The organism is Pseudomonas sp. S10E 269 (assembly GCF_002798465.1).
GTDB lineage: Bacteria > Pseudomonadota > Gammaproteobacteria > Pseudomonadales > Pseudomonadaceae > Aquipseudomonas > Aquipseudomonas pergaminensis.
Genome location: NZ_PHIJ01000001.1, coordinates 147,501 through 202,757, shown reverse-complemented (window position 1 = coordinate 202,757; position 55,257 = coordinate 147,501). Strand labels below are relative to the sequence as shown.

The window sequence follows — 55,257 nt, the reverse complement described above, 5'->3', positions numbered from 1 at the left end:
GCTGAAACGGTGATGCCGGGTGTGTGGCGCATCACGTCATCGACGTTGTTCAGGCCGAAATCATCCATGTGCTGGCGGGTGACCACCGACACCGACTGTGGGGTTTCCTTGGGTGTCAGCACCATCCGCGTGGCGGTGGCGATCGTGCCGGGCGTGTAGGAATCGGTGTCTTCGGTGACGTTGCCGAGTTGGTTGCCGCTGACCTGGGTCGGGCTCAGTTCCAGGCTGCCGTCGCCGGCGGTGGGGGCGGGTTGCAGGGCATAGACCTGATCACCTTTTACCGCGCGGTAGCCGCTGCCTTGCAACAACCTGTCGAAACCGTCCTGGATCGCGAAATTGCCTTTCAGGCCTGGGCCTTTGAGGCCTTCCAGTTCGTGGGACTGGAACACGATCGCCACACCGGCCTGCTGGGCGAAGCGGTTGAGCGAACTGCCCAGCGGCCCGGCGGGGATGTCGTAGGTCTGGGCTGCAACGCTGACGGCATCGGCTTGGGCCATGCTGATGTTCAGCGTAGTGGCGGTGAGCATGGCCAGGGACAGCGGCGCGCTTTTCAGGAGCCGAAAGCGTCCGCGCGGGTAGGAAGGGGTGTGCATGGTGAAGGCAGTCCTTTATGTGTCGAATTACCTTCCTTGACGGGCAGCCTCGAAAAAACCGGAAGCAAATGCGAATAATTATTTATTGGGCGGTGTCTCGGGGCTTACCACGATCAACCAAGGGGTGAAGGCCTGCACCTGGATCGGCAACGTTTGCGCGAGTAATTGCAAGGCATGGTCGCTGTTATCCAACGGGATCACGGCAGACACTCGCAGGCCTTGCAGCGCACGGCGATCAAATTGCACGCGGCCGACGCGATGCCGGGCGATTTCGTCCAGGACCTCGGGCAATGGCTTGTTTTCCACGACCAACTGATGGCGACGCCAGGCTTCGTTGATGCTGGTCGGGTCGACAGTGCCGGCCAGGCGAACGTCGCTGGAACGCATCAAGGCTTGTGAGCCTGCGTCGACTTCCAGCGTCTGCTCGCCGTTGGCACTGTGTGCGGCCACGCGGGATTCGAGCATGCTCAGCACGGTGACATCACCGTCTCGCTTGACCACAAACCGTGTGCCCAGCGCTCGCAAGGTGCCTTGAGGCGTCTGCACGACAAACGGCCGCGTGGTGTCGTGGGCCACCTGCACCAGGATTTCGCCTTGCAGCAATTCGATACGGCGTTGTTTGCTATCGAAATGCAGGTTTGCCGCGCTGATACCGTTGAGGGTCAGCGTTGAGCCATCCGGCAGTTGCAGGGTTTGCCATTGGCTTGGCCCGTTGCGCACATCGGCCATCCATTGCTGCGGATAAGGGCTGATCAGCAGCGCCGCTGCCGGAATTGCCAGGCTGCAGGCCACTACCAGCGCGCGCACGGCGTTCTTGCGTCGACGGTTTTTGGGCTGGGCAAAGGCTGCGTTCAGCGCCGCCCGTGCCGGGGCTTTTTTGCCACGCAGTGCCTGCATGCGGGCGATAACGGCTTCCATGCGAGCGGCCGCTGCGGCGTGTTGCGGGCTTTGCTGTTTCCAGCACTCGAACGCCAGTCGCTGGGCCTCGTTCAGTTCGCCGTCGTGCAGGCGCAGCAGCCATTCGGCCGCTTGTTGTTCGATCTGTGGGTGGGCGTCCGGCATGCTCAATCAGTGTCCATACTGTGGCCGCAATGCATGAGCGCCTTGATCAGGTATTTGCGCACGGTGCGTTCCGACAACTTGAGCTGTCGGGCGATTTGCTGTTGAGTCATTTCTTCGAGGTAATACAGCACGAATGCCTGGCGCGAGTATTCGTGCATGCCTTCCAGGATAAACGCGATCTGTTCGAGGGCTTCGAGGGTGGTGTGGATCTGCTCCGGGGATTGAAACCCTTCCAGCGCGTCCACGGTGAGGGCCAGTTCCTGCAGGTAGGCCTGTTCGATCTGCTTGCGCCGCGCCTGGTCGATGAGCAGGCGCCTGGCGGTGGTGCTCAAATACGCCCGGGGCTCGCGAATGCCGGCGACAGACTCGCGCGCGTTCAGAATGCGTGCAAAGGTATCCTGCGCCAGGTCGGCTGCGTTCTGCCGGCAGCCCAGTTTGCGGCGTAGCCAGGTGAGCAGCCAGCCATGATGCTCGCTGTAGAGCTGGGTAATTTCCCGTTGGAATGGCGGTTCACCCACAGACATAGGCGTGGCTCAGGCGTTATTGAGAATGGTTTTTAATTGTGCGGCCAAGCCACGGGTAAACGCAATAGACTCGCGTTTGAGGGCGCAGAAGCCCGTTTTTGCTGGGGTTTGCCCTTGACGAGAAAATATTTCAAATAAAGTGCATTTAAATCAAGACATTGCGGATTTTTGGTGTATGATGCCGCCCACACCGAAACGAAGGGTGATTAGCTCAGCTGGGAGAGCATCTGCCTTACAAGCAGAGGGTCGGCGGTTCGATCCCGTCATCACCCACCATTCGCTTCATGTGTTACGCGCAGCGGTAGTTCAGTCGGTTAGAATACCGGCCTGTCACGCCGGGGGTCGCGGGTTCGAGTCCCGTCCGCTGCGCCATATTCGGTTACCTGGAACGCTGAACGCCAGGTCACCACAAGAAGCCCGCTCATTGAGCGGGCTTTTTTTCGTCCGCGATTTATCCTCCTGGCGCCTTGCCATTGTGCACTGCCTAGTTGCCCTGAACTGTGCTGGTGCGCCATGACGTGAGGGAATACCCCCATGCACATTGGTTGATTGCGCCCTCGGCCGCTTAAACGTTTATTAATAGCCACGCGAAGACTTCCAGGCGAGTGACTGGCAGCAGGATGCTGCCGTACCCGCTCATTCACATAAAAATAGTCTGCAAGGGGAATGGCTCTACATGAAATATCCACTGCGTCCGTTGGTGTTCTGGCCAACTTTCCTGATTCTGCTGGCGGCGGTGATCGCCAGCTACGTCGACCTGAATGCCTTCCTGGCGGTCAGCAAACAGCTCAACAACCTGATCCTGAAAAACTTCTCTTGGCTGTTCAGCGCCGGCTCGTTTGCGATGGTCGTGCTGACCGCTATCGTCTACTTCTCCGCGCTGGGCAAGGTGCGCATCGGCGGTGAAGACGCCCAGCCCCTGCTGAGCAAATGGCGTTGGTTCATGGTGGCGCTGTGCACCACGCTGGCAGTGGGCGTGCTGTTCTGGACCACCGCCGAACCGCTTTATCACCTGTACGGCCCACCCACCAGCCAGCCAATCGAAGCGGGCAGCTCGGCGGCCAAGAGCTTTGCCATGTCGACGATGTTCCTGCACTGGACCATCACGCCCTACGCCATCTACCTGGTGCCCTCGCTGGTGTTTGCGCTGGTGTTCTATAACCGTCGCAGCAACTTCTCCATCGGCGCCATGCTTGAGCCGCTGCTGGGGGCGGCGCGGGTCAAGCGCTACGCCGGGCTGATCGACACCCTGGCGATGTTCGCCCTGGTGGCCGGCATGGCCTCGTCCCTGGGCACGGGTGCGCTTACCCTGGCCGGTGGCCTGGCCCAGTACATTGGCGGTGAAACCACACCGTTTCGCTTGGCTATCATCATTGCGATCATCGTCATCACCTTTGTCGCCTCGGCCGCCAGCGGCCTGCAAAAAGGCATTGTGATGCTGTCCTCGTTCAACACCTGGATCATGCTGGCCCTGGGGCTGTTCGTGCTGCTGTGCGGGCCGACCTTGTACATGTTCAGCCTCGGCGTCGAGTCCCTTGGCGTGTACCTCGACACCTTCTTCAGCCGCAGCCTGTTCACCGGCGCCGCCAGTGGCGACACCTGGCCGTACAGTTGGACGGTGTTCTACTGGTCGGTGTGGTTTGCCTGGGCGCCGGTGAGTGCGCTGTTCCTCGGCAAGATCGGCCGTGGCTATACCGTGCGTGAATTCATCCATATCAACATGCTCTACCCGGCGTTGTTCACGGCGGTGTGGATCTGCATCTTCTCCGGCACCAGCCTGTACTTCGATGCGCTGGGCGACGGCAGCCTCAACCGGGTGTTGAACGAGCAGGGCGTGGAGCATGTGCTGTACCAGATGTTCCAGCAATTGCCGGCCAGTGGCCTGATGATCGCGTTCCTGCTGTTTGTCGCATTCATCTCTTTCGTCACCGCGGCCGACTCCAGCACCGACGTGATCGCCAACCTGTGCAGCAAAGGCGTGACCGCCGATTCCGACTTGGACGGCAACCCGCTGCTGAAGATTGTCTGGGGCCTGATCATCGGCTCAGTCTCGTGGGTGATGGTCGCGTTTGTCGGCATCGACGGGGTGAAGATGCTCTCCAACCTCGGCGGCTTGCCGGGCATGATCCTGGTGTTGCTGGCCAGCACCTCGTTGATCTTCTGGCTGAAGAACCCGGCGCTGCTCGATGTGAAAAACGTCCGGCCGGCCACCGAGCCCGAGCTGCGCGGCACCAGCCCCGTGGCGGAATTTGCCCGCTAGACCCAACCACCTGTGTGCCTCCCCACGCGCTCCCCTGCGGGCGTGGGGGAGCCGTTTGTTCGCAATAAACGCGTTTGGAGTTACCGATGGAAATCGTTACCGAGTTTGCCTACAAGGTCCGTGAAATCGAGCACTGCCTGATCCCCTTGAAGGACGGCACCCAACTGGCTGCCCGTATCTGGCTGCCCGAAGTCGCCGGCTCGCAGGCCTTCCCGGCGATCCTGGAATACCTGCCGTACCGCAAGCGCGATGGCACTGCCGTGCGTGATGCGCTGACCCATCCGTGGATGGCGGGGCAGGGCTATGTGTGTGTGCGTGTGGATATGCGTGGCAATGGCGAATCCCAGGGGTTGATGGCCGATGAATACCTGCTGCAGGAACAGGAAGACGCCCTCGAAGTGATCGACTGGCTATGCCAGCAACCCTGGTGCGATGGCAATGTCGGCATGATGGGCATCTCCTGGGGCGGCTTCAACGGCCTGCAAGTCGCGGCGCGCCAGCCCGAGGCGCTGAAGGCGATCATCACCCTGTGCTCCACCGATGACCGCTTTGCCGACGACATTCATTACAAGGGCGGCAACCTGCTGATGGAGAACTTCGGCTGGGCCGCCACCATGCTCAACTTCAGCGCTGCCGTGCCCGATCCTGTGCTGGTCGGCGATGGCTGGAAAGATCTCTGGCACCAACGCCTGGACGCCATGCCGTTGCTCGCCGAGACCTGGCTGCAGCACCAGACCCGTGATGACTACTGGCGCCATGGCTCGGTGTGCGAGGACTATTCGAAGATCAAGGCAGCGGTCTATGCCGTGGGCGGGTGGGGCGATGCCTACCGCAATACCGTCTCGCGCCTGATGGAAAACCTGCCAGGGCCGAAGAAGGCCATGATCGGTCCTTGGATTCATAAATACCCGCATTTCGCCGTGCCCAATCCGGCCATCGGCTTTCTGCAAGAAGCCAAACGCTGGTGGGATCACTGGCTCAAGGGCGTCGAAAACGGGGTGATGGATGACGCAGCCTGCACTTTTTACCTACAGGATGTTCTGCCGCCGAAGGGCAGTTACGCTGAACGGCCAGGTATCTGGGTGCAGACAGCGGGCTGGCCGGATCCGCAGGTGCAATGGCGCGATTTCAGCCTCGGCGAACACGGCTTGAATGCTGGCATCCAACCTTTGGCCGCACCGCGGAGCATTTGCTCGCCGCTGACCACCGGCCTGCACCAGGGTGAATACTGCGCGATCTGGTTTGGCCCCGATGGCCCGACGGACCAGCGCCGTGATGATGCCCACTCGCTGTGCTTTGACTCCCAACCCTTGACCGAACCTTTGGCGCTGCTCGGCGATGCGCGCCTCAAGCTGCGCGTGGCCAGTGACACATCCTGTGGTCAGTTGGTGGCCCGGTTGAACGCAGTATCCCCGGAGGGCCACGTCACGCAGATCAGCTACGGCGTGCTCAACCTCACGCTGCGCGAGGACCTTTCCCACGTAACACCTGTAGTTCCGAATGAACCGATGGACGTGCAGTTAAACCTCGATCACATCGGCATGCGCCTACCCACCGGCTACCGTTTACGCCTGGCGTTGAGCACCGCGAGTTTTCCGCTGCTGTGGCCGAGTCGCGAGCTGACCACCCTGACCTTGCTGCCGACGCTGCAAAGCCTGCAACTGCCGGTATTCAACGGCAAGGCGGTGGACTGCCCGTTCGAAGCGCCACAGGCGGCGACCCCGGTCGCCATGGAAGTCCTGCGCGCCGCCGCGCCGAAACGCACGTTGATCGAAGATGTCGGCAGTGGTGAAGTCTGCGTCAAAATCGAGGATGACCTGGGCGCGGTGCGTTTTATCGACCACGGCCTGTCGGTGGACCAGCGTTGCACCGAGCAATACCGCACCTTGCCCTGGGACCCGCTGTCGACGCGTGCCGATATTCAGTGGCACTACCGCGTGGGCCGTGACCAGTGGGCCGTGGAAGTGGAAAGTCTGCTGAGCGTGCACGCCGATGCCGAGTGGTTCTACATCGAAGCGGAGCAGACCGCCTGGGAAGACGGCCAGTTGGAACACCGTCGGCAATGGAGTAAACGCGTGGCCAGGGTCGCGCTGTGAGCGGGCAACTGGCAGGATGCCTGCCAACGTGATCTCTGCGGGCCTGGGCAAACCCAGGCCCGTGACTGCCAATGGACCTGCTCATGTCGCGCCGAAACGTCGATCTTCCGCCCCTCAACTGCCTGCAGACCTTCGAGGCGGCTGCCCGCCATTTGAGCTTTACCCAGGCGGCCCATGAGCTGAACCTGACCCAGAGTGCGGTCAGCCGCCAGGTCAAGCGCCTCGAAGAAGACCTGGCCCGCCCGCTGTTTTACCGGCTGGCCCAGGGCCTGAGCCTGACACCCGCCGGGGTCCGATATTTCCGCACCATCCAGCGTCTGTTGCGTGAGCTCGACCGTGAGTCTGCCGAGTTGCGCCGGCGTGGCGCCGACCGCCAACTGACCCTGGCCAGCACGCCCACCATCAGTTCGATCTGGCTCGCCGGCCTGTTACCGCAGTTCCAGCGCGAGCACCCGGACCTGGACATCCGCATCCTGTGCAGCGAAAGCCCCAGCCACCTGGACGTCAGCGAATATGACCTGGGCCTGTTCTATCACCTGGATGAACTGGCCGCGCCCCTTGGCCTGGAGTTGTCGCCGGTGTTCGACAGCGAGCAGGTCATCACCGTGTGCAGCCCCGGCTACATTGAACGCCACGGCCCGATTCGCGATCTGCACCACTTGTTGCACGCTCACACCTTGTTGATCGTCGAGGACCACTACCATGACTGGCTGACCTGGACCGACTGGTTCGCCGACGCCGGCGCCGACTACTACACCCCGCGCCATGCATTGCGTACCAACAGCTATCAACTGTTGATGCAATCGGCGGTGATGGGGCACGGCGTTGCCCTGGGCTGGAAGAGTCTGCTGGAAGACGATCTGGCGTCCGGGCGCCTGCAAATGGCCTTGCCTCACACCATGCACAGCCGGGGCCGCCTGCATCTGATGCAACCACACCACCGCAACCCGCCGTCGGCTGCGCGCAGTTTTCGTCAATGGTTACTGGCCAAGGCTGCCGAGGTCGAGTGATCTGGCTGAAGGTCAACGTTGGCCGGTTTTTTTCTTGCGGGTCTGACGCGTCGCCAAGTGCTCGAAACAAAAAGACGCGGTGCCGAACACTGCAATCAGGGTGAGTACGAGCATGCCGAGGGTTGAGCTTTCCACGGTGGTTTCCTACAGGTGATGGAGTAGGTCTTCACGGTAGAGGCGGGGAGAAAGCGGCTCAATAGACCCGACGCAATCCTTATGCGGGCGGGCCTATTGTTACGCACTTTTTACGGGGCGTTGCGGCTGTGGCGGTAATCGCTGACCGCTTCATACACCGCCTTGCGCAAGCGGTTGATGCCGCCGATGGGGCGATGCTCTGCTACGCCGAACCAGGGGTTGAACGACTGGTTGTCGCACGCCAGGTTCTGCTCGGGGGTATCGAAGTCCTGCGCCGGGATCCGCACCTTGGCCACCGTCTCATACGGCGCGTCGCTTTCCTTCCACTCGATGCTGGTGTCTTCGATAGGCATGAACTTCTGCGGGTTCTGCCGCTGGATCTGCAGCACGAAACACGCCGGCACGCGATCGGTAGACAACTGCTGGCTCAAGGCACTGCGCAGGAAATTCGGCAGGTCCTGATTCTGTTTGGGCAGTGCGTATTCCGGGCAACTCTGTGGGTCGGGGGCCACGCGGAACTTGGCGTTGGCCGCGCCAAACTTGTAGGGCGAGACCGAAAAGTACGTGGTCTGCGTCGGGCTGGCCGGGGCCGGCGCCAAGGTGGCCAGGGCGATGAACAAGTGGCGCACTTGCCAGCTGCGCGGGTCGACTTTGGGGAAGAACGCCAGCACTTTTTTGCCATCCGCCTGGGCGCCGATGTTCTGTGCGTATTCCGCCACATCACTGACAAAGAAGTTCGGGTGGCTGAACATCACGAAGTCCTGTTCCGTGCGTGTCTGCTGGTCGGCCAGCAGTTGCTTGCCCGGCACGTCCAGCAGCTTGAGGGCCATGCCCCGTGCATCACGAATGCTGTCGAACTGCGGATAGGCGTTGCCGTTGGACAGCCGTATCAGCGCCTGCCAGGTCTTGCCCGGCTCGGCGAACACACCCTGGCGCAATGCCGGGTCGAGATCGGCCAGCACGCCGACTTCGGCCTTCACGCAGCCATGGGCCTTGGCGTGGGCATCGCGCAGGTAGCGTGTGCCTTCGCGGTGTTGGTCAACGATGCGCACCGCCGTCTGGATGATGCCCTGGGTCATGGCGGCCTCGCCGGGCGGAATCTGCTCGTTCGGCGACACCGGGCCGCTGTGCTGCCAGGCGTACCAGGCGCTAGCGGCTAGCCAGCCAAGCAGGCCGAGGCCCACCAGCCACAGCAAGGTCTTGCCCAGGAACGCGCCGATGCGCAGCCAGAGGCGGGCAAGCAGGGAGGGTTGGTCGTATCGGGATCGAATCATCATGGCAGTTGTTGCTCCAGCGGGCCGCCCAGCACTTTGAGGTATTCCAGTAGCGCCCAGCGCTCCTGCGGCAGCAGGCCACGGCCGATGACGCCGTTGCCACGAGCGCCAGCACGGAATTCGTGGCCGCTGTTGTGGTTGCCGGTGATCCGGGTGTCGAACAGGAAGGCATTCTTGAACGCCTCGGTCTCGAAGCCGAGATGACGCGGGTCGTAGTTGAACGTGCCTTTATAGAAGCTGGTGCTGCGCTCGTCCTGGGGCGAGAGCAACTGGTAGATCGTCGGCACCGAGCCGTTATGCAGGAACGGCGGGGTGGCCCACACGCCAGCCAGCGGCCGTGCCTTGTAGGCGCGCAACTCGCGTACGCCGATGGGCAGGCCGTAACCGTCCAGGCGCGGGCGCTCGGCCGGGGTCACGCCGGCGGCGCGGTAGGCGTGCTCTTCGACGAAGGCTGTGACGTAGGCGAGGCCCTTGGCCACGGACATCTTTTTCAGGTCCAGCGGCTCGGTCGGGGTGGGGTGCAACTCGACGTTGAGCCTGGCCAGTTCCGCCGGGTCCCATTGCAGGGCGCTGAGGTCGTAGCGTTGGTCGGCAATGTTGCTGGCGGTGCCGGGGTCGGTGCCGATGTAGTCCACGGGCAGCATTTTGAGGGCCTGCACCGGGCGGCCATTTTCCTGGGTGACGCTGGGCACGTGGCAGCCGGCGCAGTTTTCGGCAAACAGCGCGCGGCCTTGGGCGGCGAGGGGCTTGTCGATGGCGCCGAACAGGTCCTCGGGCCAGGTCGGTGGCTTGAGGCGTTGCAGGGTTTCTTCGATCAGGTTGAGGTCGCGCACCCGAACACTGGACGGGTAACGCGCATCGCCCTGGAGCGGCTGGCCGGCGGCGTCGAAAAAGGTCAGCGTCGCGCCCACACCCAAGGCTTCACCAATGTTGCGTGCCATGGGCTGCTGGGCCGAGCCGTTCCATTGCACCCAGTCGAAGGTCCAGATATCCCACAAGTGCGGGTAGTCCACGGGGGCATTGGCGACGCGATAATTGTCCGGGGAAATGGCATCGCCAAAACTGGCATTGGCGATACGGCCAAAGGCGTCGGTGCGGCCAGGGCCTTCTTCGGTGGGGTAGAGGCCACGGTGGGTATCGTTCCAGGCCACCTTAAGGAATTGGTTCAGCGACTGCTTGAAGTCCTGGCGCAGTTGTGTGTGCTCTGCGTCATAGCGATCCCCCAGCACGTGGCGAGCGAAGCGCTCGAACTTCCACGGGTTGTAATAGGTGGCGGCAAGGCTGGCGACCAGGGCCTGGCCAAAACTGCCGCCGCGCAGGGTCGGGACGCTGGAGGGCAGCACGTGCTGGGCCGAGCCGCCGTCGATGCGCAGGGCCTGGCCTTTGAAACGTAGTTCGCCGGTATGGCAGGCGGCGCAGGTGATGTCCAGGTAGTCGACGTTACTGCCGGGGTTTTTATGCCGGGCGAAACCCACGGGCAGGTTGCCAGGGTTTTGCGTGGTGGGCACTTGTTTGGGGTCGACCAGGAAACCGAAGCGCGCCAGGTACTCCGGCGCGGCGAAGCGTCGCTCGGAAAACGGCAGTTCCAGGGCGGTGAACCAATCGTAGTGCAGGCCTTTCACTTGGGTGCCCTGGGGCGTGAAGTAATAGGTCTGGCGGTCGGCGGCACTCCATTGGTCCTGGTAGTGGACCTGCTCCACGGGCGTGTAGTCCGGCAGCTTGGGGTTGACGGTGTAGTAGAGCACCACAGCCAGGACGATGCCCAGCACAGTGAGTATCAGGAGTAAAACACGGGAAAAAATGCGCAAGATGGCTATCCTTGTCTCGGCCTTGTCGAGGTGTAGCGCTGTTATGCCACCACGCCACGGGTGCGGCAAGTGGCCATGAGCCTGGGAACAGGCGGTCCGCGATCCGTCGCGGGCCTACATCATGAATGAAAATGCTTTTAAACACGTGAACTTATCAGAAGTTTCCTGCTCACATGCCGGTAGCCATTGGTCGTGGCCGCCTGATAAGCTCGCGACTTTATTCGAATGCCCTTTTGGCGCATGAACAAGGAAATAGCATGAAACAGCATCGGTTGGCGGCGGCGGTGGCCCTGGTTAGCCTGGTACTTGCGGGTTGTGATTCGCAGACCAGCGTAGAGCTGAAAACCCCGGCGCAGAAAGCTTCCTACGGCATCGGCCTGAACATGGGCAAGAGCCTTGCCCAAGAAGGCATGGATGACCTGGACTCCAAAGCAGTAGCCCAAGGCATCGAAGATGCTGTCGGCAAGAAAGAGCAGAAGCTCAAAGACGACGAACTGGTTGAAGCGTTCGCCGCACTGCAAAAGCGTGCTGAAGAACGCATGACCAAAATGAGCGAAGAGTCGGCAGCCGCCGGCAAGAAATTCCTCGAAGACAACGCCAAGAAAGACGGCGTCGTCACCACCGCTTCCGGTCTGCAGTACAAGATCGTCAAGAAAGCCGACGGCCCTCAGCCTAAGCCGACTGACGTGGTGACTGTGCACTACACCGGCAAACTCACCAACGGCACTACCTTTGACAGCTCCGTGGATCGCGGTAGCCCGATTGACCTGCCGGTCAGCGGCGTGATCCCGGGTTGGGTCGAAGGCCTGCAACTGATGCACGTGGGCGAGAAGGTCGAGTTGTACATTCCTTCCGACCTGGCCTACGGCGCACAGAGCCCGAGCCCGGCGATTCCAGCCAACTCCGTGCTGGTTTTCGACCTGGAGCTGCTGGCCATCAAGGACCCAGCCAAGGCTGAAGCGCCTGCTGCACCTGCCGCCAAGAAGTAATCGGCGCCTGAACACACAACGCCCCGTCTCGACGGGGCGTTGTTGTTTCTGGGAGGAGCTGGCTTGCCTGCGATAGCGGTGGATCAGCCAGCCCTCTATGACAAAACGCCGCAGTCGCAGGCAAGCCAGCTCCCACATTGAAGCCAGTGCAGATCCAAACGAACGTCTGTGGCAGGTAACAGTCTGATATAAGACTCGAGTACGGGTAGCCGCACATCAATGCCAAGTCAATGAAATCTTGGGTTTTTTTTATGTGCGCAAAAAACGCCCGATCTGACTGCAAGCCTTGTACTACGTGGCTTTCAGGCCAGAAAATAGGCTCTGTTCACAAGGTTATCCACAATTTGTGTGGATAACCTTTTATGTCGCCTGGAACTGGAGTGACCCATGAAACCACCCTTCAATTTCACCCGTTTCCTGCCCATGGCCGCACGCCTCCTGGGTCGCGGGCGCTTGCCGACGCTGTTGTTCGCGGTCGCCGCCAAAGGCTCGAGCCAGGGCAACCGGCTGGGCAAGCTCAAGGATGATCTCAAGTTGCTCCAAGCCCTGTGCCTGGCCTACTGGCGCGGCGAATACCGGTCGATCAGCCCCAAGGCGCTGATCTCGGTGGTGGCGGGGCTGATGTATTTCCTGAGCCCGATTGATGCGATCCCGGACTTTATCCCGATGTTCGGCATGCTCGATGACATTGCCGTGCTGGCATGGGTCATGAAGACCCTGGAAGGCGAACTGAGCGCCTTTCGCACCTGGCGTGACGCCCAACGCCCGGAGAAGCTCGCCGTGGTTGAGCGCCTGCCTGCCACGCCAGCGCTGCTGGCCAAGGAAAACCCGCAAAAAAACCCATGACGTGGCTATCCCCCTGCGACCTTTGTGGCTGTTAGGATTACACTCCTAAGGAAAGAGCTTACTAAGTAAGTGCAGTTATCCTACGGGGCAGTCATGGATATTCAGATAATTTCACGCAATGGCGAACCCGAATACGCGGTGTTGCCATGGGACCAGTACCAGGCGCTGCTAAAAGCTGCCGGTCAGCTACAACCAACGCTACTTCCGTCTGCATCGACTGCCCAAGCCGTCCCCGACCAGGACCTGCGCCCGCTCGCAGACCTGCGCGGCTTGCGCGAAGCCAAGGGCCTGGCGATCGAGACCCTGGCGCGTACCGTGGGTATCAGCCCGTCATATCTTGGATTGATTGAAAGTGGTGAGCGCCAGCCGGATGCCGCGATCCGCCGCAGCCTGGCCTGGGAATTGGGCGTTGCAGGTTGGAGGGATGAATCTTGAGCCTACGTATCAGCCGTCAACACTGGGATGGGTTACTCAACGAACTGGACCAGGCGCGCCGCCAGCGCCATCTGCTGACTTACCGTGCGCTGCTGGAGCGCCTGCAATTTCCCACACCGGCCATGCAAACCCTGGCTGCCGCCCTGGAGCACCTGGCGGCTCTGGACGCCAAGGCCGAGCAGCCGTTGCGCAGCTCGCTGGTGATCAGCCAGGGGGCCAGCCGCTTGCCGCGTACCGGTTTTTTTGAATGCGTGGAGCGCCTGGGGCGTTTCAGTGGGCCGTCGGATGGCGTGGCCGCTGCCTCCTGGCATGCATCGGAAGTGGTGCGGGTGTTCGAATACGAGTACCCGGAATCCGCCGAGGCCTAAAGCGCCTGGGCTAGCGCGTCCATGCTGTCGATCACATGGATGCTGTAGCCGGCCATGTCCTTTGCATGGTGTTTGGCTTGCGAGGCCAGTTCCGCCAACTGGCTGGCATCGAGTTGTCCACAGGCCTGTGGATACAAATGCACCACGCCGATGGACAGCGACAGCAGCGCAAACTCCTGGCGCACGCCCTGGCGGTTCAGCGCCACGAAACAGCCAGCATCCAGGTGCTCGGCGCGGTAGAAGCGTCGGCATTGGGTGTGGAAGTCGTCCAGCAGCTGGTTGAGGCGCTTGCGCCAATCCTGCGGGCCGAGCACCAGTAAAAAGTCATCGCCACCGATATGCCCGACAAAGTCGCGGCTGGGATCGACGCGGTCGTTCAGGCATTGCGCCAGGCACAACAACACCTCATCCCCACGCCCATAGCCGTAGATGTCATTGAACGGCTTGAAACTGTCGATATCCACGTAGCAGATCACCGACTCCCGCTGTTGTTGCAGCAGGCGAGTCAGGCATTGCTGGATCGGCACATTGCCCGGCAGCAGGGTCAGCGGGTTGGCGTAGCGCGCCTGTTGAATCTTCAGTTCAGTGATCAGCTTGAGCACATCGATCACCCGCCCAAGGCCCAAGTAGTCGCCATTGAGGGTGATGATGAAATCTTCTTCGATACGTTGCCGCGCGCGGCTGGTGAGCAAGCGGCTGACCTGTTGCAGGGACTGGCTCAGCTCCACCGCCAGGAAGTCGGTGCTCATCAAGCGGCTGATGGGCTTGCGCGCAAACAGGTCGGTGGCGAACGGCTTGAGCAGCGCGTCCGACAACAAGTGCCGGTGCACGATACCGATCGGGTGCCCACGCCCATCCAGGACCGCCAGGGAGTTGAGGTTGGCCTGGCGCCGGAACGCTTCGAGCACCTGGGCGGTGGCGGTGTCCTGGTCCATCGCCGGTTGTTCGCTGAGCAGGGCGCTGAGGTCACTGCCTTCATCATTCAGCGCCACGTTGGTGCTGTCGGGCTTGGGCAGCATCAAGCGTGCTTCCTGTGGCGGTTGCTCCTGCGGTCGGCAGAGCAGGTAGCCCTGGACCAGGTCTACGCCCATCTCCGTCAGTACCGCCAATTCCTCGGGCAACTCAATGCCTTCGGCAATCACCTGGGCACGCGAAGCCTTGGCGATCTGCAGGATGGAGCCGACGAACTCGCGCTTGAGCGCGTCCTGATGGATGCCATCGATAAAGTGCCGGTCGATCTTCACGTAATCCGGGCGCAGCTCCGACCACAGTCGCAGGCTGGAATACCCGGCGCCCAGGTCATCGAGTGCGATGGCAAACCCCATGTCACGGTAATGATGCAGGGCGGTTTGCAGCAAGTCGAAGTCATCGGTCGGCGTTTGTTCGGTGAGTTCGATCACGACTTGACTGGGGGGAATGCCGAAGTCGCGCAGCAGTTGCAGTGTGCGTCCCGGTTGGTGCGCGGTTTCCATCAAGGATTCCGGCGAAATGTTCAGGAACAGCTTGCCCGGCAGCTTCTGTTCGCTGAAGCGTCGACAGGCGCTTTCTCGACAGGCCATTTCCAGTTCGCTGAGGCGCCCGGCATGGCCGGCCACCGAGAACAGGGCGACGGGGGAGTGCAGCGGGCTGTTGGAGGGGCCACGGCTGAGGGCTTCGTAGCCGAGAATGCGCCGTTCAGACAGGCAGATGATCGGTTGGAACAGGCTGTGCAAACTGCCTTGAGCCAGGATTGAGCCCAATGCATTCAGCTGTTCGGTCATGGTCATGGCGATCTCGATCGAAAAAAAAGGACCGCAGGCTTGAAACCTGCGGTCCTTCATTTCACGACAGAATGATGTCTATATGATGACACTCCAAGGAGCGTTCACATTAAATCGCCATCATTTACTGCTTGGCCACCTGCTTGGTGATCTTCAGGTAGTCCAGCAGGATCCGGCCTGTCTCGGCCAGGTAGGCATCATCTTCCGGCTTGGTTTTGTCAGCCTCGGCCGGCAGTGCATCTTCGTCTTCTTTCTTCAGTTCCTTGAGTGGATCCTCACCCTTGGCCTTGCGGCGGATGTTTTCCAGTACAAGTTGCTTGTTCTCGATGTCGGAGTGCTGCGCACGGCGGTCCACCTCATTGAGGCTGACGGTTTTTTCTTCCATCAGCTTCTTGGCCAGGGCCAGCTTGTCGCGGATGAACACGAACTCGGCATCCTTGGCGGAGCGGGTATCGTGGTCAGCCTTCAACTGCGCCAGGAATGGTTTGAACGGATCCGACGCCGGCTTGATCGCAGGGCGGATGGTGTCCCACGGCATGGCTTCCGGCAGGGCACTTTCGCCGATTTCCTTGGTGTCGATGATCGACGGGAAATCGATGTCCGGCAGTACGCCCTGATGCTGGGTGCTCTGCCCGGAAACCCGGTAGAACTTGGCCAGCGTCAGTTTCAGCTCGCCGTGGTTCAGCGGCTGGATGGTCTGCACGGTGCCTTTGCCGAAGGTCTGGCCGCCGATGATCAGTGCGCGGTGGTAGTCCTGCATGGCGCCGGCGAAGATCTCCGAGGCCGACGCCGAGAGGCGGTTGACCAGCAATGCCATCGGGCCTTTGTAGAACGCACCCGGGTTCTCGTCTTCGAGCACGTCGACACGGCCGTCTGCGTTGCGTACCAATACGGTCGGGCCCTTGTCGATAAACAGGCTGGTCAGCTCGGTGGCTTCCTGCAGGGAGCCGCCGCCGTTGTTGCGCAAGTCGATGACCACGCCGTCGACTTTTTCCTTCTGCAGCTCAGTGAGAATTTTTTTCACGTCGCGGGTGGTGGACTTGTAGTCCGGATCGCCAGCACGGAAGGCCTTGAAGTCCAGGTAGAAGGCCGGGATTTCAATCACGCCCAGCTTGTAGTCCTTGCCATCCTGCTTGAGGTTGAGGACTTTCTTCTGCACAGCCTGGTCTTCGAGCTTCACCGCTTCACGGGTGATGGACACGATCTTGCTGGTCTGGTCGTTTGGCGCATTGGTGTGCGGAATCACTTCCAGGCGCACCACGCTGCCTTTCGGCCCGCGGATCAGCTTGACCACTTCGTCCAGGCGCCAGCCGACCACGTCGACCATCTCTTTGTCGCCTTGGGCAACACCGATGATCTTGTCGGCCGGGGCGACCTGCTTGGTCTTGTCCGCCGGCCCTGCCGGCACCAGGCGCACAATCTTGACCTGGTCGTTGTCGCTTTGCAGGACGGCACCGATGCCTTCCAGCGACAGACTCATGTTGATATCAAAATTTTCCGCGTTATCTGGCGACAGATAATTGGTGTGCGGGTCGTAGGACATCGCGAAGGTGTTGATGTAGGCCTGGAAGATATCTTCGGCACGGGTCTGATCCAGACGCGCGAGTTGATTCTTGTAGCGCTTGGTCAACAGCTCCTGGATGGCCTTCGGCTCTTTGCCGGCGATCTTCAGGCGCAGCACTTCGTCCTTGACGCGTTTGCGCCACAGGTCGTCGAGGGCGGCGGTGCTGGTCAGCCAAGGCGCGTCCTTGCGGTCCACCAGAAGGGTTTCCTTCTGGGTGAAGTCGAGCTTGTCGACGCCTTTGTCCAGCTCACCCAGGGCGAAGTCCAGACGCGCTTTGACGCGGTCCAGGTAACGCTTGTAGATAGTGAAGGCGGGCTGCAGGTCGCCGCTCTTGAGGAAGTCGTCGAACTGCGTCTTCCATTTGTCGAACTCGGCGATATCGCTGGCCAGGAAGTAGCTGCGCGACGGATCCAGCAGCTTGAGGTAGCTGTCGTAGATGATCACCGAGCGCGCGTCGTCTAGCGGCGGCTTGCTGTAGTGATGGCGCTTGAGCAACTCGACGACGTTAAGGCTGGCAATCACCTCATCGCGATCCGGCTGAAGGTTGTCCCAGCTGTTGGCTGCGAACGTATTGGTCGACATCGACGCGAAGCCGAGACCAATGAAAAGAGCGAGGGCGGTGCTGGGGAACAAATGCTTCATGCTGATTCGACGCGGGGGCAATTGATAACGCATATTAGGCCGTCTTTGAGGGAGCCGGTTCCATATGGTCCGGTCGCATAATGCAAAAAGCCCGGCGATACAGCTACGGGCTCAGTCCAGACTCACTATGGAGGCACTGTGAAAGCATTGCAAGGCGTTGACGGTCATGTGGAGTGGTTGGAAGAACCCAGTCCTACCTGCGATGTAGGGCAAGTTCGCATTCGCGTGGCGGCAGCGGGCCTCAATCGCGCCGATTTATTACAGCGTGCAGGGCTTTATCCACCACCACCAGGCGCCAGTCACGTACTGGGCCTGGAGTGTTCCGGGGTGATCAGCGAAGTGGGGGCGGGCTCATCCTGGCAAGTCGGCGACCGCGTCTGCGCACTGCTCGCCGGTGGCGGCATGGCCGAAGAAGTGGTGGTGGATGCGCGCCACGTGCTGCCCGCGCCGGAAGGTTTGTCGCTGATTGAAGCGGCGGCGCTGCCTGAGGTGTACAGCACGGCGTGGCTCAATCTGTTCCAACTGGCGGGCCTCAAGCCGGGTGAGAAAGTGCTGTTGCATGCCGGCGCCAGCGGCGTGGGCTCGGCGGCGATCCAGCTGTGCAAGGCGTTTGGCAGCCCGTGCTGGGTCAGCGTCGGCTCGGCGGAACGCCTGGCCTACTGCGAGGAACTCGGCGCCCAGGGCGGTGTGGTACGGACCGACGGGCTCGAAGGGCTGCGGGATTTCGGGCCGTTCGATGTGATCCTCGACCCGGTCGGTGGCAACTATGCAGCACTGGACCTCAAGCTGCTGGCCCTCGATGGGCGCTGGGTATTGATCGGATTGATGGGCGGTCGCGACGCGCAACTGGACCTGGCCCAGGTGCTGGGCAAGCGTATCCAGCTACTAGGCTCGACCTTGCGCAGCCGCAGTGATCAGTTCAAGGCGGACCTGTTCAGCGACTTGAGCCAGCATGTATGGCCGCTGTTTGTCGAAGGGCGGCTGAGCCCGCAACTGGCCAAGACCTTCCCGATCAAGGATGCCGAGGCGGCGTTTGCCGAGCTGGCGACCAACCAGATTTCCGGGAAGTTGGTGTTGGTGATAGATGAGGCCTTGAACTGATCTCAATTTGGAATGCAGTCCAAATGTGGGAGCGGGCTTGCTCGCGAAGGCGGTGTATCTGTGAAGAATGTTTCATCTGACACACCGCCTTCGCGAGCAAGCCCGCTCCCACATTTGATCGCATTTCAAATCAGTGAAGTCGGTTTCAGGTCCAGTGATGGATTGGCCAGCCAGCTTTTTCGGCGTGTTCGCGCAGTACCGGGTCCGGGTTCACCACCTGCGGATGATCCACCTTCAGCAGCAACGGCAGATCATTGCGTGAGTCCGAATAGAAATACGCGCCTTCCAGCGTTTCACCTTCCTGTTCCAACCACGCCAGCAGACGCGTGATCTTGCCTTCACGGTACGTCAGTACACCCGCGGTACGCCCGCTGTACACGCCATGGCTGACGTCCAGTTCAATCCCCAACACTTCATCAATGCCGATCCGCGCCGCAATCGGCGTGACCAGGTGCGTGCCCGACGCTGAGATCACCAGGATCCGGTCGCCATTGGCGCGATGGCGCGCGATGGTCTTGGTGGCGTCGCTGTAGATCAGAGGCTCGATCACGTCCTCGACCCAGGGCTCCACCAAGTGCTCGATTTCTTCCGGCGTGCGGCCGATCATCGGCTCCAGGCTGAAGTCCATGAAGTCTTCCATGCGTAGCTTGCCCTGGCTGTAGGCGTCCATCAGCTCGTTGTTCTTGCGCATGAACGACTCGGGGTCGACCCAGCCCAGGCGGCCCATCTGCTCGCTCCACAGGGTGGCGCAGTCGCCGTGGATGAGGGTGTCGTCCAGATCAAAAATTACCAATGCCATCCGTCATGCTCTCTCAAATAAAACGTTGCATCAGGCTACTTCACACAGGGCGCTTGGGTCGATGGAAAGTGCCAGGCGTTGTCCGTCCGGGTGCAGGTCGTCGGCCGAGCGGTTGAGCACATCCACCACCAGCTCCACGCCGCGTGCTTCGATGCGGTAGCGGATCACGTTGCCCAACAGGCTGTGGCTGCGCACCAGGGCGTCCAGTTCGCCGTCGCGGCTCAGTTCGATGGCCTCCGGGCGAATGGCGATGCGGCTGTTGATCGGGCGTTGCAGCAACTGGGTGGCCTTGTCGGCGTCCAGCAAGTTGTAGTTGCCGATGAAGCCGGCGGCGAACACATCGACAGGCGCGGTATAGAGGGTTTCGGCATCGCCGCTCTGCACGATCTTGCCCTGGTTCATCAGGAAGATCCGGTCGGACATGGTCAGGGCTTCTTCCTGGTCATGGGTGACGAAGATGGTGGTCAGCCCCAATTCTCGCTGGATCTGGCGGATCTGTTCGCGCAGGTGCTTGCGAATGCGTGCATCCAGCGCCGACAGCGGCTCATCCAGCAACAACAGGCGCGGGCGGGTGACCAGCGAGCGGGCAAGGGCCACGCGCTGGCACTGGCCGCCGGACATCTGGTGCGGGTAGCGGCCCGCCAGGTCCTTGAGCTCGACCAATTGCAGCACTTCTTGCACGCGCTTGTGGCTGTCGTCGGCGTTGACCTTTTGCATGCGCAGGCCGAAGGCAACGTTCTGTTCCACGGTCATGTTGGGGAACAGTGCATAGCTCTGGAACACCATGCCGATATGGCGTTTCTGCGGGCTCAGCGGGACGATGTCCTGGCCATCAAGGAGGATTTTGCCACTGTCCACCGAGGTCAGCCCGGCGATGCAACGCAACAGCGTGGACTTGCCGCAACCGGACGGGCCGAGCAGGGTGACGAACTCGCCCTTGGCGATCTCGCAGTTGATGTCACTGAACACCGGGGTGCCGGCGTAGCCTTTTTGCAGGTGTTGGACGCTGACGAAGCTCATTGGCTTTTGTCCTTGTTCAAGATATTGGCGGCCCAGGTCAGCACCAGCACAAAGAAGAAATAGGAAATCACGACGGCACTGGTGAAATGGCCGCTGCTGTTGCGCATGTTGTTCAGGTAGACCTGCAGGGTTTCGTAGCGGGTGCCCACCAGGATGTTGGCGAACACGAACTCACCGAACAGGAAAGAGAAAGACAACAACAGCGCTACCATCAGGCCTTTGCGCAGGTTGGGCAGCACCACCAGGATCGCCGCCTGCCAGGTGCTGGCACCGAGCAGTTGGGAGGCGTCCATCAGGTCGCGCAGGTTGATCGCCTGCAGGTTGTTGGTGATCGCCCGGTACATGAACGGCAGCGCGACGGTGAAGTAGCAGCCGATCAAGATCCACGGCGTGCCCACCATCGCCATCGGCCCGGAGCCATACAGCTGCAGCAAACCCACCGACGACACCACGGGTGGCACCGCGAAAGGCAGCAGGATCAGGATGTTCATCAGCGCATCAAGCTTGGGAAAGTGATAATGCACCACGAACAGCAGCGGCAAAATCAGCACCACCGACAGCACCAGTGCGCCCACGCACACCAGCAACGATTGCCCGAAGGCCATCAGGAAACGCGGGTCGCTCCACAGCTGTACGTACCATTTCACCGTGAAACCGGCGGGCAGGATCGTCGCCGACCAACTGCTGGCGATGGAGTAGACGAAGGTGCCGATCAGCGGCAACACCAGGATCGCAAACAACAGGTACACCACCACGCGGTGGTAGAGGGAGGCCGGGCCGGCTTCAGCGCGAGACATGGTAGCTCCTCTTGAGCAGCAGTTGATGGACCACGGTGACCACGGTCATCAGCACCACCAGCACCACGGCCAGGGCACTGGCCAGGTTCGGGTCGAGGGACACATCGCCGGAGACCAGCCCCGCGATGCGAATCGGCAGTACGTTGAAGTTGCCGGTGGTCAAGGCGTAGACCGTGGCATACGCGCCGAGGGCATTGGCCAGCAGGATCACGAAGGTGCCGAGCAGGGCAGGGGTCAGCACCGGCAGGCCGATATGCCGCCAGAACTGCCAGCCGCTAGCGCCCAGCAGGGACGCTGACTCACGCCAGTCTTCGCGCAATGCATCGAAGGCCGGGTAAAGCAGCAGCACACCCAATGGAATCTGGAAGTAGGTATAGAGGATGATCAACCCGGTCTTGGAGTACAGGTTGAAGTCCTGAATGATCCCCGCCTGCTTGAGCATGAGGGTGATGCTGCCGTTGAACCCCAGCAGGATGATGAACGCGAAAGCCAGGGGCACACCGGAAAAGTTGCTGGTCATGTTGGCAAAGGCCGTCACGAAGTTGCGCAACGGCGAATCCACCCGGCGCAACGAGTAACTGCCCAGCACGGCAATGATGATGCCGAAGATGCTTGAGTAGAAACTGATCTCAAGGCTGAACTGGATCGCTTGCAGGTAGAACTTCGAGCTGAAGATACGCGTGAAGTTTTCCAGGCCCCAGCCAGCTTCTTCGGTTTGCAGGCTGTTGATCAGTACCCACACCAGCGGGGCAATTTCGAACACGATAAAGAACAGTGCGAAGGGCACCAGGCAGAGCAGCGCCAGCCATTTGCCACGGATCATTTCAACAGCTCCCGGCAGACAGGTTTGTCGTGGGGCACGCCCAGCAGTTCGCAGACGGTGCCACACAGCTCGGTCTGTTTCGGCGCGGCGCTGGGGTCCAGGCTGAACGCGTCGCCGAGCACGAATAGCGGCACTTCGCGTTCTTCCGGCAGCAGGCCGTTGTGGGAGCGGTCGTTGTTCATGCCGTGGTCAGCGGTTACCAGCACCTGGTAACCGGCATCGAGCCAGCCTTGCAGGTAGTCGGCCAGGACGATGTCGGCCACCCGTGCGCTGTTGCGATAGTGCGCGGTATCGAGGCCGTGCTTGTGGCCGGCGTCATCGATGTTCATCGGGTGCACCACCAGGAAGTCAGGCGCGTGTCTGAGGCGCAGGCTTTCGGCGTCGGCAAACAGGTGGGAATCCGGGTAGTGGTCATTCCAGTAGAAATGCCCGTGCTGGATCGCCAACGCCTTGTCGTCGGTGTGACGGTCGCGGGCGGCGAGAAAGGGCGTGCGGTTATACAACTCGCTGACCCAGTGATAGGCCGCCGCCGCCGTGGTAAGGCCGGCGTCGGTGGCGTAATGGAAAATGCTGCGCTGGTTGGACAGGCGCGAGACGTTGTTGTGGACGATGCCACTCTGGATCGGCGGTACGCCGGTCAGGATGCATTCATACAGCGGGCGGGACAGGGCGGGCAGTTCACATTCCAGCTTGTAGAGGGCTGCGCGTCCTGCGCCGACATAGGCCTGCAAGTGCCCCATGGCGTGTCGGGCAACCTCGAAGTTCAGGCCGTCGAGCACGACAAGGATGACAGTGTGCTTCATGGGGGCTGGCGCTCCGCAACAGATGGGCTTGGATCAGGGGGCATCAGATCGGTAGGAGCCGGCAAGCCGGCTCCTACAGAGGTTTGCTTCGATTACTTCATTTCTACGATGACCTGTTCATTCCACAGCTGTGGCAGCTTTTTGGACGTGGCTTCCCAGGCATCGGCATCCTTGATCGGCTGCGGGTTGGCCTTGGTGTACTGCTCGCCGGGGATCAGGTTCTTGGCGATTTCAGCCGGCAGTTTCAGGTCGGTTTCGGCACGGATCGGACGTGCATTGCCTTTCGCCAGGTTCAGTTGGCCGGCGTCGCTGAAGATGTATTCGCGTGTCAACTTGGCGGCGTTCGGGTGCTTGGCGTATTTGTTGATGATGGTGGTGTAGCCGGATTTCACCGAACCGTCCGACGGGATCAGCACCACGTAGTCATCCGGGTTGGCCATCTTGGCCTTGTAGCTCAGGCCGTTGAAGTCCCAGACCACGCCCACTTCGACTTCGCCTTTTTCCATGGTGGCGATGGTCGGGTTGGACAGCGAGAGACGGCCTTGCTGGGCGATCTTGGTGAAGAACTGCAGGCCGGGGGCGATGTTCTTTTCGTCGCCTTTATTGGCGATGGCGGCTGCCAGTACACCGTTGGCCGCTTGTGCCGCGGTGCTTACGTCACCAATCGAGACCTTGTACTTGCCGCTCTGCAGGTCAGCCCAGCTGGTGGGCACTTCAGAACCGTGCAGCAGCTTCTTGTTGACGATAAACGCGATGGTGCCGGTGTAGGCCAATGCCCAGTGACCGTCCTTGTCTTTAGCCCAATCCGGGACCTGGGCCCAGGTGGACGGTTTGTACGGCTGGGTGACTTCCTGCTTCACCGCAATCGGACCGAACGCTGCGCCTACGTCGCCGATGTCGGCGCTGGCGTTGTCTTTCTCGGCCTTGAACTTGGCGATTTCCTGGGCCGAGCTCATGTCGGTGTCGATGTGCTTGAGGCCGTAGGTCTTGGCGAGGTCTTCCCAAGTGCCTTTCCAGTTGGCCCAGTCATCGGGCATGCCGACGCTGTTGACGGCGCCTTCCGCTTTCGCGGCGGCTTCAAGAGTTTTTAGATCGGTATCAGCGGCCATGGCGGCGGTGCACATGGCAATGGTCGAGCCTAACAGTGATGCCAGGAAAAGCTGTTTCATCCGAAGCTCCTTTGGGCGTTTTCAACGCTGCGTTTTTGTCGACGTTTGCGGTGGTGTTGGTCTAGGTCAGCAATACCTGAGCCAATCTAGGCTCGATGGATGACAGTTTCATGTCGATGTCGTTTTTAAATCGCTGATGTCGCTAGTCGCAGAGTTAGCGTAGACCATGCTCAAGTGCCCGCAGGGCTGGGACTTGGCCGATGTATTGCAGGGTGTGCTATGGGGATGCACACGGACTGTCATCTGTCGGTCATCTGTAATGCCTAGGCTGGCAGGCAACCGTGCAAGCCCATTTACGGAGCGGTTTGTGCACCTTGTCGGTGCTGGTCTAGTCCAGATAGGTAACGTTGATGCGTGATGAGGCAATCAAGGCGGTGACATCCATCGGCCTGGCGCTGCAAGAGCAGATCGACCATGGCCTGCTGCCGCCTGCCAGCAAACTGCCCGCCGAGCGCAAGCTCAGCGAGTTGTTTGGTACCACTCGGATTACGGTACGGGAAGCCTTGTTACAACTGGAGGCCCAGGGCCAGATCTATCGCGAGGAGCGGCGCGGCTGGTTTGTCTCGCCGCCACGGCTGGCCTACAACCTGATGCAACGCAGCCACTTTCACGCCATGGTCAGCGACCAGGGGCGGGTGGCGTCCACCGAAGTGATCTCCGCGCGGCTGCAACCGGCGTCGGCAGCGGTGTGCGCCTGGTTGCAATTGCCGGCGCTGTCCAGCGTGATCCAGATCTGCCGGGGCCGACGGATCGATGGGCGTTTGGTCTTGTATGTGGAGCACTACCTGAACCCGCAGTATTTCCCGGGGATTCTGGACTGCGATTTGAATCAGTCGATGACTGAACTGTATGCGCGCAAGTACGACCTCCACTACGGGCGCGTGCGCTTTGAAATCGTGCCGACATCACTGCCAGTGGAAGCTGCCGCCGCGTTGCGCGTCTCAGTGGGCAGCCCAGGCTTGCGGATCGCCCGGGTCAACTATGACCAGCACCAGCGTTTGATTGACTGCGACCTGGAGTTCTGGCGGCATGATGCCATCCACGTTGGCGTGGATGTGATCTGATATTCAGCGGTGAGCGATCGCAGTGTAGGAGCCAGCTCCCACATTTGGATTGCGGGGCAGCAGTTGGAGAATGGTCGGCAGTGAGGCCGCCTTCGCAGGCAAGCCAGCTCCCACATTTGGATTGCGGGGCAGCAGTTGGAGAATGGTCGGCAGTGAGGCCGCCTTCGCAGGCAAGCCAGCTCCCACATTTGGATTGCGGGGCAGCAGTTGGAGAATGGTCGGCAGTGAGGCCGCCTTCGCAGGCAAGCCAGCTCCCACATTTGGATTGCGGGGCAGCAGTTCGAGGCCGCCTTCGCAGGCAAGCCAGTTCCCACATTTGGATCGGGGGGCAGCAGTTGGAGAGTGGTCGGCAGTGAGGCCGCCTTCGCAGGCAAGCCAGCTCCCACATTTGGATCGCGGGGCAGCAGTTGGAGAGTGGTCGGCAGTGAGGCCGCCTTCGCAGGCAAGCCAGCTCCCACATTTGGATCGCGGGGCAGCAGTTGGAGAATGGTCGGCAGTGAGACCGCCTTCGCAGGCAAGCCAGCTCCCACATTTGGATTGCGGGGCAGCAGTTGGAGAATGGTCGGCAGTGGGACCGCCTTCGCAGGCAAGCCAGCTTCCACATTTGGATCGCGGGGCAGCAGTTGGGGAATGGTCGGCTGCCAGGCCGACCGGTCTCAGAAACATGGCTACGGCATCAGCGCCTTGATCACCTCGTCCACATTAGTCTCCAACTCTGTCACCGGCTCCGCACCGTCCACATTCAACACCAGCAGTTTCGAGCCCCCGGCGCTCACCGCCTCCTTGACCGCCTCACTCGGCTGACGATGATGCAGCACCACCGCTACCTCATTGTCCTTCAACTCGGCACTGAGTTTCTGCAATGCCTCACGCGTCCAGTCAGCGTCCGGCCGCGCATCGGTACTCAGCACTTCCAGGTTCAAACTGCTGATCAAGTACGCGAAATGATCGCTCAGGCTGACCACGCTCAGGTTATCCACCTTGGCCAGTCGCGCTTCGCTGTCGGCGGTGAGTTTGAGCAGGCGCTGCTTGAGGGCGGCGAGGTTGGCATCGATCTTTGGCTTGGCAGTGGGGGCCAGGCGGCTCAGGTCGGCGGCCAGCACGTCGGCCATGCGCCCCATATTGTTGCTCGACTGCCAGGGCTGGCTATTCAGGCCATCGGTGACTCCCGGCTGCACCGCGATGCCGGGCAAGCCGCCGTCCACCGGGCGTGCGGCGTCGACTTCGACGATGCGGATATTGCTGCGCCGCGCCACCGGGTACAGCGGGTCATCGGCCCACAGCGAACGCAGGCCAATGGCGGCGTCGGCATCCAGCGCCAACTTATTCAGGGCTGGGGCGCCACGGCCGGTGAAGTAGGACACTTGTCGCGAACCGGGCAGATTGGCCGGCGCGGCGCGTTCAAGCTGCACGTCGGTGCCTTTGAGCAGCACTTCAGCCAGGCCGTAGGTGATCGGCAACGAGGCCAGCACTTTGACCGGCTTTGCCGCGTGGGCAGCTGGTTTGGCCGCATCTGCCGCCATCAACGGCGTGGTGAATAAACAGGCGATGGCCAGGGCCAGAGGATGAAGAACGGAACGCATTATCCAAGATTCCCTTTGAGGCTGGGCACGGTGCCGCGCGCGATGGCGGCCAGGGCGAAGGCGATACCGGCGACCAGGATGATGGCGGCACCGGACGGCACGGGCAGGTCGAAGATGATCGGCAGCAGGATCCCGCACAGGGTGCTGACGGTGGCAATCGCGACCGAGACCCAGAAGAAACCCTTGAGCGATTGGCTCAGCAGGCGCGCCGCTGCGGCCGGAATCACCAGCAGCGCACCCACCAGGATCGCGCCGATGACCTTGACCGCCGCGACGGTGATCAGCGTCACCAGAATCACGAACAGGTAGTCCAGGGTCTTCACCGCTACACCGCGTACCGCCGCCAATTGCGGGTTGAAGCTGGCCAGCATGATGCGGTTGTACAGCGGCAGCGCCAGGGCCATCACCAGCGAACCGACCACTGCCAGCACCAGCAGGTCGTTGCCGTTGACCGTCAACACCGAGCCAAACAGCACGTTCTCGAGGATGTGCACGTTGATCTTGCCCGCCAGGATCAGCAGCAGGCTTGCGCCCAGCGCCAGGGACACCGACAGGAACACACCGATCAAGGTGTCCGGCGCCAGGCCGGTGCGGTTGCGCAGGTAGTTGAGCAGGATGCCGAACAGCAGGCAGTAGCCGAACAGGGCGCCGTATGGACCGGTGTAGGGTTCGCCCAGCAGAATGCCCACCGCCACGCCCGTCAGCGCCGCGTGGCCGACCGCTTCGGAGAAAAACGCGAAGCGCTTGACCACCACCAGCGTACCCAGGCCGCCCAGCACCGGGCCGATCAGCAAACCGGCGAGCAGGGCATTGACCACAAAACCGTAGGCCAGCGCCTCCGGCAAATAGCCGGAAGAGGCCCAGCCCTGGACCATCAAGCGAAAGGCTTCATAACTCATTGCGCCGGGCTCCGAGGGTGAGTGGAGAACAGGGTGAGCAGGCGGTCCGGGGTCAACGCCTCTTTAGGCGTAGCGTCGAACAGCACGCGGCGGTTCAGGCCGGTCACACGGTCGGCCAGGCGACCCACCGCTTCCAGGTCATGCTCGATCCACAGCACGGTGATCCCGGCTAGGCGCCAGTCATTGAGCAGTCGTTCGAACACTTGGATGCCCGCTTCGTCGAGGGCCGACATGGGTTCATCCAGTACCAGCAACTGCGGCGCCGGGATCAGTCCCTGGGCCAGCAACACACGCTGGCGCTCACCGCCGGACAGCGCGCCCATGCGCCGCTTGCGTTTGTCTTGCATGCCGACGCGCTCCAGCGCATCGCCAATCGCGCCGGCGTAATGCTTGGACAGGCCCAGAAACGCCGGACGCCGTTGGCACATGGCCGCCATGAAATCATCCACGGTCATCGGCAACCCCCGGTCGAACTCCAGGGCCTGGGGCACATAGCCAATGGTGCCGGGCGTGGCTGGCCAGTGCAGGCTTAACCGTCCCTGATGAGGTGTCTGGCCCAGCAGTGTCTTGATCAGCGAGCTTTTGCCGCCGCCGTTGGGGCCGACCAGTGCGTGAATGCTGCCTGGCTGTACCTGGAAACTGACGTTATCGAGGATCACGGTGCGACCCAGGGTCAGCGATACCCTGTCGAACTCAAGGGTCGGGCCGACGCTGACCGCCTTCAGTTGCTCTGCTGCTGTCATGCCCCCGACTCCTGGATGGCCCGAACCACAGTGTTGAGGTTGCCGGTCATTTCCACTTCGTACTTCTCGGCGCTGTATTCGCCGTAGGAAATGTGCGACAGCGGGTACAGCTTGACCCCGGATTCACGCTGGATGGTGTCGACGTAGGTGGACGGGAAATCCATTTCCGAGAAGATCACCTTCACGTCCAGGGCCCGCAGTTCATCGATGGTTTTCTTCAACTGGCTCGGGCTTGGCTCGATCCCGTGGGCCGGCTCGACCACGGCAGTGACCTCCAGGCCGAATTCGCGCAACAGGTAGTCATAAGCCGCGTGCACGGTGGCCACGCGCAGGTCCGGGTTGGGGGCGCTGGTCAGCTTGGCCAGGGCATCGGCGCGCATCTGGCGCAGGCGCTTGCCGTAGGCGCGGGCGTTTTGGGTGTAGGTCTTGGCGTTGTCCGGGTCGAGTTTGCCCAGTTCGCGGGCGATGTTATTGACCTGGGCAATCGACGCGCTGATCGACAGGAAGGTATGCGGGTTGACCACCTTGCCCGCACCGCGCGCGGCGTTACCGGTGGCGGCCAGCAGCGGCACGTTGGCGTTGGCCTCGATCACCGGGATATCCGGGCGTTCGCTGGTGGCGATCATGCGGTCGGCGAAATCATCATGGCCGACCCCGTTGAGCACGATCACGTCCAGGGTGCCGATGCGCTTGATGTCTTCGGCGCGTGGCTCGTAGGCATGCGGGTTGAAGCCGGCCGGAATCAGCGGCACTACCTCGGCCTTGTCGCCGACGATATTGGCCACATAGCTGTAATAAGGGTGCAGGGTGATGCCGATTCGCAGGCGTTTACTCGCCTCGGCATTGGCGAGCGGGGCGAGCATCAGGCTGAACAGGCCAACCAGCAACAGGCGCAACAGGGGAGATGAAATGGACATGGGCAATCGGTCTTCTCGTTCAGTGACGGTGCTGGCGGGTGACGCCGGCATCGAATTGCGCAACCACTTGCTGCCAGCCGGTTGCGATCAGCGCCTGGTCAGTGAGGTCGGAGGGAGCGGCGAGGTTGGCTTGGCGATTGAGCCAGATATCCGGCTCGGCCCCGTGCACGCGCATCAACAGCGAGCCGCTGGTGGCAGGCGCCTGGCTCAAACCCAGGTAGGCCGAAGGTTCCAGCAACTGCCAACGATGATCACCCCGGCTGACCGAGCTGGCGTCCTGGGCAAATGGCGCGAAACCTTCTTCGGCCAGTTGCGCCGGGCTCGGCAGGGCGCTTTGTTCCTGCTGCAACAGCTGGATTTCATCCAGGGTCACCCGCAGGTCAGCGTAAATGCCTTGCTCGGCGGCGCTCAGGTCGCGACGGGCATCCAATTGGTGGCTGGGTATTGCCGCCACTTCCTGGGATTCACCGTGCAGCGCGATCACCGAACCCGCCACCGCAAGGATGATCAGGCACAACAACAGTACATAGAGGGTTTCGTGGCCGGCACCGGCGGGGCGTACAACCTGTGTGGTACTCATTGCGGCTGGATATCCGCTTGGTCGATTTCCACCACGTGGCCTGGGCCCGCATCAAACAGTACATAGAACTCGGCGGACGGCTTCTTGAAGGTCAGGGTCGAGTCCTCGCCAAGCTTGCCGGGCATCAGGATGGTTTCGTCGTAGCCGATCACGTCCAGGGTCACGCCGGGCGCGCCGCTGCCGTCGGAGAAGCCGCCTTTGCACTGGATCTGCTCGCCGGGGATTTCCTTGCACTCGCACATCGGGTTGTGGGCCAGGGCAAGAGTACTGAAGCCGGCGCTCAGCAACAGAACGCCGCAGGCACGGGTCAGGCGCATCAAAGTCATGGTTTAACTCCTTGCTTGTTCAGCCAGGCAATAGTGGCAGGCGAGGCCTGGCTCAACGGGATGGAACCCTGGTGCATGCTGCCGTCCCAGCCTTCCATGGTGACCCACAGTTCGGCATCGGCTGGCGTGCGTTCCGGGATCGGCAGGCCGGCGCCCATGCGGTATGGGGTGCCGAAGAAGATCACTCCGGCGGCGCGCAGGCTGCGAGGCTTGCCGATACGCAGGTAGGTGGCCTTGACCTGGTTGGCGCAGGTGTCGCACAGGGCGGCATTGAAAAACTTCATCGGGCCGGCCGGGTCCGGGCGCGGGCCTTCATTGCGAAACTCCGCGAGGGTCAGGCTCCAGGGGCCTACCTGCACTTCACCGGCCACGCGCTCGCCGATGCCGGTGTCACCGCGAAACAACGCGGCGTCGGCGAAGTACTTGGGCATGAAGCCCAGGGGCACCAGCAACAGCAGCACATTGATATGAAAGCGCCACTTCAGCCAGAAGGCCCGCAGTGGCGATGGCGGTACGGCAGCGACCTTGCTCATGAGTTGGCCTCCGAAGTTTCAGCCTGCAAGGCCGGGATGGACGCCGGCTGTTTTTGGGTCTTGGCTTCGCGCTTGAGGGCATTGAGGGTCGCCAGGGCGGTGCGCTTGGTCCAGATCAACAGGCCGCTCAATACCATCATGCTCATGATCAGGCCGAAGAATGCCCAGATCAGCTTGATCCATATCCCGCCAAAGTCGCCGGTGTGCAGGGGGCGCATGGACTCGGTGACGAACTCCAGCTTCGAGCGGTCGGACAGCAAGTGCGCCGCAGCGACTTCACCGTCATAGGGGTTGATCTGCGCGGTCTGGAACATCAGCGGGTACCAGCCCCGGCCGCCGATCTGCAGGTGGCTGTAGGCGTTGAGCGGCAGGCTGACGAAACTCGCCTCCAGGCCGGGGATGCGCTGAGTGGCGATCTTGATTGCCTCATCTACCGGAATCATCGGGGCCGGCACGCCGGGCGCCGACATCGGCACCTTCTCACGCGCAATCACCGGGATGACCGGTTCGGTGGAAATCGAAATCTGGTTGTCGCCCAGGATCGCCCGGATCAGGAACCAGATGCCGGTGACCGAGATCACCGCGATGAACCAGATCGACCAGATCCCGCTCAAGCGGTGGAAGTCGCCCCAGAAAATCCGTGCGCCGTGGCGGATACGCAGGGTCGGCCGCAGGAAGCCCTTCCAGAAACGCTTGTACACCACCAGCCCGGTGACCAGCGACGCCAGCAGCGGGATGCCGAGTGCCGACACCAGGTACCAGCCCCAGCTGTAGCCATTGGTGAATGGCACCAGCCACCAGCCGTGCAGGGCGCGGGTGAATTGCTGGAAGTTGAAGGACGGGCTGATGCCCTGGATCGCACCGGTATAGGGATTGACGTAGACCTCTACCGAGCGCCCGTCGGGGTAGCTGAGGTCGACGCTGAGGGCGAAATGGGATTCGTCGGGGCGGCTGATCGACTGGACGAACACCTGCGGTTCATCGCGCTTGATCGCGGCGATCACCTGGTCATAGCTCAGCGGTTCGGCATCATCCGTCGGCTTGCTCGCGCGGATATCCGGGTTGGCCAGCCAGACGATCTCCTGGCTGACCACCGCCAGGGTGCCAGTGACGCAGACGATCAGTACAAAGAACCAGATGGGCAATGCCAGCCAGCTATGTACGAGAAACCAGAGTTTGGAGCGTGACTTCTTCGACATGTGAATGAGGGTCTTGATCGGAGGGGGGCAGTGGAGGCCCGGAAAAGGCCAGTCGTAGCTTTTGCTGACGCGACAGGCTGTATCTAAATTAAGACGGATGAGAATGAGAAATCCCTAACCCGGATATGAAAGAAAATGTTTCAGGTTCACATTCAGGGCGTTTTAACGCCTCGATCGAACACGAAACATGTTCCCAGCCATCACCCTGGCGCCATTGATGGGGCGGTGGGGCTGCGTAGGATGAGTTCATGCCGTTGAGTGAGCGCCTACAAAAGTGAGCCCAGGAAAAATGACTGCCAGAACCCTCTACGACAAACACATCGATTCCCACACGGTGTGCCCCCTGGATGACCAGGGCCATGTCCTGCTTTATATAGACCGCCAGGTGATCAACGAATACACCAGCCCCCAGGCCTTCAGCGGCCTGCGCGAAGCCGGGCGCAATGTATGGCGCCCCGGCACGGCATTGGCCGTGGTCGACCATGTGAACCCCACCACGCCCAAGCGCATCGCAGCGATGCCGGATGCCGGCGGGGCGCGGCAGGTGTCCTACCTGGCCGAGAACTGCCGGGACTTCGGCATCGAACTGCTGGACATCCTCGACAAGCGCCAAGGCATCGAGCACGTGATCGCCCCGGAACAGGGATTTATCCTGCCGGGCATGGTGATTGCCGCCGGTGACAGCCACACCACCACCTACGGTGCCCTGGGTGCCTTCGGGTTTGGCATCGGTACCTCGGAAATCGAACACCTGCTGGCCTCCCAGACCCTGGTCTACAAGCGCCTGAAGACAATGCGCGTGAGCGTCGACGGCGAACTGGCGCCGGGCCTGACGTCCAAGGACGTGATCATGGCGCTGATCGGCAAGATCGGCGCCTCGGGTGCCACTGGCTACGCCATTGAGTTTCGCGGCGCGACCATCGATGCGTTGAGCGTCGAGGCACGCATGACCATCTGCAACATGGCGGTGGAAGCCGGTGCGCGTGGCGCGTTCATGGCGCCCGATGAAAAAGTCTTCGCCTACCTCAAGGGCAAGCCGCGTGCGCCGCAAGGCGAGTTGTGGGACCAGGCGCTGGCGGGCTGGCGCTTGCTGCACTCGGATGCCGACGCGGTGTTCGACCAGGAGGTGCAACTCGATGCCACTACCCTGGAGCCCATGGTCACCTGGGGTACCAGCCCCGACCAGGCCGCGCCCATCGGCGCCCGCGTGCCCGACCCGCAGGACGTCAGTGACCTGATCCTGCGCCAGGACATGCGCCGCGCCCTCAACTACATGGGCCTGCAAGCCGGCATGCCGCTGAGCGATATCGTCATCAGCCATGCATTCATCGGCTCCTGCACCAATGCCCGCATCGAGGACCTGCGCGACGCCGCCAGTGTGGTGCGCGGCAAGCACGTGGCCGAGCACGTACGGGCGATGATCGTGCCGGGCTCCACCGAAGTGCGTGACCAGGCTGAAGCCGAAGGGTTGGCCGCGATTTTTATCGACGCCGGCTTTGAATGGCGCCAGTCCGGCTGCTCGATGTGCCTGGCGATGAATGATGACGTGCTGGCCCCCGGCGACCGCTGCGCCTCCAGCACCAACCGCAACTTCGAAGGCCGCCAGGGCGCGGGCGCACGCACCCATTTGATGAGCCCGGCGATGGTCGCCGCCGCCGCCATTACTGGCCGCCTCACTGATATCCGCCACTTTGGAGCGCGCCCATGAGCCTGCAACCGTTCACCCTGGTCACCGGCAAGGCCGCGCCGATGCTGGCGGCCAATATCGACACCGACGTCATCATGCCCAAGCAGTTCCTCAAGGGCATCGACCGCAGCGGCCTGGACCGTGGGCTGTTCTTCGACTTGCGCTTCTTGCCCTCCGGCGAGCCAAACCTTGAGTTTGTGCTGAACCAGCCGGCCTGGCAGGGCGCAAGTTTCATGGTGGTAGGGCAGAACTTCGGCTGCGGCTCCAGCCGTGAACACGCGGTGTGGGGGTTGAAACAGATGGGCATCCGCGCCTTGATCGGCAGCAGCTTTGCCGGGATTTTCTATGACAACTGCCAGCGCAACGGGGTGTTGTTGATTACCCTGGACGAGGCGCTGCTGCAAACGTTGGGCAAGACCGTCAGCCAGGCAGACCAGGCGCAGATCAGTGTCGACCTTGAAGCCCAGCAGATTCGCCTGGCGAACGGCGAGGTGATCGGGTTCCAGATTGATACGTTGCGCAAGACGGCGTTGCTGCTTGGCCTGGACGCCATCGGCAGTACCTTGCAGCGCAGTGACGAGATCAAGGCCTTCGAACGCCAGCACCTGGCAGCCAATCCCTGGCTTAACTGACACACCTCAATCCCAATGTGGGAGCTGGCTTGCCTGCGATGGCGGACTGTCAGTTGATGCATCTGTAGCTGACCCACCGCTATCGCAGGCAAGCCAGCTCCCACAGTTGATCGGGTCTACACATCTAAATCGACAACCCTTTGAAATGCTCCTGCAAGAACTCCACGCAGGCGCGCAGCTTCCCGGAATACGCCAACCGTGTCGGGTACACCGCCCACACGTTGGCGCTCTGGGTGTAACCGTGCAGTACCTGCACCAGCTTGCCTTGTTCCAGCAGCGGCTTCACATCCCACATCGAGCGCAGCAACACCCCGCGCCCATCCAGTGCCCACTGCAACACAATCTCGCCATTGTTCGATGACAGCGGCCCACGCACGCGCACGCTTTCCTGGGCGCCGTCGCGTTCCAGGTTCCAGATGCCAAACGCGTTATCGCGCTCCTTGAGCACCAGGCAGTCATGCTGTTCCAGGTCGCTTAACTGTTGCGGTGTGCCACGGCGCTGCAGATAAGCCGGGGCGGCGCACAGTACGCGGCGGTTGCTCACCAGCCGGCGGCCAATGTGTTGGCCGGGGATGTCATCGCCCACGCGGATCTCCAGGTCGAAGCCTTCGCTGACGATGTCCACCACGCGGTCGAACAGGTCCAGGCGGATTTCCAGGTCCGGGTATTGTTCTGCCAGCAGCGACAGGGCCGGGGCCACATGGTTGCGGCCAAAGCCGAAACTGCTGCACAAATGCAGGCGCCCACGGGGGCTGTCGTGGGCTTCGGAGAGTTCATCGGAGAGTTGCTGGAAGTCTTCCAGGATGCGCACGGCCCAGCGCTGTACTCGCTCGCCGTCTTCGGTCAGGGCGATGCGCCGGCTGGTGCGGTGCAGCAAGCGGGTGGCCAGGGTGGTCTCGAGGATCTGGATGCGCTTGCTGACATACGCGGGCGACAGCCCGAGCTCATCGGCTGCCGCTGCGAAGCCGGCCTTGCGGATCACGGTCAGGAACACCCGCAGGTCTTCGGGTAGGGGCACGGTATCTTTCTTGTTAGTCATCAGAAACAGGCGTGGCGGCATGAGCCGCCAGAATAGCACCGCTTGGGCGCGCCTTCCGGCACGCCCGGGTGTTGTCGCTTACTCGGCGGCCACCTTGGCCTGGGCCGCAGCCTCGGCAGCCCGAGCATGTCGGCCGCGCTTGAGCGCGATGGGGGCCATTTTTTCGCGGTCCAGCTCACCTTCCCAGGCGGCCACAACCAGGGCAGCCACGGCGTTGCCGATGATATTGGTCAACGAGCGGCATTCGGCCATGAAGCGATCGACGCCGAGGATCAACACCATCGCCGCCACCGGCACCGTCGGCACTACCGCCAGGCTGGCAGCCAGCGCCACGAAGCCCGCACCGACCACCGCCCCTGCGCCCTTGGAGGTCAGCATGGCCACCGCCAACAGGGTCAACTGCTGCTCCAGTGGCAAGTGGATATTGGTGGCCTGGGCCAGGAACAGCACCGCCAGGGTCATATAGATGTTGGTGCCGTCGAGGTTGAAGGTGTAGCCGGTCGGCACCACGATGCCCACCACGCCCTTGGAGGCGCCCAGGCTTTCGAGTTTCTGGATCAGTTGCGGCAATGCCGACTCCGACGAGCTGGTACCGAGCACGATCAACAGCTCCGACTTGATGTAGCCCATCAACTTGAAAATGCTGAACCCGGCGTTGCGGGCGATGCTGCCCAGCACCACGGCAATAAAGAAAAACGCCGTGACATAGAAGGTGCCCACCAGTTTCAGCAGAGGCAGCAACGAACCGACACCGTATTTACCGATGGTGAAGGCGATCGCACCAAAAGCACCGATCGGTGCGACTCGGCTGATGATGCCGACGATGCGGAAGAACACTTCGCTGGCCTGATTGATCACGCCCACCAGTGGCCGGGCCTTTTCACCGACCATCACCAGGCCCACGCCAAACAGCACGGAGACGAACAGCACCGGCAGGATTTCACCCTTGGAAAACGCATCGAAGAACGTTGCGGGGATCACATGCAGCAGGAACCCGGTGACGCCTTCGCCATGTTCGGCCTGGCCGACAAAACCGGCGATGGCCGAACTGTCGAGGGTTTTCACATCGATATTGAAGCCTACGCCCGGCTGCAGCAGGTGCGCGGCGAGAATGCCGATCAACAGGGCGATGGTCGAGACCACCTCGAAGTACAGCAGCACCTTGCCGCCGACCCGGCCCACCTGTTTCACGTCGTGCATGCTGGTGATGCCGGAGACCACCGTGCAGAAGATAATCGGGCCGATGATCATCTTGATCAGCTTGATAAAGCCATCGCCGAGGGGCTTGAGGTCGATGCCGATCTGCGGCCATTGATGGCCGATCAACACGCCCAGCGCGATCGCGATGAGCACCTGGATATACAGGGTTCCCAGCAGTTTTCTGATTGTCATTGTTATTATCTCGGTACGTTTCTTGGGGCAAAGCGAACCCGTCGCAGGCCATTGGCAGCCTGCAAGGCGGGTGGGTCAGGTCACGGGGTTACTGAGTGGTTCAGCGAAGGAAGCTCAGGACTTCGCCCAGCAGCAACTCGGGGGCTTCTTCGGCGATGTAATGGCCGGCCGGCAGGGCCTTGCCGCGCACGTCGGTGGCGACTTTCTGCCATTCCTTGAGCGGCTCGAAACAGCGGCCGACCGTGCCTTCGGCACCCCACATCACCAGCAACGGCAGGTTCAGGTGGTGACCGGCGTCGATGTCCGCCTGGTCGTGCTCAAGGTCGATACCGGCGGCAGCACGGTAGTCCTCACAGATGCCGGTGGCGGCACCCGGCAGTTGCAGGCAGCGCAGGTACTCGGCGAAGGCTTCATCGGTAAACGGCTTGAGCCCGGCGCTGCGACTGCCCATTACGCTGCGCAGGTACAGCGCCGGGTTGCTTTCGATCAAGGCTTCGGGCAACGGCGCCGGGCGGATCAGGAAGAACCAGTGCCAGTAAGCGCGGGCGAAGGCTTCGTCGGTCTGTGCATACATCGACAGGGTAGGGGCGATGTCCAGCAGCACCATGCGCTGCACGGCGGTGGGATGGTCCAGGGCCAAGCGATGGGCAACGCGGGCGCCACGGTCGTGGGCCAGCACCGAGAACTGTGCGAAGCCCAAGGCCTTCATCAGCTCGACGCCGTCCCGGGCCATTTCGCGTTTCGAATAGTTGGAGTGGTCGTCACTCGCCGGCGGCTTACTGCTGTCGCCATAGCCGCGCAGGTCGGCGGCCACCACGGTGAAGTGTTCAGCCAGTTGTTCGGCGACTTTGTGCCAGATGACGTGGGTTTGCGGGTGCCCGTGCAACAGGAGCAGACCGGGACCTGTGCCGCCTTTGCGGTAGCTGATGTCCACGCCGTTGACGTGGCACTGGTCTTTTTGGAATCCGGCGAACATGGAATGACTCCTTGTGATGAGTGCTTGCATCCTGGAATCACGCGGCGTTCGGGGCAAGGGCAAAAACGTGGAGGGGTTGTTCATGAAGTGTGTAGGAGCGTGGATCTCCTGATCATCGAAAATCCAGTGTGGGAGCGGGCTTGCTCGCGAATGCGGTGGATCAGCCAGTGCATCCAGAACTGGCACACCGCATTCGCGAGCAAGCCCGCTCCCACATTTGATGTGTATGGCTCTGTAGATTCAGGCTTGCTTGAACATCTCCATCGCGCGCTGGCGAATCTGCGCTTCAGTCAGGTCTTCCTTGTGGGTGGCCAGGAACCACACATGGCCGAATGGATCCTTCAGCGTGCCGGAGCGATCGCCGTAGAACTGGTCCTTGGGTTCGGAGATCGGTGTGCCACCGGCTGCGATGGCTTGTTTGTATTGCGCGTCGACGTCATTGACATACACATGTAAACCGACGCTGGTGTGGCCATCACGCGGGCTGCCAAACGCACTTTCATCGCAGGGTGAACCCAGCATGATCGGCGAGTCACCGATGTGCAGCTCGGCGTGGCCGACTCTACCGTCGGGCATGTCCAGGCGCATGGCTTCAATGGCGCCAAAGGCTTTCTTGTAGAACTCGATGGCTTCGGCAGCTTTTTCGACGCCCAGGTAGGGCGTGACACTGTGGAAACCCTCGGGAATGGGTTTAACGCTCATTTCGTTCTCCTTGGGTTGTTGTGGTTGTGGAGGCACGGCCTTTTCACTATAGGCCACGTATGGCGTGGCCTGCGGGCAACCGACGAGGTGTTTGCCAGGCAACAGCGAACAGGCAGATTGCTGCGCCATAAGCGGGCCAGGGCGTGTTTTTACCGGCAAACTGCCGGTTTCCGGGCCCGGCACAGAAGCTGCAATCCCTCTGGCAAACCATTCGCCCGAGAGCGTTGTATGTCTGTACTGCCTGTGTCTGCCGATTACCCGATCCACACGCCCCATGCCGCATTGATTCGCGATGCAGCCGAGGCGATTGCCGTCGCCCACCGCGTCGCCGCCGTGCTCCTGGAACAGGACGCCGAGCGCGACCGCACTCGCCAGGTGCCCGCCGAGGTGGTGGACCTGTATTCCAACAGCGGCCTGTGGGGCATCAGCGTGCCGCGCGAGTTTGGCGGCGCGCAGGTGTCTTACGCGGTGCTGGCCCAGGTGATCGCGATTATTTCGGCGGCCGACCCGTCCCTGGGGCAGATCCCGCAGAACCACTACTGTTTGCTGGAGGACATCCGCCTGCAGGGTACACCCGAGCAGCAGGCGCATTTCTTCGGCCTGGCGCTGCAAGGTTATCGGTTTGCCAATGCACTGTCGGAAACTGGCGGCAAGAACGTGCAGGACATCCAGGCCACTATTCGCCGCGAAGGCGACGGCTATGTGATCAACGGGCGCAAGGGCTACTGCACCGGATCGTTGTACGCCCATTGGCTGGCAGTGCTGGCGCTGGATGAACAGCAGAACGCGCAGTTGGCCTTCGTTCCGCGCGGCACTGCCGGGCTGGTGGTGGTCGATGATTGGGACAGCATGGGCCAGCGCACCACTTCCAGCGGGACGGTGCTGGCACAGGATCTGCGGGTGCCGGCGTTCAATCTGTTTCCCACACATAAATCCTACGATTCGCCGACGCTTGCCGGCCCTTTCGCACAGCTGACCACCGCCGCCATCGACGCCGGCATCGCCCGTGCCGCTTTGCGCGACACGGTGGCGTTCGTGCAGCAATTCGCTCGCCCATGGATTGATGCCGGCGTGGAGAAGGCTAGTCAGGATCCGCTGACCATCATCCAGGTGGGCGCCCTGGACATTCGCCTCGAAGCCGCCGAAGCGCTGCTGGACCGCGCCGGCCTGGCCCTCGACGCCGCTCGCCCGGCACCGAATGAAGAGAATGTTGCCCAGGCCTCCCTGGCCGTCGCCCGCGCCAAAGTGCTCACCACCGAAATCGCCATCGAAGCCAGCAACAAACTGTTCGAACTGGGCGGCACTCGCTCGACCTTGAAAAAGCACAACTTCGACCGCCACTGGCGCAACGCACGGGTGCACACCCTGCACGACCCGGTGCGCTGGAAATACCACGTGGTGGGCAACTGGTTGCTCAATGGCGCCAAACCACCGCGCCACGATTGGTCGTGATGCATGGCCGAACTGTTCAAGAACATCTACTGGGCCGACATCGGCCAAGCCTGCCTGGAAACCCTGAGCATGCTCGTGGCTGCACTGGGCTTTACCGTGCTGCTGGGGTTGCCGCTGGGCGTGCTGTTGTTTCTCACCGGCAAGCGCCAGTTGCATGAGGCGCTGGTGGTGTATCGGTTGCTGTCAGTGGTGGTCAACGTGCTGCGTTCGCTGCCGTTCATCATCCTGCTGATTGTGTTGATCCCGCTGACCACCTTGCTGGTGGGCACGTCCCTTGGCGTGCCGGGCACCATTCCGCCGCTGGTGGTGGGCTGTACGCCGTTCTTTGCGCGGCTGGTGGAAACCGCGCTGCGTGAAGTGGATCGCGGTGTCGTCGAGGCCACCCAATCCATGGGCGCCAGTACCTGGCAGGTGATCCGCCACACGCTACTGCCGGAGGCTCGCGGTGGGCTGCTGGCGGCAGTGACCGTGACCGCGATTGTGCTGGTGGACTACACCGCCATGGCCGGCGTGATCGGTGGCGGCGGCCTGGGTGACTTGGCGATTCGCTACGGCTACCAGCGGTTCCAGACCGATGTGATGGTGGTCACCGTGGTGTTGCTGTTGGTGCTGGTGCAGGCCCTGCAAATGACCGGTGACCGTTTGGTGGCGCGTTACAGCCGCCGTTGATTCCTATAACAACTGCCTTCGGAGCATGTATGAAAAAGTCCCTGGCCATTTTGGCTGCTGTCCTGTCGTTGAATGCCTTTGCCAATGAAAAGCTGGTGGTGGGCGCTACGCCTGTGCCCCACGCGGAAATCCTCGAGTTCGTCAAACCGGTGCTGGCCAAGGAGGGCGTAGACCTGCAGATCAAGGTCTTCACCGACTTTATCCAGCCCAACCAGCAATTGGCGCTGAAGAATATCGACGCCAACTACTACCAGTACCGCCCATTCCTCGATGACTACAACAAGACCCGTCACACCGACCTGGTGCCGGTGGTGGGTGTGCATATCGAGCCGTTTGGTGCGTATTCGACGCGGATCAAGAACATCTCGGAGCTTAAGGATGGCGCCACCGTGTCGATCCCCAATGACCCGGTCAACACCGGCCGTGCCTTGGTGCTGCTGGATGAAGCCGGCCTGATCAAGCTCAAGGACCCGAGCAACACCCTGAGCACCCCGCGCGATATCGTGGAAAACCCCAAGCACCTGAAAATTCGTGAGCTGGAAGGCGCCTTGCTGGCCCGCTCGGTGAGCCAGGTGGACCTGGCGTTTGTGTTTGCCAACTACGCGCTGGAGGCGGGGATCGATACCAACAGTGCGTTGATTGTGGAGAAGGGTAAATCCTTGTACATCGAGTATTTGGTGGCGCGGCCGGACAACATCAACGACCCGCGTATCCAGAAGCTGGCGAAGGCGTTGAATTCCGATGAGGTGCGCCAGTTCATCCTGACCCGTTACAAAGGCCAGATCGCCCCTGGGTTCTGAGTCCAACACCGATCAACTGTGGGAGCTGGCTTGCCTGCGAAAGCGGTGGGTCAGCTTGCACATCTGCTACTGATACACCGCTTTCGCAGGCAAGCCAGCTCCCACCTTGATTGGATTGTCACTTCAGGATTTGGGGGTGGGCTCCAACAACTGTGCACCTGGCCCGCACTCGCCGAGCTTGTCATCCTGATTACGCAACGGACACGCCTCCATCGACAGGCACCCGCACCCAATACAGCCATTGAGCTTGTCCCGCAGCAGCATCAGTTTATTGATGCGCTCATCCAGGTCTTCCCGCCACAGCGCGGACAAACGATCCCAATCCTGCGCCGTGGGCGTACGCCCATCCGGCAAGGCCTGCAACGCCTCGCCGATCGTTGCCAGTGGTATGCCCAAACGCTGGGCGATCTTGATCACCACCACGCGCCGCAGCACATCCCGCGGATAGCGCCGCTGGTTGCCGGCATTGCGGTTGCTCTTGATCAGCCCCTTGGCTTCATAGAAATGCAGGGCCGTGACCGCGACGCCACTGCGGGCGGCGAGTTGGCCGACGGTGAGTTCCTTGTTGAGCATGAAAAAACTCCCAAACAGCGCTTGACCTTGACTTAACTAGAGGTTTTACCCTGCGTGGCATCGAATCGCAAGATTCTGCCTACAGAGAAAGGGGAGTGTTCATGCAGGTATCAGAGAAAAGTCGCAGCTTCACTCAATTGATCGAGTTTCAGATCGAGCCCCGGCAGCAACGGGCCCTGGTGGCGGCGTTGACCACTCAAAGCGAACGCCTGGCCCAAGGCCATGGCGGCTTTATCAATGCGAGTGTGCAAGTCAGCGATGACGGCCGGCGGGTGCTCAATTACCTGCAATGGCGCTCGCGCGAGGATGGCGAGGCGGCCTTCAAATGCTTCGAGCACGGTGAGGAGGATTTCTGGACGCTGATTCGCGCCCACCAGGCCACGGCCGTGACCTTCGGCTCATTCCAGGTGCTGCGAAGTTTCGAGCGCAGCCATGACAACGCGTTGCACTGCCGACTAAATGGATAGGTGCAACATGCGCTCGCCCTGCACGTTTTCGCCTGGACGGCGCTTGTTCACCGCCAGCTCGCCGATCTTGATCAGGCGCGTGCGCGTGACGTTGCGGCTCAAGCCCAGCAGATTGGCGGTGTGCACCTGGTTGTAGTGGCTGAACCGGTAGGCGGCGCGGAGCAGGGCGTCCTCGACCTTTTCATGCAGGGCCCCGGCCTGTTCCTCGAACAGCTTTTGGAAGGCCCGCGCCAGCAACGCTTCGGCGCTGTTGTCAGTGCCGTGCTGGCTGTCGTCCTGACGTTCGATGCGCATGTTCGACAGGCGCAAATCTTCGCGTTCGATCACGCCGTCGCGGCAGATCAACAGGGTGTGGTGGATCACGTTTTCCAGCTCCCGGATGTTGCCCGGCCAACTGTAGCTCTTGAGTTTTTGCTCGGCCTCGCGGCTGATGGTGATCGGCCCGTAACCCAGGCGCTGGCTGTAGGCTTCGATGAAATGCCGGGTCAGCGGCAGAATATCGCCTGGCCGGTCACGCAAGGGGCTGAGCTCCAGGCTGACCACGTCGAGACGGTAGTAGAGGTCCTCGCGGAAATGCCCGGCGTTGATGGCTTTTTCCAGTTGCACGTTGGTGGCGGCAAGCACCCGCACATCAATCGGAATGCTCTTGCGCGACCCCAGGCGTACAACTTCGCGTTCCTGTAGGACGCGCAGCAGCTTGACTTGGATCGCCATCGGCAAATCGCCGATCTCATCCAGGAACAACGTGCCGCCGTCGGCCTCTTCGAACCAGCCGGCCTTGGCACTGAGGGCGCCGGTGAAGGCGCCTTTTTCGTGGCCGAACAGCTCGGCTTCCACCAGGGATTCGGAAAACGCCCCGCAGTTTACCGCCACGAATGGCCGGTTGCGCCGCGCGCTGAGGTTGTGGATATGCCGTGCCACCAGCTCTTTACCGGTCCCGGTCTCGCCGATGATCAGCACGCTGGCTTCGCTGGGCGCTACTTGCTGGATGTGGTCGAGCAGCGCCTGGGATTTGGGGTCTTCAAAGACCTGGGCCGTGGCGCGGATCGACGTCGCGAGGGCGGGCGAGGGCGGTAGGGTCAAAAGCTGCATGGGCACCTCTCTTAGGAATAGAACGTTGGAATCGGCAGGGATTGGTTCAACGCCCAATCCCCGAGTTCGTGGAGCTTGTAGTCCACCGGGTCGTGCAGGGTTTGCGTGCGTAGGTTGCGCCAATGACGGTCCAGGCGCAGCGATGCGTGGGTCGAGCGCGCGCCGGTGACTTCGAACAAGCGGCTGCACAGGTCGAGGCCTTGGCGGGTGGCGGCGACCTTGGCGGTGGCGATGGCGATAGCGAGTTGGCCGCGCTCGTTTTCGCTGAGGTTCGGGCCCTTTGCCCAGGCTTGGTCGAGCAACTCGGTGGCGCGTTCCATCAGCAGGCGCACACCTTCAAGGGCGACCCAGAATTCACCGTAGTGGTGCAGTACGTAAGGGTCCTGGCGCACATCTTCGGCACTGGATTTATGCCACGAACGGGTTTCGGTGAGCGTGTAGTTGCGCGCTTCTTCGAAGGCGCCTTCGGCAATACCGAGGAACATATGCGTGAAGGTCAACTGGGCGATCAACGGGCGCAGGCAGGCAAAGGGCGTGCTGAGCGGGCCAGGGTCAAGCAGCAGTTCGGATTCTTCGACGCGCACCCGTTCGAAGCTCGCGCTGCCGCTGTCGGTCTGGCGCTGGCCGATGTTGTTCCAATCGTTGTGCAACGTGATGCCGCTGCGGCCGCTGGGGATGGCGGCGATCAGCAGTTTGCCGCCGGCGGTTTCATCCACCGCCGAGGCGATCAGCATTTCCGAGTCGCTGGCGCCGGAGCAGAAGCTCTTTTTGCCGGAAAACTCGCGCCAGCCGCCGAAATCCTTGACCACCGTGCGCGTGTCCAGCGGGTTGAGGGCGTTGCCCCAGAACCAGTTTTTGCGTGCGGTCTGTTCGAACCAGGGCTGCCATTGGTCCGGGCGTGAAAACAGGCGCACGGTGGCGAGCATCAGGTGGTGAAAACCGAAGACATGGGCGATCGAGCTGTCGACCTTGGCGAATTCGCGCACGATGCCGAGGGTGTCACTCCAGCGCGCGCCGAGGCCGCCGTACTGGGTGGGAATACTCATGGCCAGCAGGCCGCTTTGACGCAGGGCGTCGCGTTCGGCTTTGGGCGTGCCGCCGCGCTCGTCACGCTCGACGGCGGTGAGGGCGAATTCGGCGGCCAGCAGTTTGGCGGTCTGCAAGGGGGAGGGCAGGACGCTGTGGGGTTTGGCTGTCACGGGGTTTCCTCTATTTGCCTTGTAGGCGCTGGCTTGCTGTGGTGAGCAAGCTTGCTGAAGTGAGCTGGCTTGCTGTGGTGAGCAGGCTTGCCCTGCGCTGGGCTGCGAAGCAGCCCCCTTGCATCGGCGGCGAACCCGGCGGGGGACAAGCCCCACTCACCACAACAAGCCGGCTCCTACAGCAGAGCAGCGGTTCAGGCCTTTGTCGTCGGCAATACATCGTTGGCAATCATTTCGCCGAACGGGCCAGTGAGGTTGGTGACGCCGCGCCCGGCAAGGCTGGCATAGGGTTCCGGCAGCAACGGGAACACCAGCTCGGCAAAACGATAGGCTTCTTCCAGGTGCGGGTAGCCGGAGAAGATGAAGCTCTCGATCCCCAGGTCGGCGTACTCCTTGATGCGCTCGGCGACCTGCTGCGGGTTGCCGACCAACGCGGTGCCGGCACCGCCGCGTACCAGGCCGACGCCGGCCCACAGGTTGGGGGCGATTTCCAGGTTGTCGCGGCGCCCATCATGCAGGGCGGCCATGCGGCGCTGGCCTTCGGAATCGAAGCGCGAGAAGGATTTTTGCGCGGCGGCGATGGTTTCGTCGCTGATGTGCTCGATCAGCTTGTCGGCGGCTTTCCAGGCGTCCTCTTCGGTCTCGCGCACGATCACATGCAGGCGGATGCCGAATTTCACGGTGCGCCCGTGGCGTGCGGCGCGCTCACGCACATCCGCGAGTTTTTCCGCGACGGCGGCCGGCGGTTCGCCCCAGGTCAGGTACACATCGACCTGTTCGGCGGCGAGGTCGTGGGCGGCATCGGAAGAACCGCCGAAATACAGCGGCGGATAGGGCTTCTGTACTGGCGGATAAAGCGCCTTGGCGTTCTGTACGCGCAGGTGTTTGCCTTCAAAATCCACTGATTCGCCCTGCAATACGCGGCGCCAGATCTGAAGGAATTCGTCGGAGACTTCGTAGCGTTCGCTATGGTCAAGGAAACTGCCGTCGCCGCGGTTTTCGTCGGGGTCGCCGCCGGTCACCACGTTGATCAGCAGGCGGCCGTTGGACAGGCGGTCCAGGGTCGCCGCCATGCGCGCCGAGACAGTGGGCGAGATGATGCCCGGACGAATGGCCACCAAGTAGCGCAGGCGTTCGGTCAACGGCACCAGCGCCGAGGCGATGACCCAAGAGTCTTCGCACGAGCGCCCGGTAGGAATCAGCACGCCGTGGTAACCCAGGCTGTCAGCCGCCTGTGCGACTTGCTTCAGGTAATTGAGAGTGACCGGCCTTGCACCTTGTGTGGTGCCCAGGTAATGACCGTCGCCGTGAGTGGGCAAAAACCAGAAAACATCCATGACAAATCCTTACGCGATTTTCAGCAGAGAGGGGGAGTGCGCAGTGAACAACGGTGCTGCACGTTCTGCCGCCAGTTGAATACGGGCTTTTAATAGTTCGCTGGTTATTTGGTAGTCGGTGAAGTCCGCCTCGGTGGCGTACACGCCGATGGGCAGGGTCAGCGCCTGGAAGAAGCTGAACAGCGGACGCAACTGATGATCGAGGACCAGCGCGTGACGTTCACTGCCGCCGGTTGCAGCCAGGAGCACGGGTGTGTTGATCAACGCGTTGAGGCCGATCAGGTCGAACAAATGCTTGAGCAAACCAGGGTAGGAGCCGCGATAGACCGGCGCCGCGACGATCAGCAGGTCGGCCTGTTCGATGGCTAACAGTTGCGCCTCGACGTCGGCGGGCACTTCATTGCGCGACAACGCGCCGCCGAGAGGCCGAGCGATGTCGCCCAGCTCGATCAGGGTGGTCTCGATCGGCAGCAACGTAGCGAGTTCAGCCAGTACAGCCTGGGTCAGTACGAGGGTGCGGGACGGACGCCAGGTTCCGCCAGAGAGGGCAACGACATTCAGGGGACGGGTCATGAACAGTTCCTTTTTCAACAGTGGTTCATAGCAGGTGGGTGCAACCTGTTGAGCAAGAGCTGTACCAACGGGTGCAGGCCTTGAAAGACGCGGGTTGCAGGCTCACTGCTGAAAAGTGCGGGTGTTGGCTGCCTGGTGATTTGTTGAATGACTGTTGCTAGCGCAACAGTTGCGTGGGCAACAGTGCTGTCGCGGTGCAGCACCATTTATAGAGGGTTACTTTTATTCCGTAAATGAACGTATTTCCATATTTATAGATCATAAGGAAATATGAAGGGGTCGCTATCGAAGCTGCTCAAGCGGTTGATAGCAACTATCACGGCAGGTGATTTTTCCCTGCGCGAGGGCGGGAGTAGCCTGTGTTCATTGACTCGAAACCTCCTTTTGCAGGGCCACCGCCATGAACCGATTCCTCGCTGTTTCCTTATTGATTGTCAGTGCTGTCCTTGCCGGATGTGCGACCCATCCATCGCCAGAAATGCGCCCTTACACTGCCGAAGAAACCAAACAGTTGGCCCTGGAAGCGCTGAGTCGTCGTGGTTTGTCCTTTGATGAATATCAACAGCAGCGCGCTGCACTGACCGGCCAGCCACAGAAACCCTTCGGCTTTGATCGCCAGGGTGAAATGAATGCCGAACGCAGCGTGACCCTGCATGGTCGTCCCAGTTGAGCCCGCGTCCAGCGGCAAAAAGCCCGAGGTTTCCCTTTAGGAACCTCGGGCTTTTTGTTTTCCATGGGGCGACTTCAGCCTGTTAAGCTGAATTTCAGGAGCGTTCCTACGCACATTTACATAAAGTGGTCCTTCTTTAATGGCATTCGATCGGTTAAACCTGACGACCTCTGTCCCGGTCCGTGCCCCTGAGACGCTGCTCTCGGGAACCTGCTCTGCGAGTTTTTAACGTCATGAATAAACGTCCGTTGTATTTCGACTACGCCGCCACCACCCCGGTGGACGAGCGGGTCATCCAGGTGATGGTCGAGTGTCTGGGCTTCAATGCCAATTTCGGTAACCCTGCGTCCAGTTCCCATGCGTTCGGCCAAGCGGCTCGGCAAACGGTTGAACAGGCGCGTCGTCAGGTGGCCGAGTTGGTCGGTGCCAACCCGGAACAAATCGTCTGGACGTCCGGCGCCACGGAATCCAACAACCTTGCGATCAAGGGCGTGGCCCAGGCGCGGGGCGTGGCAGGTGGGCATATCATCACCAGCCAGATCGAACACAAGGCCACCCTGGATACCGCGCGACAACTGCAGGAAGCCGGCGTGGCCGTGACCTACCTGGTGCCGGATGCCGATGGCTTGATCAGCCCCGATGCTGTCAGTGAAGCCATGCGCGAGGACACTTTCCTGGTGTCGCTGATGCTGGTGAATAACGAATTGGGCACCCTCAACGACATCCCTGCCATCGGCGCTCGCGTGCGTGAGCACGGTGCGTTGTTGCATGTGGATGCGGCGCAGGGGGCGGGCAAGGTGGCGATCGACCTGGCGCAGTGGCCGGTGGACTTGATGTCGTTTTCGGCCCACAAGCTGTATGGCCCCAAAGGTATTGGTGCTTTGTATGTCGGCCCGCGGGCGCAGCAGAAAGTGTTGGCGCAGATTCACGGCGGCGGCCACGAAGGTGGCCTGCGTTCCGGTACGTTGGCAACGCATCAGATTGCCGGCATGGGCACCGCGTTTGCTTTGGCGGCGGCGTCTTTTGCCGAAGAAAAGGCGGTGATCGTGGCTCTGCGCCAACGCCTGCTGGACCAGTTGGCGTCGGTAGCCGGCGTGCGCCTCAATGGCAGCGCCACGCAACGTATTCCACACACCCTGAGTCTCACGTTCAGTGAAGGCGAATTCAATGCCGCTGGGTTGAGTGCGGGGATCGCGTTCTCTGCGACGTCCGCCTGCAATTCGGCGAGCAATGCGCCGTCCCATGTGCTGCTTGCCCTGGGCCATGATGCACGCAGTGCTGGCCGTACGATTCGCTTGAGCCTGGGCCGGTTTACCACCGAACAGGATATCGACCAGGCGGTGCAGTTGATCAAAGCATCCCTGGCCAGTGCACCGGCCTTCTGGGCGGTCTGATTCATTTATCGCAACACATAATAATTATTCGTGGTTAGCAGGAGACACAATGAGTACGCAGCCCTTGACCCATGGAACGGTTCCCCAGCGCCTGGCGCATACCCGTGAACTGATGAGCCGCGAGGGCGTTCACGCCCTGCTGGTGCCGTCGGCCGACCCGCACCTGTCCGAATACCTGCCGGGTTACTGGCAGGGGCGGCAATGGTTGTCGGGGTTTCATGGTTCGGTGGGGACGCTGATTGTCACTGCGGACTTCGCCGGTGTGTGGGCCGACAGCCGCTACTGGGAACAGGCGACCAAGGAACTCAAGGGCAGCGGCATCGAATTGGTCAAGCTGCAGCCGGGCCAACCCGGTCCGCTGGAGTGGCTGGCCGAGCAGACGCCGGAAGGTGGCGTAGTCGCTGTGGACGGTGCGGTGATGGCCGTGGCCTCGGCGCGCACCCTGGGCGCCAAGCTGGCAGAGCGCGGCGCACAACTGCGTACGGATATCGACCTGTTGGATGAAGTCTGGCAAGACCGCCCGGCGTTGCCGAACCAGCCGATCTATCAACATTTGCCACCGCAGGCCACTGTCAGCCGTGGTGAAAAACTCGCCGCGCTGCGCGCCACCTTGAAAGAGAAGGGCGCCGATTGGCATTTCATTGCAACCCTGGATGACATCGCCTGGCTGTTCAACTTGCGCGGTGGTGATGTTTCCTTCAACCCGGTGTTTGTGTCCTTTGCGCTGATCAATCAGCAGCAGGCCACGTTGTTCGTGGCACTGAGCAAAGTCGATGCTGAGCTGCGGGCGGTGTTGGAGCAGGATGGCGTGACGCTGCGCGATTACAGCGAAGTGGCTGACGCGTTGCGCGCGGTGCCTACGGGCGCCAGCTTGCAGGTCGACCCTGCTCGTGTCACCGCTGGCCTGCTGGAAAACTTGGATGCTGGTGTCAAGCTGGTCGAAGGGCTTAACCCGACCACATTAGCCAAGTCCCGCAAGAGCCTGGCCGACGCGGAACATATCCGCCAAGCCATGGAGCAGGATGGCGCGGCGCTGTGCGAATTTTTCGCCTGGCTGGACAGCGCACTGGGCCGTGAGCGCATCACCGAACTGACTATCGACGAGCACCTGACCGCCGCGCGCACCCGGCGCCCCGGTTATGTATCGCTGAGTTTCAACACCATCGCGGCCTACAACGCCAATGGCGCGATGCCGCATTACCATGCCACTGAAGAAGAGCATGCGCTGATCGAAGGTGATGGCTTGTTGCTGATTGACTCGGGTGGCCAGTACCTGGGTGGCACCACGGATATCACGCGGATGGTGCCTATCGGCACGCCGAGTGACGAGCAGAAGCGTGACTGCACCCGCGTACTCAAGGGCGTGATCGCCTTGTCCCGTGCACACTTCCCGAAAGGGATCCTGTCGCCCCTGCTGGACGCCATTGCCCGCGCGCCGATCTGGGCGGAAGGCGTGGACTACGGCCACGGCACCGGGCACGGCGTAGGTTATTTCCTCAACGTGCATGAAGGTCCGCAAGTGATTGCCTATCAGGCTGCCACGGCGCCGCAAACGGCGATGCAGCCAGGGATGATCACCTCCATTGAGCCGGGTACTTACCGTCCGGGTCGTTGGGGCGTGCGCATCGAGAACCTGGTGCTCAACCGCGAAGCGGGCAAGACCGAGTTCGGCGAGTTCCTCAAGTTTGAAACCCTGACCTTGTGCCCGATCGATACGCGCTGCCTGGAGCCCACGCTGCTGACGGCGGACGAGCGCGAGTGGTTCAACGCTTACCACGCTGAGGTGCGTGCGCGGTTGAGCCCTTTGCTCAGTGGTGCCGCGCTTGAGTGGCTGCAGGTACGCACCGCGGCTATTTGATCGGCTGCAGTTCAGGGGCTTGGGCCAGGGCGTCGGCCATATAGTCGACGAACGCCTTGACCCGGGCTGACTGGCGACGGTTGGGCGCCGACACTGCATGGATTGGCAGCGATTGCGCGGTGTAATCCTGCAACAGCGCGACCACACGGCCGGCCTTCAAATCGTCGTAGAACAACCATAGGGGCGACAGCGCAATGCCGAGCCCCGTCAACACCATTTCCCGCACCGCTTCGGAATTGTTGCTCTGGGCGTTGCCGGTGATGCGCACGCTGTGCCGTGTGTTCTCCTTTTCGTACACCCACTGGTTCTGGCTGCTGAGCAGGTTGAAGAGCAGGCAGTTGTGCTGGCTGAGCGCCTGCGGGGTTTGCGGTGCGGGATGGCGGGCCAGGTAGTCCGGGCTGGCCAGGGTGACACGGTGGGTAGTACCGATCTGTCGTGCGATCAAGCCACTGTCGCGCAATTCGCCAATTCGCAGAGTAACGTCCAGGCCTTCGCTGACCATGTCCTGCAGGTGATCGTTGAGTTGCAGGTCCACCTGCACGTCAGGGTATTGCTGCAGGAAATCGCTGAGGCGTGCAGCAATATGCAGGCGCCCGAAACTCACCGACGAACCGATTCGCAAGGGACCGGCGATCGCCTCTTTGCCGGTCTGGAAGCTGTGTTCGGCCGCGTCTACCGCGGCGAGGATTTCGCGGCAATGGCTGTAGTACCGTTGACCTTCGTCGGTCAGGGACAGTTGGCGCGTACTGCGGGCAATCAACTTGCCGCCCAGTTCGGTTTCCAGGGCGCGCAGTATTTTGCTGATGGTAGGTTGGGTGGTCTGCATTTCTCGGGCGACGGCGGAAAAACTGCCGCGTTCGATCACCCGAACGAAAATTGCCATTGCGTTGAGTTTGTCCATGAGCTGTCCAATTCATGCCGACAGGGCATGGGAACTATAGCTTTTTAGCGTCTTATCGGCATGAGTCGGCAGGCGGATCATGGGCTTCATCCTTCTATGATGCGAGATCGCCAACATGACTGATATGCACGCCTTGATAGTGGACACCATGGACGCGCCGTTTCGGCTGACGACAATGCCCAAACCAGTGGCCGGCACTGGCCAAGTGCTGGTCAGGATTCGCGCCAGTGGCCTTAACCCATTGGACGGCAAAATTCGCGCAGGCCAGGCTGCCCATGCCCGCCAACCTTTGCCCGCAGTACTCGGGGTGGACTTGGCGGGCTCCGTAGAAGCCGTCGGCCCGGGCGCCGGTGAGTGGCAGGTAGGCGATGATGTGTATGCGTTGGCAACCGGGATTGGCGGCGCACAGGGCTCGCTGGCGGAATATGCGGCAGTTGATGCTCGTTTGCTGGCGAAGAAACCCGGGACCTTGAGCATGCGTGAAGCGGCGGTGTTGCCGCTGGTGTTGATTACGGCATGGGAGGGGTTGGTGGACCGGGCCCAGGTAGGTTCTGGACACAAAGTGTTGATCCAGGGTGGTGCCGGTGGTGTAGGGCATGTCGCGGTGCAATTGGCGCTTGCCTATGGCGCTCAGGTGTATGCCACTGGCTCTGCCAGGCATCGCTCGGTTATCGAGGGGCTGGGCGCAACGTTCATCGACTATCAGCAGCAGACGGTTGAAGCCTATGTCGCGCAGTACACCGCGGGTGAAGGTTTCGACATTGTGTATGACACCGTCGGCGGGGAGACGCTGGATGCATCCTTCCGAGCGGCCAGGACCTATGACGGTCATGTAGTGAGTTGCCTGGGATGGGGGCAGCACAGCCTGGCGCCATTGTCGTTTCGTGGGGCGAGCTACTCTGGCGTGTTTACCCTGTTACCGTTGTTGACCGCAAAAGGGTGTGAACATCACGGGCAGATCCTTTCCGAGGCCGCGCGATTGATCGATGCCGGCAAGCTCAAGCCGATCATGGATGGGCGTCAATTCGATTTGCACAGCGCAAACGCCGCTTACGATCTGCTCGCAAGCGGCGCGCAAGGGCGCTTGGCGATCGAGATCTAACTCAAGGCTTCGCGCACGAAATCCAGACGGTCCTGACCAAAGAACAACTGTTTGCCTACAAACATGCTGGGTGCACCGAACACGCCGCGTTGAACGGCCTGTTCGGTGTTGTCTTTGAGGGCAGCCTTTATACGTTCGTCATTAGCCAGTGCCAGCAGCTCATCCGGGTCAAATCCGTGCTCGGTGAGCACGGCAGCTACCACGGTGGGGTCTCCCAAGTGACGGCCATCGACCCAGAGGGCGCGGAACAGGCAATCGACAACGTCCAGGAAACGTTCAGGGTGGTGCAATTGGACGCCAGTGATCGCGCGCATCAATACCAGGGTGTTGATGGGAAAATGCGGGTTGAACTGGAGCGGCACGTTATAGCGACGGGCATAACGTGCCAAGTCATCAAACATGTAGCGGCCCTTGGCAGGAACGGTGATTGGAGAGGCGTTGCCAGTGGCCTTGAACACGCCGCCCAACAGCATGGGCTTGTACACCAACTGCGTACCGGTTGCCGCGCACAACGCCGGCAGTTGGGTGTAGGCCAGGTAAGTGGCAGGGCTGCCGAGGTCAAAGAAGAATTCCAGGGTTTTACTCATGGTTGATGCTCGCTGCTTATTGTTATGGGGGCGTGCTTACCAGGTTTCATTCCAGGGGCGCAGATCCAGTTCGAAGGTCCAGGCGTCGCGTGGCTGGCTATGCAGGTACCAATAGTTATCGGCGATGTGCTCGGGGTTGAGGATGCCGTCCTGGTCCTTGAGCGCGTATTTCTGCGGGAAATTGTCGCGAATGAAGTCGGTGTCGATGGCGCCGTCGACCACGATATGGGCGACGTGGATGTTCCTGGGGCCCAATTCCCGCGCCATGCTCTGCGCGAGCGCCCGAATTCCGTGCTTGGCCCCGGCGAATGCGGCAAAGCCTGCACTGCCGCGCAAACCAGCGGTGGCGCCCGTGAACAGGATGGTGCCGCGATTACGAGTGACCATGCGCTTGGCCACTTCACGTGCATTCAGGAAACCCGAAAAACAGGCCATCTCCCAGATCTTGAAATACTTGCGCGCGGTTTCTTCGAGGATGCTGCACGGTACGTTGGCGCCGATGTTGAACACGAAGGCCTCGATGGGGCCCAGGTCGGTTTCGATGTGTTCGATCAGTGCGATGACGTCGTCTTCCTTGCGCGCATCGCAGGCGAACCCATGGGCCTCGCCGCCTGCAGCTTGAATACTGTCTACCAGCGGCTGCAATTTGTCGGCACTGCGGCGTGTCATGCAGGCCACATAGCCTTCGCGGGCAAAGCGTTTGGCAATGGCGCCGCCGGTTGCATCACCGGCGCCCACTACCAATACGATTTTCTTGTTGTGCGTCATGGGAACTCCGTTGGCTCGATAGTCGAGCAGGAGTTTAGACGCAGCGCTGCGAAGGGCTGGATTTGTATCTGGAATTTAAATAGGAGCAGTCAGGGGGTGACTGCTCGAGCAACTATTTACAGATGACGATCATGCTGCGGCTGGTGTAGCCGGCGGGGTTGAGGCCGAAGGGGTAGTCCCCGGGTTCCTCGGAATTGTCACCGGACTTTGCGATTACCCGGTAGCCCTTGGCGCCGCACGAGTTGGTTGCACTGGTGTAGCACTGGTCCCAGGAAGAAGACAGGCCGGAGCAGTTGATATGTAGCCCTTTTTTGCCACGTTTTACTTCTGTCTTGGTGGTCGCGGCACAGCCAGCAATGGCCATGACCATTAACAGTATCAAAATTCGCTTCATTCCTATCCTTAATAGCCGCCTCGCAATGCTATGGGCCGGCTCTACTCGCTCTCGGGTGTAGCGTTCGCGCTGTCCTTGTCGAAATTCTCCATGAATGACATTCGTTTACGGCTTAAACATGGCCTAAATGCGCGCTAAATACCAGAGCTACATTCAAACAGACTTCAATCGGCGGGTACCAACGGCTTTGACTCGCTGCGCATCGTCACGGTGGCCCCTACGGAGGCCAGGATGATGCAAGTGATTGCCAGCCATTGTGCGAGGGAGAGGTGCTCGTGCAGGAAAAACAGGCCGGAAAGGGCACCGAAAGCGGGTTCGATGCTCATGAGCGTGCCGAACGTACGGGCGGGCAGGCGTGTGAGCGCGACCATTTCCAGGGTGTAGGGCAGGGCGGTGGACAGGATGGCGACACCGATGGCGACCGGGATCAGTGCGGGCGTCAGCAATGCACTGCCTGCGTGGACGATGCCGATAGGTGCGACAAACAACGCCGCGATCATCACGCCGAGAGCCGCTGTTTGCACGCCGTTGTCATTACCCGCTTTCTGGCCGTAGAGAATGTAGAGCGCCCAGCAGGCACCTGCCCCCAACGCGTAGCTTGCACCCAATAGGTCGATGCCGCTGCTGGTTTCCCCCATGGGGATGAGCAAGAGCAGGCCGACGATTGCCAGGGCGATCCACAGGAAGTCGACGGCACGCCGAGAGGCGTAGATGGCGACGGCGAGCGGTCCGGTGAATTCTAGGGCGACCGCGATTCCAAGAGGCACGCTGCGCAGGGACATATAGAAGAGGAAGTTCATGCCACCGAGCGCCATCCCGTAGACGATGACGGTACGAAGGGATTTGGCCGTCAGCTTTGCGCGCCACGGGCGTAATAGAAGCAACATGATTACGCTGGCGAAAATCAAGCGTAGGGCGGTGGTGCCTTGTGCACCGACGACAGGGAACATGCTTTTGGCCAGCGAGGCGCCGGATTGAATGGACGCCATGGCGATCAACAGCAGGCCGACAGGGAATAACGTCGAGGCCAGGCCGCGGGAGGAGGTGGTCATTGGGGGTGTTCGTCCAAAGTCATATTAAGAGAAGCATGGGCGCTATGATGCTTAACTGTTCGACGTTGAGCAATATATTGCTCAGTTATCCTATTCGGTGGCTTATAAAGGGTGGTCCTGGAGGTTTTCTGGTTCTTTGATAGAAAAACCAAATTAAGGGTTGACGGCAGATTCTGGAAGTCTATAATTCGCCCCACTTCCGGCGCAGTCGAAACGGAA

Annotated in this window: 55 protein-coding genes and 2 tRNA genes (1 of these 57 cut by a window edge); 21 read left to right on the top strand and 36 right to left on the bottom strand. The window is 61.3% G+C overall.

From position 1 onward, the window contains the following. The 3 genes from CWC48_RS00980 to CWC48_RS00970 all read right to left on the bottom strand — a co-directional run. Positions 1-593, bottom strand: the 5' end (the start) of a protein-coding gene (locus CWC48_RS00980; RefSeq protein WP_100491163.1) for a TonB-dependent siderophore receptor. The gene continues 1,840 nt to the left of window position 1, outside the view; only the first 593 of its 2,433 coding nucleotides appear in the window; the start codon lies at positions 591-593; its stop codon lies beyond the left edge, outside the window. A 78-nt stretch (positions 594-671) separates the two neighbouring features. Continuing rightward, the gene (locus CWC48_RS00975) at positions 672-1,655 is read right to left on the bottom strand and encodes a FecR family protein (RefSeq protein ID WP_100491162.1); all 984 of its coding nucleotides are present in this window, start codon (positions 1,653-1,655) and stop codon (positions 672-674) included. A gap of 2 nt (positions 1,656-1,657) precedes the next feature. Next, positions 1,658-2,179, bottom strand: coding sequence for a sigma-70 family RNA polymerase sigma factor (locus tag CWC48_RS00970; RefSeq protein ID WP_078047685.1), 522 nt, complete (start codon positions 2,177-2,179; stop codon positions 1,658-1,660). Between the two features lie 200 nt (positions 2,180-2,379). Here CWC48_RS00970 and CWC48_RS00965 point away from each other — a divergent pair. From CWC48_RS00965 to CWC48_RS00945, 5 genes are all read left to right on the top strand, one after another. After that, a tRNA-Val gene (locus CWC48_RS00965) sits at positions 2,380-2,455 on the top strand. Positions 2,456-2,474: 19 nt separating this feature from the next. Beyond that, positions 2,475-2,551: transfer RNA gene (locus CWC48_RS00960), tRNA-Asp, on the top strand. Between the two features lie 304 nt (positions 2,552-2,855). Beyond that, on the top strand, positions 2,856-4,439 hold the full coding sequence (locus tag CWC48_RS00955) for a BCCT family transporter (RefSeq protein ID WP_100491161.1): 1,584 nt from the start codon (positions 2,856-2,858) through the stop codon (positions 4,437-4,439). A gap of 86 nt (positions 4,440-4,525) precedes the next feature. Beyond that, the gene (locus CWC48_RS00950) at positions 4,526-6,535 is read left to right on the top strand and encodes a CocE/NonD family hydrolase (protein ID WP_100491160.1); all 2,010 of its coding nucleotides are present in this window, start codon (positions 4,526-4,528) and stop codon (positions 6,533-6,535) included. An 83-nt stretch (positions 6,536-6,618) separates the two neighbouring features. Beyond that, a complete protein-coding gene (locus CWC48_RS00945) occupies positions 6,619-7,545 on the top strand; it encodes a LysR substrate-binding domain-containing protein (protein ID WP_078047688.1) in 927 nt (308 codons plus the stop codon). A gap of 12 nt (positions 7,546-7,557) precedes the next feature. Here the strand turns inward: CWC48_RS00945 and CWC48_RS30485 are convergent, their stop codons facing one another. From CWC48_RS30485 to CWC48_RS00935, 3 genes are all read right to left on the bottom strand, one after another. Next, positions 7,558-7,680 carry a hypothetical protein gene (locus CWC48_RS30485; RefSeq protein WP_256572963.1) on the bottom strand — a complete coding sequence of 41 codons (123 nt, stop codon included), beginning with the start codon at positions 7,678-7,680 and terminating at the stop codon, positions 7,558-7,560. Positions 7,681-7,790: 110 nt separating this feature from the next. Further along, positions 7,791-8,957, bottom strand: a complete 1,167-nt coding sequence (locus CWC48_RS00940; protein ID WP_100491159.1) for a catalase family protein — start codon at positions 8,955-8,957, stop codon at positions 7,791-7,793. Beyond that, positions 8,954-10,762 (bottom strand): di-heme-cytochrome C peroxidase, encoded by a 1,809-nt coding sequence (locus tag CWC48_RS00935; protein WP_100491158.1) that lies wholly within the window; start codon positions 10,760-10,762, stop codon positions 8,954-8,956. Before CWC48_RS00935 ends, CWC48_RS00940 begins: the two co-directional genes overlap by 4 nt. Positions 10,763-11,019: 257 nt before the next feature. On the opposite strand from CWC48_RS00935, the gene CWC48_RS00930 reads away from it, so the two are divergent. From CWC48_RS00930 to CWC48_RS00915, 4 genes are all read left to right on the top strand, one after another. After that, entirely contained in the window at positions 11,020-11,751 is a 732-nt protein-coding gene (locus CWC48_RS00930) for an FKBP-type peptidyl-prolyl cis-trans isomerase (RefSeq protein WP_078047691.1), read from the top strand. 387 nt (positions 11,752-12,138) lie between these two features. After that, positions 12,139-12,597 carry a YkvA family protein gene (locus CWC48_RS00925; protein ID WP_078047692.1) on the top strand — a complete coding sequence of 153 codons (459 nt, stop codon included), beginning with the start codon at positions 12,139-12,141 and terminating at the stop codon, positions 12,595-12,597. 93 nt (positions 12,598-12,690) lie between these two features. Next, complete coding sequence (locus CWC48_RS00920; protein WP_078047693.1) at positions 12,691-13,032, top strand: helix-turn-helix transcriptional regulator; 342 nt, start codon at positions 12,691-12,693, stop codon at positions 13,030-13,032. Beyond that, the gene (locus tag CWC48_RS00915; protein ID WP_005786715.1) at positions 13,029-13,400 is read left to right on the top strand and encodes a hypothetical protein; all 372 of its coding nucleotides are present in this window, start codon (positions 13,029-13,031) and stop codon (positions 13,398-13,400) included. Before CWC48_RS00920 ends, CWC48_RS00915 begins: the two co-directional genes overlap by 4 nt. On the opposite strand, the gene CWC48_RS00910 is transcribed toward CWC48_RS00915, so the two are convergent. Then, positions 13,397-15,166 carry a bifunctional diguanylate cyclase/phosphodiesterase gene (locus CWC48_RS00910; RefSeq protein ID WP_100492489.1) on the bottom strand — a complete coding sequence of 590 codons (1,770 nt, stop codon included), beginning with the start codon at positions 15,164-15,166 and terminating at the stop codon, positions 13,397-13,399. The two genes, CWC48_RS00915 and CWC48_RS00910, sit on opposite strands and share 4 nt — an antisense overlap. A 118-nt stretch (positions 15,167-15,284) precedes the next feature. Continuing rightward, complete coding sequence (locus CWC48_RS00905) at positions 15,285-17,366, bottom strand: carboxy terminal-processing peptidase (protein WP_177075644.1); 2,082 nt, start codon at positions 17,364-17,366, stop codon at positions 15,285-15,287. A gap of 138 nt (positions 17,367-17,504) precedes the next feature. Between CWC48_RS00905 and CWC48_RS00900 the strand changes: the two genes are divergently transcribed. Next, positions 17,505-18,467 (top strand): zinc-binding dehydrogenase, encoded by a 963-nt coding sequence (locus tag CWC48_RS00900; RefSeq protein WP_100491157.1) that lies wholly within the window; start codon positions 17,505-17,507, stop codon positions 18,465-18,467. Between the two features lie 145 nt (positions 18,468-18,612). On the opposite strand, the gene CWC48_RS00895 is transcribed toward CWC48_RS00900, so the two are convergent. From CWC48_RS00895 to CWC48_RS00870, 6 genes are all read right to left on the bottom strand, one after another. Beyond that, positions 18,613-19,266: an HAD family phosphatase gene (locus CWC48_RS00895; RefSeq protein ID WP_100491156.1), complete on the bottom strand. Its 654-nt coding sequence runs from the start codon at positions 19,264-19,266 to the stop codon at positions 18,613-18,615. Between the two features lie 30 nt (positions 19,267-19,296). Beyond that, entirely contained in the window at positions 19,297-20,286 is a 990-nt protein-coding gene (locus CWC48_RS00890) for an ABC transporter ATP-binding protein (protein ID WP_016980251.1), read from the bottom strand. Further along, a complete protein-coding gene (locus tag CWC48_RS00885) occupies positions 20,283-21,083 on the bottom strand; it encodes an ABC transporter permease (protein ID WP_025859118.1) in 801 nt (266 codons plus the stop codon). Before CWC48_RS00885 ends, CWC48_RS00890 begins: the two co-directional genes overlap by 4 nt. Continuing rightward, positions 21,070-21,906, bottom strand: coding sequence for an ABC transporter permease subunit (locus CWC48_RS00880; protein ID WP_099493845.1), 837 nt, complete (start codon positions 21,904-21,906; stop codon positions 21,070-21,072). The genes CWC48_RS00885 and CWC48_RS00880 overlap by 14 nt, the downstream gene beginning before the upstream one ends. After that, entirely contained in the window at positions 21,903-22,709 is an 807-nt protein-coding gene (locus tag CWC48_RS00875) for an alkaline phosphatase family protein (RefSeq protein WP_078047697.1), read from the bottom strand. The genes CWC48_RS00880 and CWC48_RS00875 overlap by 4 nt, the downstream gene beginning before the upstream one ends. A gap of 92 nt (positions 22,710-22,801) precedes the next feature. Further along, complete coding sequence (locus CWC48_RS00870) at positions 22,802-23,878, bottom strand: ABC transporter substrate-binding protein (RefSeq protein WP_078047698.1); 1,077 nt, start codon at positions 23,876-23,878, stop codon at positions 22,802-22,804. Positions 23,879-24,228: 350 nt separating this feature from the next. On the opposite strand from CWC48_RS00870, the gene CWC48_RS00865 reads away from it, so the two are divergent. Beyond that, positions 24,229-24,942 carry a UTRA domain-containing protein gene (locus CWC48_RS00865; RefSeq protein ID WP_078047699.1) on the top strand — a complete coding sequence of 238 codons (714 nt, stop codon included), beginning with the start codon at positions 24,229-24,231 and terminating at the stop codon, positions 24,940-24,942. A gap of 668 nt (positions 24,943-25,610) precedes the next feature. Here CWC48_RS00865 and CWC48_RS00860 read toward each other — a convergent pair. The 8 genes from CWC48_RS00860 to CWC48_RS00825 are packed head-to-tail and all read right to left on the bottom strand — an operon-like array spanning position 25,611 to position 31,722. Then, positions 25,611-26,525, bottom strand: a complete 915-nt coding sequence (locus CWC48_RS00860) for a metal ABC transporter solute-binding protein, Zn/Mn family (protein ID WP_100491155.1) — start codon at positions 26,523-26,525, stop codon at positions 25,611-25,613. Further along, positions 26,525-27,424, bottom strand: coding sequence for a metal ABC transporter permease (locus CWC48_RS00855; RefSeq protein ID WP_010211603.1), 900 nt, complete (start codon positions 27,422-27,424; stop codon positions 26,525-26,527). Before CWC48_RS00855 ends, CWC48_RS00860 begins: the two co-directional genes overlap by 1 nt. Beyond that, the gene (locus tag CWC48_RS00850) at positions 27,421-28,167 is read right to left on the bottom strand and encodes a metal ABC transporter ATP-binding protein (RefSeq protein ID WP_099493843.1); all 747 of its coding nucleotides are present in this window, start codon (positions 28,165-28,167) and stop codon (positions 27,421-27,423) included. The genes CWC48_RS00855 and CWC48_RS00850 overlap by 4 nt, the downstream gene beginning before the upstream one ends. Further along, entirely contained in the window at positions 28,164-29,084 is a 921-nt protein-coding gene (locus CWC48_RS00845) for a metal ABC transporter substrate-binding protein (RefSeq protein WP_078047702.1), read from the bottom strand. The genes CWC48_RS00850 and CWC48_RS00845 overlap by 4 nt, the downstream gene beginning before the upstream one ends. A 19-nt stretch (positions 29,085-29,103) precedes the next feature. Next, entirely contained in the window at positions 29,104-29,664 is a 561-nt protein-coding gene (locus CWC48_RS00840) for a DUF6162 family protein (protein ID WP_100491154.1), read from the bottom strand. Beyond that, positions 29,661-29,990, bottom strand: coding sequence for a hypothetical protein (locus tag CWC48_RS00835; RefSeq protein ID WP_078047704.1), 330 nt, complete (start codon positions 29,988-29,990; stop codon positions 29,661-29,663). Before CWC48_RS00835 ends, CWC48_RS00840 begins: the two co-directional genes overlap by 4 nt. Further along, complete coding sequence (locus tag CWC48_RS00830; RefSeq protein WP_078047705.1) at positions 29,987-30,523, bottom strand: thiamine pyrophosphate-binding protein; 537 nt, start codon at positions 30,521-30,523, stop codon at positions 29,987-29,989. The genes CWC48_RS00835 and CWC48_RS00830 overlap by 4 nt, the downstream gene beginning before the upstream one ends. Beyond that, positions 30,520-31,722, bottom strand: coding sequence for a PepSY domain-containing protein (locus CWC48_RS00825; RefSeq protein ID WP_099493842.1), 1,203 nt, complete (start codon positions 31,720-31,722; stop codon positions 30,520-30,522). The genes CWC48_RS00830 and CWC48_RS00825 overlap by 4 nt, the downstream gene beginning before the upstream one ends. 289 nt (positions 31,723-32,011) lie before the next feature. On the opposite strand from CWC48_RS00825, the gene leuC reads away from it, so the two are divergent. Further along, positions 32,012-33,430 carry a 3-isopropylmalate dehydratase large subunit gene (gene leuC, locus CWC48_RS00820; RefSeq protein ID WP_078047707.1) on the top strand — a complete coding sequence of 473 codons (1,419 nt, stop codon included), beginning with the start codon at positions 32,012-32,014 and terminating at the stop codon, positions 33,428-33,430. Continuing rightward, entirely contained in the window at positions 33,427-34,041 is a 615-nt protein-coding gene (gene leuD, locus CWC48_RS00815; protein ID WP_100491153.1) for a 3-isopropylmalate dehydratase small subunit, read from the top strand. Before leuC ends, leuD begins: the two co-directional genes overlap by 4 nt. Positions 34,042-34,165: 124 nt before the next feature. Here the strand turns inward: leuD and CWC48_RS00810 are convergent, their stop codons facing one another. From CWC48_RS00810 to CWC48_RS00795, 4 genes are all read right to left on the bottom strand, one after another. Then, complete coding sequence (locus CWC48_RS00810; protein ID WP_214498494.1) at positions 34,166-35,080, bottom strand: LysR substrate-binding domain-containing protein; 915 nt, start codon at positions 35,078-35,080, stop codon at positions 34,166-34,168. Between the two features lie 78 nt (positions 35,081-35,158). Continuing rightward, the gene (locus tag CWC48_RS00805) at positions 35,159-36,472 is read right to left on the bottom strand and encodes a dicarboxylate/amino acid:cation symporter (protein WP_100491151.1); all 1,314 of its coding nucleotides are present in this window, start codon (positions 36,470-36,472) and stop codon (positions 35,159-35,161) included. Between the two features lie 100 nt (positions 36,473-36,572). After that, entirely contained in the window at positions 36,573-37,448 is an 876-nt protein-coding gene (locus CWC48_RS00800; protein WP_078047711.1) for an alpha/beta fold hydrolase, read from the bottom strand. Between the two features lie 240 nt (positions 37,449-37,688). Further along, positions 37,689-38,150: a VOC family protein gene (locus tag CWC48_RS00795; protein WP_100491150.1), complete on the bottom strand. Its 462-nt coding sequence runs from the start codon at positions 38,148-38,150 to the stop codon at positions 37,689-37,691. Positions 38,151-38,378: 228 nt separating this feature from the next. On the opposite strand from CWC48_RS00795, the gene CWC48_RS00790 reads away from it, so the two are divergent. From CWC48_RS00790 to CWC48_RS00780, 3 genes are read left to right on the top strand one after another with little or no spacing between them, the layout of a single operon-like run. After that, a complete protein-coding gene (locus CWC48_RS00790) occupies positions 38,379-39,602 on the top strand; it encodes an SfnB family sulfur acquisition oxidoreductase (RefSeq protein ID WP_100491149.1) in 1,224 nt (407 codons plus the stop codon). Positions 39,603-39,605: 3 nt separating this feature from the next. Beyond that, a complete protein-coding gene (locus CWC48_RS00785; protein ID WP_099493837.1) occupies positions 39,606-40,271 on the top strand; it encodes a methionine ABC transporter permease in 666 nt (221 codons plus the stop codon). 29 nt (positions 40,272-40,300) lie between these two features. Then, entirely contained in the window at positions 40,301-41,071 is a 771-nt protein-coding gene (locus CWC48_RS00780; RefSeq protein WP_100491148.1) for a MetQ/NlpA family ABC transporter substrate-binding protein, read from the top strand. A 123-nt stretch (positions 41,072-41,194) separates the two neighbouring features. Here the strand turns inward: CWC48_RS00780 and soxR are convergent, their stop codons facing one another. Continuing rightward, positions 41,195-41,644, bottom strand: a complete 450-nt coding sequence (soxR, locus tag CWC48_RS00775; protein ID WP_078047715.1) for a redox-sensitive transcriptional activator SoxR — start codon at positions 41,642-41,644, stop codon at positions 41,195-41,197. A 101-nt stretch (positions 41,645-41,745) separates the two neighbouring features. On the opposite strand from soxR, the gene CWC48_RS00770 reads away from it, so the two are divergent. Continuing rightward, complete coding sequence (locus CWC48_RS00770) at positions 41,746-42,111, top strand: antibiotic biosynthesis monooxygenase (RefSeq protein ID WP_078047716.1); 366 nt, start codon at positions 41,746-41,748, stop codon at positions 42,109-42,111. On the opposite strand, the gene CWC48_RS00765 is transcribed toward CWC48_RS00770, so the two are convergent. The 4 genes from CWC48_RS00765 to msuE form a co-directional block, all read right to left on the bottom strand. Beyond that, a complete protein-coding gene (locus CWC48_RS00765) occupies positions 42,100-43,203 on the bottom strand; it encodes a sigma-54-dependent Fis family transcriptional regulator (protein WP_100491147.1) in 1,104 nt (367 codons plus the stop codon). The genes CWC48_RS00770 and CWC48_RS00765 overlap by 12 nt on opposite strands. Before the next feature lie 11 nt (positions 43,204-43,214). Continuing rightward, on the bottom strand, positions 43,215-44,402 hold the full coding sequence (locus CWC48_RS00760; RefSeq protein WP_100491146.1) for an acyl-CoA dehydrogenase family protein: 1,188 nt from the start codon (positions 44,400-44,402) through the stop codon (positions 43,215-43,217). Positions 44,403-44,596: 194 nt separating this feature from the next. Further along, positions 44,597-45,739 (bottom strand): FMNH2-dependent alkanesulfonate monooxygenase, encoded by a 1,143-nt coding sequence (gene ssuD, locus CWC48_RS00755; RefSeq protein ID WP_010211585.1) that lies wholly within the window; start codon positions 45,737-45,739, stop codon positions 44,597-44,599. 9 nt (positions 45,740-45,748) lie between these two features. Continuing rightward, positions 45,749-46,312: an FMN reductase gene (gene msuE / locus CWC48_RS00750; protein ID WP_078050890.1), complete on the bottom strand. Its 564-nt coding sequence runs from the start codon at positions 46,310-46,312 to the stop codon at positions 45,749-45,751. A gap of 400 nt (positions 46,313-46,712) precedes the next feature. On the opposite strand from msuE, the gene CWC48_RS00745 reads away from it, so the two are divergent. The 3 genes from CWC48_RS00745 to CWC48_RS00735 all read left to right on the top strand — a co-directional run bounded on the left by CWC48_RS00745 (position 46,713) and on the right by CWC48_RS00735 (position 50,234). Further along, positions 46,713-46,982 carry a hypothetical protein gene (locus CWC48_RS00745; RefSeq protein ID WP_078047719.1) on the top strand — a complete coding sequence of 90 codons (270 nt, stop codon included), beginning with the start codon at positions 46,713-46,715 and terminating at the stop codon, positions 46,980-46,982. A gap of 233 nt (positions 46,983-47,215) precedes the next feature. Then, complete coding sequence (locus tag CWC48_RS00740; protein WP_100491145.1) at positions 47,216-48,376, top strand: cysteine desulfurase family protein; 1,161 nt, start codon at positions 47,216-47,218, stop codon at positions 48,374-48,376. A gap of 49 nt (positions 48,377-48,425) precedes the next feature. Further along, positions 48,426-50,234, top strand: coding sequence for an aminopeptidase P family protein (locus CWC48_RS00735; RefSeq protein WP_099493833.1), 1,809 nt, complete (start codon positions 48,426-48,428; stop codon positions 50,232-50,234). Here the strand turns inward: CWC48_RS00735 and CWC48_RS00730 are convergent. Beyond that, positions 50,227-51,135 carry a LysR family transcriptional regulator gene (locus CWC48_RS00730; protein ID WP_099493832.1) on the bottom strand — a complete coding sequence of 303 codons (909 nt, stop codon included), beginning with the start codon at positions 51,133-51,135 and terminating at the stop codon, positions 50,227-50,229. The two genes, CWC48_RS00735 and CWC48_RS00730, sit on opposite strands and share 8 nt — an antisense overlap. A gap of 115 nt (positions 51,136-51,250) precedes the next feature. Between CWC48_RS00730 and CWC48_RS00725 the strand changes: the two genes are divergently transcribed. Continuing rightward, entirely contained in the window at positions 51,251-52,237 is a 987-nt protein-coding gene (locus tag CWC48_RS00725) for a zinc-dependent alcohol dehydrogenase family protein (protein WP_100491144.1), read from the top strand. On the opposite strand, the gene CWC48_RS00720 is transcribed toward CWC48_RS00725, so the two are convergent. The 4 genes from CWC48_RS00720 to rhtA form a co-directional block, all read right to left on the bottom strand. Then, complete coding sequence (locus tag CWC48_RS00720) at positions 52,234-52,824, bottom strand: 2-hydroxychromene-2-carboxylate isomerase (protein WP_100491143.1); 591 nt, start codon at positions 52,822-52,824, stop codon at positions 52,234-52,236. The two genes, CWC48_RS00725 and CWC48_RS00720, sit on opposite strands and share 4 nt — an antisense overlap. 36 nt (positions 52,825-52,860) lie before the next feature. Beyond that, positions 52,861-53,592, bottom strand: coding sequence for an SDR family oxidoreductase (locus CWC48_RS00715; RefSeq protein ID WP_099493829.1), 732 nt, complete (start codon positions 53,590-53,592; stop codon positions 52,861-52,863). A gap of 112 nt (positions 53,593-53,704) precedes the next feature. After that, positions 53,705-53,986, bottom strand: coding sequence for a hypothetical protein (locus tag CWC48_RS00710; protein WP_016980214.1), 282 nt, complete (start codon positions 53,984-53,986; stop codon positions 53,705-53,707). A 164-nt stretch (positions 53,987-54,150) separates the two neighbouring features. After that, a complete protein-coding gene (gene rhtA / locus CWC48_RS00705) occupies positions 54,151-55,038 on the bottom strand; it encodes a threonine/homoserine exporter RhtA (RefSeq protein ID WP_100491142.1) in 888 nt (295 codons plus the stop codon). Positions 55,039-55,257 lie beyond the last annotated feature (219 nt).

What these genes read in the sequence shown, in the direction of transcription:
- CWC48_RS00975 (WP_100491162.1), bottom strand. Translation starts at nt 1,655, where the DNA reads ATGCCGGACGCCCACCCACAGATCGAACAACAAGCGGCCGAATGGCTG.
- CWC48_RS00970 (WP_078047685.1), bottom strand. Translation starts at nt 2,179, where the DNA reads ATGTCTGTGGGTGAACCGCCATTCCAACGGGAAATTACCCAGCTCTAC.
- CWC48_RS00955 (WP_100491161.1), top strand. Translation starts at nt 2,856, where the DNA reads ATGAAATATCCACTGCGTCCGTTGGTGTTCTGGCCAACTTTCCTGATT.
- CWC48_RS00950 (WP_100491160.1), top strand. Translation starts at nt 4,526, where the DNA reads ATGGAAATCGTTACCGAGTTTGCCTACAAGGTCCGTGAAATCGAGCAC.
- CWC48_RS00945 (WP_078047688.1), top strand. Translation starts at nt 6,619, where the DNA reads ATGTCGCGCCGAAACGTCGATCTTCCGCCCCTCAACTGCCTGCAGACC.
- CWC48_RS00940 (WP_100491159.1), bottom strand. Translation starts at nt 8,957, where the DNA reads ATGATGATTCGATCCCGATACGACCAACCCTCCCTGCTTGCCCGCCTC.
- CWC48_RS00930 (WP_078047691.1), top strand. Translation starts at nt 11,020, where the DNA reads ATGAAACAGCATCGGTTGGCGGCGGCGGTGGCCCTGGTTAGCCTGGTA.
- CWC48_RS00925 (WP_078047692.1), top strand. Translation starts at nt 12,139, where the DNA reads ATGAAACCACCCTTCAATTTCACCCGTTTCCTGCCCATGGCCGCACGC.
- CWC48_RS00920 (WP_078047693.1), top strand. Translation starts at nt 12,691, where the DNA reads ATGGATATTCAGATAATTTCACGCAATGGCGAACCCGAATACGCGGTG.
- CWC48_RS00910 (WP_100492489.1), bottom strand. Translation starts at nt 15,166, where the DNA reads ATGACCATGACCGAACAGCTGAATGCATTGGGCTCAATCCTGGCTCAA.
- CWC48_RS00905 (WP_177075644.1), bottom strand. Translation starts at nt 17,366, where the DNA reads ATGAAGCATTTGTTCCCCAGCACCGCCCTCGCTCTTTTCATTGGTCTC.
- CWC48_RS00895 (WP_100491156.1), bottom strand. Translation starts at nt 19,266, where the DNA reads ATGGCATTGGTAATTTTTGATCTGGACGACACCCTCATCCACGGCGAC.
- CWC48_RS00890 (WP_016980251.1), bottom strand. Translation starts at nt 20,286, where the DNA reads ATGAGCTTCGTCAGCGTCCAACACCTGCAAAAAGGCTACGCCGGCACC.
- CWC48_RS00885 (WP_025859118.1), bottom strand. Translation starts at nt 21,083, where the DNA reads ATGTCTCGCGCTGAAGCCGGCCCGGCCTCCCTCTACCACCGCGTGGTG.
- CWC48_RS00880 (WP_099493845.1), bottom strand. Translation starts at nt 21,906, where the DNA reads ATGATCCGTGGCAAATGGCTGGCGCTGCTCTGCCTGGTGCCCTTCGCA.
- CWC48_RS00875 (WP_078047697.1), bottom strand. Translation starts at nt 22,709, where the DNA reads ATGAAGCACACTGTCATCCTTGTCGTGCTCGACGGCCTGAACTTCGAG.
- CWC48_RS00870 (WP_078047698.1), bottom strand. Translation starts at nt 23,878, where the DNA reads ATGAAACAGCTTTTCCTGGCATCACTGTTAGGCTCGACCATTGCCATG.
- CWC48_RS00865 (WP_078047699.1), top strand. Translation starts at nt 24,229, where the DNA reads ATGCGTGATGAGGCAATCAAGGCGGTGACATCCATCGGCCTGGCGCTG.
- CWC48_RS00860 (WP_100491155.1), bottom strand. Translation starts at nt 26,525, where the DNA reads ATGCGTTCCGTTCTTCATCCTCTGGCCCTGGCCATCGCCTGTTTATTC.
- CWC48_RS00855 (WP_010211603.1), bottom strand. Translation starts at nt 27,424, where the DNA reads ATGAGTTATGAAGCCTTTCGCTTGATGGTCCAGGGCTGGGCCTCTTCC.
- CWC48_RS00850 (WP_099493843.1), bottom strand. Translation starts at nt 28,167, where the DNA reads ATGACAGCAGCAGAGCAACTGAAGGCGGTCAGCGTCGGCCCGACCCTT.
- CWC48_RS00845 (WP_078047702.1), bottom strand. Translation starts at nt 29,084, where the DNA reads ATGTCCATTTCATCTCCCCTGTTGCGCCTGTTGCTGGTTGGCCTGTTC.
- CWC48_RS00840 (WP_100491154.1), bottom strand. Translation starts at nt 29,664, where the DNA reads ATGAGTACCACACAGGTTGTACGCCCCGCCGGTGCCGGCCACGAAACC.
- CWC48_RS00835 (WP_078047704.1), bottom strand. Translation starts at nt 29,990, where the DNA reads ATGACTTTGATGCGCCTGACCCGTGCCTGCGGCGTTCTGTTGCTGAGC.
- CWC48_RS00830 (WP_078047705.1), bottom strand. Translation starts at nt 30,523, where the DNA reads ATGAGCAAGGTCGCTGCCGTACCGCCATCGCCACTGCGGGCCTTCTGG.
- CWC48_RS00825 (WP_099493842.1), bottom strand. Translation starts at nt 31,722, where the DNA reads ATGTCGAAGAAGTCACGCTCCAAACTCTGGTTTCTCGTACATAGCTGG.
- leuC (WP_078047707.1), top strand. Translation starts at nt 32,012, where the DNA reads ATGACTGCCAGAACCCTCTACGACAAACACATCGATTCCCACACGGTG.
- leuD (WP_100491153.1), top strand. Translation starts at nt 33,427, where the DNA reads ATGAGCCTGCAACCGTTCACCCTGGTCACCGGCAAGGCCGCGCCGATG.
- CWC48_RS00810 (WP_214498494.1), bottom strand. Translation starts at nt 35,080, where the DNA reads ATGACTAACAAGAAAGATACCGTGCCCCTACCCGAAGACCTGCGGGTG.
- CWC48_RS00805 (WP_100491151.1), bottom strand. Translation starts at nt 36,472, where the DNA reads ATGACAATCAGAAAACTGCTGGGAACCCTGTATATCCAGGTGCTCATC.
- CWC48_RS00800 (WP_078047711.1), bottom strand. Translation starts at nt 37,448, where the DNA reads ATGTTCGCCGGATTCCAAAAAGACCAGTGCCACGTCAACGGCGTGGAC.
- CWC48_RS00795 (WP_100491150.1), bottom strand. Translation starts at nt 38,150, where the DNA reads ATGAGCGTTAAACCCATTCCCGAGGGTTTCCACAGTGTCACGCCCTAC.
- CWC48_RS00790 (WP_100491149.1), top strand. Translation starts at nt 38,379, where the DNA reads ATGTCTGTACTGCCTGTGTCTGCCGATTACCCGATCCACACGCCCCAT.
- CWC48_RS00785 (WP_099493837.1), top strand. Translation starts at nt 39,606, where the DNA reads ATGGCCGAACTGTTCAAGAACATCTACTGGGCCGACATCGGCCAAGCC.
- CWC48_RS00780 (WP_100491148.1), top strand. Translation starts at nt 40,301, where the DNA reads ATGAAAAAGTCCCTGGCCATTTTGGCTGCTGTCCTGTCGTTGAATGCC.
- soxR (WP_078047715.1), bottom strand. Translation starts at nt 41,644, where the DNA reads ATGCTCAACAAGGAACTCACCGTCGGCCAACTCGCCGCCCGCAGTGGC.
- CWC48_RS00770 (WP_078047716.1), top strand. Translation starts at nt 41,746, where the DNA reads ATGCAGGTATCAGAGAAAAGTCGCAGCTTCACTCAATTGATCGAGTTT.
- CWC48_RS00765 (WP_100491147.1), bottom strand. Translation starts at nt 43,203, where the DNA reads ATGCAGCTTTTGACCCTACCGCCCTCGCCCGCCCTCGCGACGTCGATC.
- ssuD (WP_010211585.1), bottom strand. Translation starts at nt 45,739, where the DNA reads ATGGATGTTTTCTGGTTTTTGCCCACTCACGGCGACGGTCATTACCTG.
- msuE (WP_078050890.1), bottom strand. Translation starts at nt 46,312, where the DNA reads ATGACCCGTCCCCTGAATGTCGTTGCCCTCTCTGGCGGAACCTGGCGT.
- CWC48_RS00745 (WP_078047719.1), top strand. Translation starts at nt 46,713, where the DNA reads ATGAACCGATTCCTCGCTGTTTCCTTATTGATTGTCAGTGCTGTCCTT.
- CWC48_RS00740 (WP_100491145.1), top strand. Translation starts at nt 47,216, where the DNA reads ATGAATAAACGTCCGTTGTATTTCGACTACGCCGCCACCACCCCGGTG.
- CWC48_RS00735 (WP_099493833.1), top strand. Translation starts at nt 48,426, where the DNA reads ATGAGTACGCAGCCCTTGACCCATGGAACGGTTCCCCAGCGCCTGGCG.
- CWC48_RS00730 (WP_099493832.1), bottom strand. Translation starts at nt 51,135, where the DNA reads ATGGACAAACTCAACGCAATGGCAATTTTCGTTCGGGTGATCGAACGC.
- CWC48_RS00725 (WP_100491144.1), top strand. Translation starts at nt 51,251, where the DNA reads ATGACTGATATGCACGCCTTGATAGTGGACACCATGGACGCGCCGTTT.
- CWC48_RS00720 (WP_100491143.1), bottom strand. Translation starts at nt 52,824, where the DNA reads ATGAGTAAAACCCTGGAATTCTTCTTTGACCTCGGCAGCCCTGCCACT.
- CWC48_RS00715 (WP_099493829.1), bottom strand. Translation starts at nt 53,592, where the DNA reads ATGACGCACAACAAGAAAATCGTATTGGTAGTGGGCGCCGGTGATGCA.
- CWC48_RS00710 (WP_016980214.1), bottom strand. Translation starts at nt 53,986, where the DNA reads ATGAAGCGAATTTTGATACTGTTAATGGTCATGGCCATTGCTGGCTGT.
- rhtA (WP_100491142.1), bottom strand. Translation starts at nt 55,038, where the DNA reads ATGACCACCTCCTCCCGCGGCCTGGCCTCGACGTTATTCCCTGTCGGC.